Annotated in this window: 49 protein-coding genes, 4 tRNA genes, 5 pseudogenes and 1 riboswitch (1 of these 59 only partly in view); of the genes and pseudogenes, 16 read left to right on the top strand and 42 right to left on the bottom strand. The window is 58.9% G+C overall.

Translation table 11 applies throughout. The features are described from left to right. From CES87_RS24095 to CES87_RS24075, 5 genes are all read right to left on the bottom strand, one after another. Nucleotides 1–444 carry the 5' portion of an FKBP-type peptidyl-prolyl cis-trans isomerase gene (locus tag CES87_RS24095; RefSeq protein ID WP_128608065.1) on the bottom strand. It extends 270 nt beyond the left edge of the window, so only the first 444 of its 714 coding nucleotides appear in the window; it begins with the start codon at nt 442–444; the stop codon falls past the left edge of the window. Nucleotides 445–938: 494 nt separating this feature from the next. Continuing rightward, a tRNA-Asp gene (locus CES87_RS24090) sits at nt 939–1015 on the bottom strand. 15 nt (nt 1016–1030) lie between these two features. Then, nucleotides 1031–1106: transfer RNA gene (locus CES87_RS24085), tRNA-Val, on the bottom strand. 199 nt (nt 1107–1305) lie between these two features. Next, a tRNA-Asp gene (locus tag CES87_RS24080) sits at nt 1306–1382 on the bottom strand. A gap of 19 nt (nt 1383–1401) precedes the next feature. Next, nucleotides 1402–1477: transfer RNA gene (locus CES87_RS24075), tRNA-Val, on the bottom strand. Between the two features lie 159 nt (nt 1478–1636). Between CES87_RS24075 and rdgC the strand changes: the two genes are divergently transcribed. The 3 genes from rdgC to sugE all read left to right on the top strand — a co-directional run bounded on the left by rdgC (nt 1637) and on the right by sugE (nt 4094). Next, nucleotides 1637–2557, top strand: a complete 921-nt coding sequence (rdgC, locus tag CES87_RS24070) for a recombination-associated protein RdgC (protein WP_008060875.1) — start codon at nt 1637–1639, stop codon at nt 2555–2557. 137 nt (nt 2558–2694) lie between these two features. Beyond that, complete coding sequence (locus CES87_RS24065; protein WP_128608064.1) at nt 2695–3660, top strand: bile acid:sodium symporter family protein; 966 nt, start codon at nt 2695–2697, stop codon at nt 3658–3660. Between the two features lie 119 nt (nt 3661–3779). Then, entirely contained in the window at nt 3780–4094 is a 315-nt protein-coding gene (gene sugE, locus CES87_RS24060) for a quaternary ammonium compound efflux SMR transporter SugE (RefSeq protein ID WP_128608063.1), read from the top strand. Nucleotides 4095–4193: 99 nt separating this feature from the next. Here sugE and CES87_RS24055 read toward each other — a convergent pair whose 3' ends face one another. The 3 genes from CES87_RS24055 to CES87_RS24045 form a co-directional block, all read right to left on the bottom strand. Then, nucleotides 4194–6068 (bottom strand): MFS transporter, encoded by a 1875-nt coding sequence (locus CES87_RS24055; protein ID WP_128608062.1) that lies wholly within the window; start codon nt 6066–6068, stop codon nt 4194–4196. A gap of 94 nt (nt 6069–6162) precedes the next feature. After that, the gene (locus CES87_RS24050; protein ID WP_128608061.1) at nt 6163–7314 is read right to left on the bottom strand and encodes a TDT family transporter; all 1152 of its coding nucleotides are present in this window, start codon (nt 7312–7314) and stop codon (nt 6163–6165) included. A gap of 86 nt (nt 7315–7400) precedes the next feature. After that, entirely contained in the window at nt 7401–8597 is a 1197-nt protein-coding gene (locus tag CES87_RS24045) for an MFS transporter (RefSeq protein ID WP_128608060.1), read from the bottom strand. Between the two features lie 141 nt (nt 8598–8738). Between CES87_RS24045 and CES87_RS24040 the strand changes: the two genes are divergently transcribed. Next, nucleotides 8739–9275, top strand: a complete 537-nt coding sequence (locus CES87_RS24040; protein ID WP_128608059.1) for a TetR/AcrR family transcriptional regulator — start codon at nt 8739–8741, stop codon at nt 9273–9275. A gap of 223 nt (nt 9276–9498) precedes the next feature. Next, nucleotides 9499–12969, top strand: a complete 3471-nt coding sequence (locus tag CES87_RS24035) for a hybrid sensor histidine kinase/response regulator (RefSeq protein ID WP_128608058.1) — start codon at nt 9499–9501, stop codon at nt 12967–12969. A 121-nt stretch (nt 12970–13090) separates the two neighbouring features. Here CES87_RS24035 and rmuC read toward each other — a convergent pair whose 3' ends face one another. Further along, nucleotides 13091–14476: a DNA recombination protein RmuC gene (gene rmuC, locus CES87_RS24030; RefSeq protein WP_178081476.1), complete on the bottom strand. Its 1386-nt coding sequence runs from the start codon at nt 14474–14476 to the stop codon at nt 13091–13093. Nucleotides 14477–14630: 154 nt separating this feature from the next. Then, nucleotides 14631–14953 (bottom strand): annotated as a pseudogene (locus tag CES87_RS24025) (sel1 repeat family protein). Between the two features lie 996 nt (nt 14954–15949). Here CES87_RS24025 and CES87_RS24015 point away from each other — a divergent pair. From CES87_RS24015 to CES87_RS24005, 3 genes are all read left to right on the top strand, one after another. Beyond that, on the top strand, nt 15950–16174 hold the full coding sequence (locus CES87_RS24015; RefSeq protein WP_003204606.1) for a hypothetical protein: 225 nt from the start codon (nt 15950–15952) through the stop codon (nt 16172–16174). A 274-nt stretch (nt 16175–16448) separates the two neighbouring features. Then, entirely contained in the window at nt 16449–16931 is a 483-nt protein-coding gene (locus CES87_RS24010) for a hypothetical protein (protein ID WP_128608056.1), read from the top strand. A gap of 147 nt (nt 16932–17078) precedes the next feature. After that, nucleotides 17079–18365 carry an OmpP1/FadL family transporter gene (locus CES87_RS24005; RefSeq protein WP_128608055.1) on the top strand — a complete coding sequence of 429 codons (1287 nt, stop codon included), beginning with the start codon at nt 17079–17081 and terminating at the stop codon, nt 18363–18365. 200 nt (nt 18366–18565) lie between these two features. Here the strand turns inward: CES87_RS24005 and CES87_RS24000 are convergent, their stop codons facing one another. From CES87_RS24000 to cobO, 14 genes and pseudogenes are all read right to left on the bottom strand, one after another. After that, nucleotides 18566–19132, bottom strand: a complete 567-nt coding sequence (locus CES87_RS24000; RefSeq protein ID WP_128608054.1) for a glutathione peroxidase — start codon at nt 19130–19132, stop codon at nt 18566–18568. An 88-nt stretch (nt 19133–19220) separates the two neighbouring features. Beyond that, nucleotides 19221–19343, bottom strand: coding sequence for a hypothetical protein (locus tag CES87_RS33565; protein ID WP_256591063.1), 123 nt, complete (start codon nt 19341–19343; stop codon nt 19221–19223). After that, the gene (locus CES87_RS23995) at nt 19340–20548 is read right to left on the bottom strand and encodes an MFS transporter (protein WP_128608053.1); all 1209 of its coding nucleotides are present in this window, start codon (nt 20546–20548) and stop codon (nt 19340–19342) included. Before CES87_RS23995 ends, CES87_RS33565 begins: the two co-directional genes overlap by 4 nt. A 52-nt stretch (nt 20549–20600) precedes the next feature. Further along, entirely contained in the window at nt 20601–21005 is a 405-nt protein-coding gene (locus CES87_RS23990; protein ID WP_128608052.1) for a MarR family winged helix-turn-helix transcriptional regulator, read from the bottom strand. A 148-nt stretch (nt 21006–21153) separates the two neighbouring features. Further along, nucleotides 21154–21887, bottom strand: a pseudogene (locus CES87_RS23985) (adenosylcobinamide-GDP ribazoletransferase). Nucleotides 21888–21889: 2 nt separating this feature from the next. Beyond that, a complete protein-coding gene (cobC, locus tag CES87_RS23980) occupies nt 21890–22465 on the bottom strand; it encodes an alpha-ribazole phosphatase family protein (RefSeq protein ID WP_128608051.1) in 576 nt (191 codons plus the stop codon). Further along, entirely contained in the window at nt 22462–23517 is a 1056-nt protein-coding gene (cobT, locus tag CES87_RS23975; RefSeq protein ID WP_128608050.1) for a nicotinate-nucleotide--dimethylbenzimidazole phosphoribosyltransferase, read from the bottom strand. Before cobT ends, cobC begins: the two co-directional genes overlap by 4 nt. Further along, the gene (cobU, locus tag CES87_RS23970) at nt 23514–24035 is read right to left on the bottom strand and encodes a bifunctional adenosylcobinamide kinase/adenosylcobinamide-phosphate guanylyltransferase (RefSeq protein WP_128608049.1); all 522 of its coding nucleotides are present in this window, start codon (nt 24033–24035) and stop codon (nt 23514–23516) included. Before cobU ends, cobT begins: the two co-directional genes overlap by 4 nt. Nucleotides 24036–24182: 147 nt before the next feature. After that, nucleotides 24183–25634, bottom strand: a complete 1452-nt coding sequence (locus tag CES87_RS23965; protein WP_128608048.1) for a cobyric acid synthase — start codon at nt 25632–25634, stop codon at nt 24183–24185. Next, complete coding sequence (cobD, locus tag CES87_RS23960; protein ID WP_128608047.1) at nt 25631–26623, bottom strand: threonine-phosphate decarboxylase CobD; 993 nt, start codon at nt 26621–26623, stop codon at nt 25631–25633. The genes CES87_RS23965 and cobD overlap by 4 nt, the downstream gene beginning before the upstream one ends. Continuing rightward, nucleotides 26616–27524, bottom strand: coding sequence for an adenosylcobinamide-phosphate synthase CbiB (gene cbiB, locus CES87_RS23955; protein ID WP_128608046.1), 909 nt, complete (start codon nt 27522–27524; stop codon nt 26616–26618). Before cbiB ends, cobD begins: the two co-directional genes overlap by 8 nt. Beyond that, nucleotides 27521–28171 (bottom strand): 5,6-dimethylbenzimidazole synthase, encoded by a 651-nt coding sequence (gene bluB, locus CES87_RS23950; RefSeq protein WP_128608045.1) that lies wholly within the window; start codon nt 28169–28171, stop codon nt 27521–27523. Before bluB ends, cbiB begins: the two co-directional genes overlap by 4 nt. Then, nucleotides 28168–29550 carry a cobyrinate a,c-diamide synthase gene (locus CES87_RS23945; protein WP_128608044.1) on the bottom strand — a complete coding sequence of 461 codons (1383 nt, stop codon included), beginning with the start codon at nt 29548–29550 and terminating at the stop codon, nt 28168–28170. Before CES87_RS23945 ends, bluB begins: the two co-directional genes overlap by 4 nt. Nucleotides 29551–29560: 10 nt before the next feature. Beyond that, nucleotides 29561–30172: a cob(I)yrinic acid a,c-diamide adenosyltransferase gene (gene cobO, locus CES87_RS23940; protein WP_128608043.1), complete on the bottom strand. Its 612-nt coding sequence runs from the start codon at nt 30170–30172 to the stop codon at nt 29561–29563. Nucleotides 30173–30252: 80 nt separating this feature from the next. After that, a riboswitch (cobalamin riboswitch) is annotated at nt 30253–30484 on the bottom strand. Between the two features lie 52 nt (nt 30485–30536). Between cobO and CES87_RS23935 the strand changes: the two are divergent. Continuing rightward, a pseudogene (locus CES87_RS23935) lies at nt 30537–30803 on the top strand (hypothetical protein); the annotation flags it as partial. 68 nt (nt 30804–30871) lie between these two features. Further along, the gene (locus CES87_RS23930) at nt 30872–32185 is read left to right on the top strand and encodes a sorbosone dehydrogenase family protein (RefSeq protein WP_128608042.1); all 1314 of its coding nucleotides are present in this window, start codon (nt 30872–30874) and stop codon (nt 32183–32185) included. Between the two features lie 137 nt (nt 32186–32322). Here CES87_RS23930 and CES87_RS23925 read toward each other — a convergent pair whose 3' ends face one another. From CES87_RS23925 to CES87_RS23900, 6 genes and pseudogenes are all read right to left on the bottom strand, one after another. Next, nucleotides 32323–32976: an O-methyltransferase gene (locus CES87_RS23925; protein WP_128608041.1), complete on the bottom strand. Its 654-nt coding sequence runs from the start codon at nt 32974–32976 to the stop codon at nt 32323–32325. Between the two features lie 18 nt (nt 32977–32994). After that, nucleotides 32995–33531, bottom strand: coding sequence for a C40 family peptidase (locus CES87_RS23920; RefSeq protein ID WP_128608040.1), 537 nt, complete (start codon nt 33529–33531; stop codon nt 32995–32997). Between the two features lie 165 nt (nt 33532–33696). Next, nucleotides 33697–34347: a C40 family peptidase gene (locus tag CES87_RS23915; protein ID WP_128608039.1), complete on the bottom strand. Its 651-nt coding sequence runs from the start codon at nt 34345–34347 to the stop codon at nt 33697–33699. Nucleotides 34348–34572: 225 nt separating this feature from the next. Beyond that, nucleotides 34573–35276, bottom strand: a pseudogene (gene hda / locus CES87_RS23910) (DnaA regulatory inactivator Hda). 209 nt (nt 35277–35485) lie between these two features. Continuing rightward, a complete protein-coding gene (locus CES87_RS23905; protein WP_128608037.1) occupies nt 35486–36559 on the bottom strand; it encodes an AI-2E family transporter in 1074 nt (357 codons plus the stop codon). A 37-nt stretch (nt 36560–36596) separates the two neighbouring features. Next, entirely contained in the window at nt 36597–37655 is a 1059-nt protein-coding gene (locus tag CES87_RS23900; RefSeq protein ID WP_128608036.1) for a DUF2066 domain-containing protein, read from the bottom strand. Between the two features lie 383 nt (nt 37656–38038). On the opposite strand from CES87_RS23900, the gene purM reads away from it, so the two are divergent. From purM to CES87_RS23875, 5 genes are all read left to right on the top strand, one after another. Then, complete coding sequence (gene purM / locus CES87_RS23895; protein ID WP_128608035.1) at nt 38039–39097, top strand: phosphoribosylformylglycinamidine cyclo-ligase; 1059 nt, start codon at nt 38039–38041, stop codon at nt 39095–39097. Between the two features lie 11 nt (nt 39098–39108). Next, nucleotides 39109–39759, top strand: coding sequence for a phosphoribosylglycinamide formyltransferase (gene purN / locus CES87_RS23890; RefSeq protein ID WP_128608034.1), 651 nt, complete (start codon nt 39109–39111; stop codon nt 39757–39759). An 8-nt stretch (nt 39760–39767) separates the two neighbouring features. After that, entirely contained in the window at nt 39768–40481 is a 714-nt protein-coding gene (locus CES87_RS23885; protein ID WP_128608033.1) for a DUF3108 domain-containing protein, read from the top strand. A gap of 232 nt (nt 40482–40713) precedes the next feature. Then, the gene (locus CES87_RS23880) at nt 40714–41130 is read left to right on the top strand and encodes an OsmC family protein (RefSeq protein ID WP_128608032.1); all 417 of its coding nucleotides are present in this window, start codon (nt 40714–40716) and stop codon (nt 41128–41130) included. Between the two features lie 62 nt (nt 41131–41192). Beyond that, nucleotides 41193–42053, top strand: coding sequence for a pirin family protein (locus CES87_RS23875; protein WP_128608031.1), 861 nt, complete (start codon nt 41193–41195; stop codon nt 42051–42053). Nucleotides 42054–42212: 159 nt separating this feature from the next. On the opposite strand, the pseudogene CES87_RS23870 reads toward CES87_RS23875, so the two are convergent. The 4 genes and pseudogenes from CES87_RS23870 to CES87_RS23855 form a co-directional block, all read right to left on the bottom strand. Further along, a pseudogene (locus CES87_RS23870) lies at nt 42213–42940 on the bottom strand (dienelactone hydrolase family protein). A 67-nt stretch (nt 42941–43007) separates the two neighbouring features. Further along, the gene (gene htpG, locus CES87_RS23865; RefSeq protein ID WP_128608030.1) at nt 43008–44912 is read right to left on the bottom strand and encodes a molecular chaperone HtpG; all 1905 of its coding nucleotides are present in this window, start codon (nt 44910–44912) and stop codon (nt 43008–43010) included. Nucleotides 44913–44993: 81 nt separating this feature from the next. Continuing rightward, on the bottom strand, nt 44994–45446 hold the full coding sequence (locus CES87_RS23860; RefSeq protein ID WP_128608029.1) for a PaaI family thioesterase: 453 nt from the start codon (nt 45444–45446) through the stop codon (nt 44994–44996). Next, complete coding sequence (locus CES87_RS23855) at nt 45443–45919, bottom strand: PaaI family thioesterase (RefSeq protein ID WP_128608028.1); 477 nt, start codon at nt 45917–45919, stop codon at nt 45443–45445. The genes CES87_RS23860 and CES87_RS23855 overlap by 4 nt, the downstream gene beginning before the upstream one ends. Before the next feature lie 159 nt (nt 45920–46078). On the opposite strand from CES87_RS23855, the gene CES87_RS23850 reads away from it, so the two are divergent. Beyond that, a complete protein-coding gene (locus CES87_RS23850) occupies nt 46079–46312 on the top strand; it encodes a hypothetical protein (RefSeq protein ID WP_128608027.1) in 234 nt (77 codons plus the stop codon). Between the two features lie 78 nt (nt 46313–46390). Here CES87_RS23850 and CES87_RS23845 read toward each other — a convergent pair whose 3' ends face one another. The 8 genes from CES87_RS23845 to CES87_RS23810 all read right to left on the bottom strand — a co-directional run bounded on the left by CES87_RS23845 (nt 46391) and on the right by CES87_RS23810 (nt 57375). Beyond that, the gene (locus CES87_RS23845) at nt 46391–46792 is read right to left on the bottom strand and encodes an MAPEG family protein (protein WP_128608026.1); all 402 of its coding nucleotides are present in this window, start codon (nt 46790–46792) and stop codon (nt 46391–46393) included. Then, nucleotides 46792–47529 (bottom strand): DUF599 domain-containing protein, encoded by a 738-nt coding sequence (locus CES87_RS23840; protein ID WP_128608025.1) that lies wholly within the window; start codon nt 47527–47529, stop codon nt 46792–46794. The genes CES87_RS23845 and CES87_RS23840 overlap by 1 nt, the downstream gene beginning before the upstream one ends. Nucleotides 47530–47785: 256 nt before the next feature. Beyond that, nucleotides 47786–49099 (bottom strand): branched-chain amino acid transport system II carrier protein, encoded by a 1314-nt coding sequence (brnQ, locus tag CES87_RS23835; RefSeq protein ID WP_128608024.1) that lies wholly within the window; start codon nt 49097–49099, stop codon nt 47786–47788. Between the two features lie 397 nt (nt 49100–49496). Beyond that, entirely contained in the window at nt 49497–50378 is an 882-nt protein-coding gene (sucD, locus tag CES87_RS23830; protein ID WP_128608023.1) for a succinate--CoA ligase subunit alpha, read from the bottom strand. Next, a complete protein-coding gene (gene sucC / locus CES87_RS23825; RefSeq protein ID WP_008148602.1) occupies nt 50378–51544 on the bottom strand; it encodes an ADP-forming succinate--CoA ligase subunit beta in 1167 nt (388 codons plus the stop codon). Before sucC ends, sucD begins: the two co-directional genes overlap by 1 nt. A 196-nt stretch (nt 51545–51740) precedes the next feature. Next, nucleotides 51741–53177: a dihydrolipoyl dehydrogenase gene (gene lpdA / locus CES87_RS23820; protein ID WP_128608022.1), complete on the bottom strand. Its 1437-nt coding sequence runs from the start codon at nt 53175–53177 to the stop codon at nt 51741–51743. 103 nt (nt 53178–53280) lie between these two features. Continuing rightward, complete coding sequence (gene odhB / locus CES87_RS23815; protein ID WP_128608021.1) at nt 53281–54501, bottom strand: 2-oxoglutarate dehydrogenase complex dihydrolipoyllysine-residue succinyltransferase; 1221 nt, start codon at nt 54499–54501, stop codon at nt 53281–53283. 42 nt (nt 54502–54543) lie between these two features. Further along, the gene (locus CES87_RS23810) at nt 54544–57375 is read right to left on the bottom strand and encodes a 2-oxoglutarate dehydrogenase E1 component (protein ID WP_128608020.1); all 2832 of its coding nucleotides are present in this window, start codon (nt 57373–57375) and stop codon (nt 54544–54546) included. Nucleotides 57376–57526: the final 151 nt, after the last annotated feature.

Genomic DNA, 57526 nt, shown 5'->3' with positions numbered 1-57526 from the left:
GTGAACAGTCACTACGTCAGTTGGCTTAGGCTGAGCGCCGTCGGCTTTCTTTTCCACTTCATACTGCAAGCCCGAAGCGGTGGTCACTACGCCAGCTTTCTTGGCGTTTTCTTCGAGGAATTTCTTGCCGGCAGATGCCGACTCTTCACTCATCTTGGCCATACGCTCTTCGGCACGCTTTTGCAGTGCGGCGAAGGCTTCAACCAATTCTTCGTCTTTGAGCTTCTGTTCTTTCTTGCCGACGGCATCTTCGATGCCCTGGGCTACGGCTTTGGAATCCAAGTCATCCATGCCTTCCTGAGCCAGACTCTTGCCCATGTTCAGGCCAATGCCGTAGGAAGCTTTTTGCGCCGGGGTTTTCAGCTCTACGCTGGTCTGCGAGTCACAACCCGCGAGTACCAGGCTAACCAGGGCCACCGCCGCCGCCAACCGATGCTGTTTCATGCTATTTCCTTGTTCATTCGCCTAAAGGGCAATCGAGTAAAGCCGCGAGCTTATCAGGCGGCCACGACCAATGGCTACCGGCATGAGAGCCGGACATTTGCGATAAGTTCAGGTGTTTAAACGCTTTTCGGAGTGTAGATGATGAAACTTCTGTCATCTCGCTCTCACAGAGACAAATTCGCGATCCCGAAATATCTGGCGCAATGACCACTTGCCGCTTGTTCGGGACTGGACATAACGCAATGTAAAACGATCAACTGATGGCGATGATGCGCTGAATGGCCTGTTTTGTCTGCTGTGCGCACAAAAGCAAACGCCCCGGACAAGTCGGGGCGTTTGTTTGCGACCACCTTCAGTGCGCTTTCACACAGTCTGCGAAGGTCGCTTTTCCATTGAGGCCGGCGAAGAAAGCCAAACCCCAGACAGCAGAAAGCCCGCATTAAGCGGGCTTTCTGTGTGGTGACCTGGCGTTCAGTGTTCCAGGTTACCGAATATGGCGCAGCGGACGGGACTCGAACCCGCGACCCCCGGCGTGACAGGCCGGTATTCTAACCGACTGAACTACCGCTGCGCGTAGCGTTGAAAGTGGTGGGTGATGACGGGATCGAACCGCCGACATTCTGCTTGTAAGGCAGACGCTCTCCCAGCTGAGCTAATCACCCTTTACCTTCGTTGCGGGGCACATTATGCCACAGGTTTTTATAAAGTGTTGATTTAATTGAATATTTTTCAAAAAAAATCTAAAAACCGGTGAAACAACGCTTCCTGCAGATACAACAGTCAAACTTCAGACAGAAAAAAACCCGCGTTAGCGGGCTTTTCCGTGGTGACCTGGCGTTCAGTGTTCCAGGTTACCGAATATGGCGCAGCGGACGGGACTCGAACCCGCGACCCCCGGCGTGACAGGCCGGTATTCTAACCGACTGAACTACCGCTGCGCTAAACACTTGAAACGAATGGTGGGTGATGACGGGATCGAACCGCCGACATTCTGCTTGTAAGGCAGACGCTCTCCCAGCTGAGCTAATCACCCTTCGCTTCGGTGTGGCGCGCATTCTACGGAGCGACCCTACCTCTGGCAAGCACTTTTTCAATTAATTTTTTCATGCCTTCCAAAGGCTTAGAGAAGGGTTGGCCTATGGCACACGGAGGACAATAATGCCCGCCTTTGTATAAAGGAGAGACTCACCCCATGTGGTTCAAAAACCTGCTTATCTATCGCCTGACCCAAGATCTGCCTGTTGATGCCGAGGCGTTGGAAACTGCACTGGCCACCAAACTGGCGCGCCCATGTGCAAGCCAGGAGTTGACCACCTACGGTTTCGTCGCGCCGTTCGGCAAGGGCGAAGATGCACCATTGGTGCATGTCAGCGGTGACTTCCTGCTGATCAGCGCGCGCAAGGAAGAACGCATTCTGCCGGGTAGCGTCGTGCGTGACGCGGTGAAGGAAAAGGTCGAAGAGATCGAAGCCGAGCAAATGCGCAAGGTCTATAAAAAGGAACGCGACCAGATCAAGGATGAAATCATCCAGGCGTTCCTGCCGCGCGCCTTTATCCGTCGCTCGTCGACCTTCGCTGCCATCGCGCCGAAACAGGGCCTGATCCTGGTCAACTCGGCCAGCCCGAAACGCGCCGAAGACCTGCTGTCCACCCTGCGTGAAGTGATCGGCACCCTGCCGGTGCGTCCGCTGACCGTGAAGATGTCCCCGACCGCGACCATGACCGAGTGGGTCACCACCCAGAAAGCCGCGGACGATTTCTTTGTACTGGACGAGTGCGAACTGCGCGATACCCACGAAGACGGCGGCATCGTGCGTTGCAAGCGCCAGGACCTGACCAGCGAAGAGATCCAGCTACACCTGAGCACCGGCAAAGTGGTCACTCAACTGTCGCTGGCCTGGCAGGACAAGCTGTCCTTCGTCCTCGACGACAAAATGGTGGTCAAGCGCCTGAAGTTCGAAGACCTGCTGCAAGACCAGGCTGAACAAGACGGTGGCGACGAAGCCCTCGGCCAACTGGATGCCAGCTTTACCCTGATGATGCTGACCTTCGGCGACTTCCTGCCGGCGCTGGTTGAAGCGTTGGGTGGGGAAGAGACTCCGCAGGGCATCTAAGCCCTTGTGATCTCTAATGTAGGAGCGAGCTTGCTCGCGATGGAGTGTCAGTCGCCCCGCTTTGCCTGACACACCATCGCGAGCAAGCTCACTCCTACAGGGGTTTTGCGTTACTACTTAATAATAGGTATCAGGCCATGCGCGCACTGGCTGCATTAAGTCGTTTTGTCGGCAACACCTTTGCTTACTGGGTACTGATTTTCGCCGTCATTGCGTTCCTGCAACCCACGTGGTTCATCGGTCTCAAAGGCTCCATTGTGCCGCTGCTGGGACTGGTGATGTTCGGCATGGGCCTGACCCTCAAACTTGAAGACTTCGCCGAAGTCGCCCGCCATCCGTGGCGCGTGGCTCTGGGCGTGGTTGCGCATTTCGTGATCATGCCCGGTGTGGCGTGGTTGCTCTGCCAGGCATTCCATCTGCCGCCGGAGATCGCCGTCGGCGTGATTTTGGTCGGTTGCTGCCCAAGCGGCACCTCATCGAACGTGATGACCTGGCTGGCACGCGGGGATCTGGCGCTGTCGGTCGCCATCGCTGCCGTGACCACCCTCCTCGCTCCGCTGCTGACCCCGGCCCTGATCTGGCTTTTGGCTTCGGCCTGGCTGCCGGTCTCGTTCATGGAGCTGTTCTGGTCGATCCTGCAAGTGGTGCTGTTGCCGATCGTGCTCGGCGTTGTGGCCCAACGCTTGCTGGGTGATCGGCTTCGCCACGCGGTGGACGTGTTGCCACTGGTGTCAGTGGTGAGCATCGTGATCATCGTCACGGCGGTGGTTGCCGCCAGCCAGGCGAAGATTGCCGAGTCCGGCTTACTGATCATGGCCGTGGTCATGCTGCACAACAGCTTCGGTTACTTGCTGGGTTACTTCACCGGGCGCCTGTTCAAGCTGCCATTGGCCCAGCGCAAATCCCTGGCCCTGGAAGTCGGCATGCAAAACTCAGGCTTGGGTGCTGCCCTGGCCAGCGCGCACTTTTCGCCACTGGCGGCGGTGCCAAGCGCGTTGTTCAGCGTCTGGCACAACATTTCCGGGGCACTTCTATCGACATACTTCCGTCGCATGAGCGAGAAAGAGGACCGAAGAATCGCTGCTCAGCAAGCAACCGACTGATTCGAAAACTTGATCCCCGGATTAATGCTGGGCACTATATTGCGCAACGCGGGGACGACCTCGCGGCTCGATCGAGTCATTAATCTGGGGACGACCCCGTCAATCGATGGAGGTCTCTCATGTCCTGGATCATTCTGTTTTTCGCCGGCCTGTTCGAAGTCGGCTGGGCCGTTGGCCTGAAGTACACCGACGGTTTCAGCCGCCCGCTCCCCACTGCCCTCACCGTTGCGGCCATGGCTGTCAGTCTTGGCTTGCTGGGCCTTGCCATGAAGGAATTGCCGCTGGGCACGGCCTATGCCATCTGGACGGGGGTGGGTGCCGTGGGCACGGTGATCGCCGGGATCATTCTGTTTGGTGAATCCATGGCCTTGATTCGACTGGCGAGTGTGGCGTTGATCATTGCCGGATTGGTTGGGCTCAAGGTTAGCGCCTGACTGAAAGGACGCCTTCGCGGGCAAGCCTCGCTCCTACAGGTATTGCGTTGCTCTTGTAGGAGCGAGGCTTGCCCGCGAAGAGGCCCGCCTATTCACCGACTATCTGACGGTCCCACGCAAATCCCCCACCAACGCCTGCAATTTGGCAGGCTCCGCTACCTCGCCCCCCACCGCCGGCCCCGCCACCAACGTCACCCGCGACCACAACCGACGAAACAGTCCCTTGCCCGGATCGCGACTGAAGAAACTCCCCCACAAACCCTGCAAGGCCAGCGGAATCACCGGCACCGGTGTCTCTTCGAGAATCCGCGTCAGCCCGCCCTTGAACTCGTTGATCTCGCCATCGGTGGTCAATTTCCCCTCAGGAAAAATGCACACCAATTCGCCATCCTTCAGATACCGGGCGATGCGCGTGAAGGCTTTTTCGTAGATCTGGATATCTTCCTGACGCCCCGCTATCGGAATTGTCCCGGCCGTGCGAAAGATGAAGTTCAGCACCGGCAGGTTGTAGATTTTGTAATACATCACAAAGCGAATCGGCCGACGCACCGCACCACCAATCAGCAAGGCATCGACGAACGACACGTGGTTGCATACCAGAAGCGCTGCGCCTTCATCGGGGATCAAATCAAGGTTGCGATGCTCCACGCGGTACATGGAATGGCTGAGCAGCCAGATCATGAAACGCATGGTGAACTCGGGGACGATCTTGAAGATATAGGCGTTGACGCCGATGTTGAGCAACGACACCACCAGGAACAACTGCGGGATCGACAGCTTGACCATGCTCAGCAGGATGATCGAGACAATCGCCGACACCACCATGAACAACGCATTGAGAATGTTGTTGGCGGCAATGACTCGCGCGCGCTCGTTCTCGGCGGTGCGTGACTGAATCAGGGCGTACAGCGGCACGATGTAGAAACCACCGAACACCCCCAGGCCGAGGATGTCGATCAACACCAGCCAGGTATGGCCAAACCCGAGAATCTCAATCCAGCCATGCCCCGCAACACTGTCTGGAATGCCGCCGGAATGCCACCACAGCAGCAGACCGAATACGGTCAGGCCGAACGAGCCGAACGGCACCAAACCGATTTCAACTTTACGCCCGGAGAGTTTTTCGCACAGCATCGAACCCACGGCGATACCGACCGAGAACACCGTAAGAATCAGCGTCACCACGGTTTCGTCACCGTGCATCCACTCCTTGGCATACGCCGGGATCTGCGTCAGATAAATCGCCCCGACAAACCAGAACCATGAGTTGCCGACAATCGAGCGCGACACCGCCGGGGTTTGTCCCAGGCCCAGCTTCAGCGTGGCCCAGGACTGACTGAAAATGTTCCAGTTCAGGCGCATCTGCGGCGACGCCGCCGCAGCCCGCGGTATCCCGCGGCTGGCCAGGTATCCAAGCAGGGCGATACCAATGATCGCTGTGGATACGATCGGCGCATAATGACTGGATGACATCATGACCCCGGCGCCGATGGTCCCGGCCAGAATCGCCAGGAAAGTGCCCATTTCCACCAGACCGTTGCCACCGACCAGCTCATCCTCATGCAGGGCCTGGGGCAGGATCGAGTACTTCACCGGCCCGAACAGCGCCGAGTGCGTGCCCATGGCGAACAACGCCACCAGCATCAGCGACAGGTGATCGAACATGAAACCGACTGCGCCGACCGCCATGATGGCGATTTCTCCGAGCTTGATCAGACGGATCAGCGCGTCCTTGGCGAACTTTTCCCCGAACTGCCCGGCCAGCGCCGAGAACAGAAAGAACGGCAGGATAAACAGCAGAGCGCACAGGTTGACCCAGATCGAACGATCACCGTCGATCGTCAGCTTGTACAAAATGGCGAGAATCAACGACTGCTTGAAGATATTGTCGTTGAACGCCCCGAGGGACTGTGTCACGAAGAACGGCAGAAAGCGCCGAGTGCGCAGCAAGGTAAACTGTGAGGGGTGACTCATCTTCCATGTGTCCCTGATTTTAGAGAGAGGCCTGGATACATTGATTGGAATGTCGCACGTCGATCCAGGCCACACATTACCTAATCTTTACCGGTTATTTCTTTAATCCTGCAATGCACGGCGAGACAAACAGCTCGCCCCGCCACGCGCCCTGCACTGTGAGTTTGCCGACAATCAGCCACATCACGGCCAACAGCGTCACCAGTACACAACCGAAGACACTGAAAAACGTCAGGTGCAGCGTGCTGGCCAGTTTCAACGTTGCCAGAGAATAGACGCCCAACGGGAAGGTAAAGCCCCACCAGCCAAGATTGAAAGGGATGCCGGCCCGCAGATAACGCAAGGTGATCAACACCGCCATCAGCATCCACCACAAGCCAAAGCCCCACAAAGTGATGCCGGCAATCAAGCCCAACCCGGCAGCAATTTCACCCAGACCCGGCAATCCGTTGGCGGCGAAAATCGCCGGAGCGTCGGCCCCCAGCAGTAACATGCCAAGCGCCCCTGTCCCGATCGGCCCCAATGCCAGCCAACTGGATGCGGCCATATTTTCGTGAGGCAGTTTATGCAGTGCCATGCGCAGTAGCAGAATTGTCAGAATGCTGAACGCAACCGGTAGGGAAAATGCCCAGAGCACGTAGCTCGTCACCAGCACCACAAGTTGCGAATGGGCATCGACCAGGTGCGGCGCCAGCAGGCCACCGCTGGCAGCCGCCACTTCCGCCGCCACCACCGGCAACAACCACACGGCAGTCATCTGGTCGATGCTATGTTCCTGGCGGGTGAACATCATGTAAGGAATCAGCACCCCACACGCCAGAGACATTGTCACATCCAGCCACCACAGCGCTTCAGCCACCTGAATCACGCCATTGCCCCAACGTGGCAAACCGAATATGAGAAAGCCGTTGATGATGGTCGCCAGGCCCATGGGAATGGTACCGAAAAACATCGAAACCGTGGAATGCCCGAAAATCCGCCGCGCCTCATCGAAAAACAGCACCCAACGCGCCGCATACAGTGCGGTGAATAACAGGAACAGCAAGATATTGAACTGCCATAGGGCTTCGGCAACTGCGTGCAAAACAGGATTGGCGACGGGCAATTGCGCCAGCGCCAAGGCCAGAACACCCGTACCCATAGTGGCGGCGAACCAGTTAGGGGTGAACTGACGAATGACTTCGCGCGGGTGCTGCAAGTGACGAAAAGGCTTGATACCAGGTTTGGCGGTGTTGGTGCATGTCATGGCGAGCTCCTGTCCTCTGGGGAGGTGGAGCCCATCATAGATCCGAATCGAATATCGATATAACGGGTAATATCTCTAACTGTTATCTATTTTACAGATAAAGAATTAACTGCACTCGCCGAACGCTGGCGCATCATCGCGAACAATGCGCTCAGCGACAGGATAATTAAAACCGCACCATAACCATCGGTAGTCGCCACTATACCGAAGGTGTGCGCCAGGCTGCCGGCCAGCAACGATGGCAGGCAGAACGCCAAATAACTGAGTGCGTAATACGCCGACATGAGCCCGGCTCGCTCATGGGGCAAGGCCAGTGGAAACAGGCTGCGCACGGCGCCGAGGAAACCAGCGCCGAAGCCACACCCGGCGACGAGTGTGCCCAGGAAAAACAGCGGCAAGCTGGCGCTGTGTACCCCCAGCAGAATCAGAATGACACCCGTCGGCAGCGTACTGGCGCCCAACTGCAGCGCCTGGGTGGCCGGCCGTTTGCGCAGGGTGAAAATTATCAGGGCGCCGGTCAACGTCAATGCAGCAACGGTCGATCCGCCGATCAGGTTCGAAGTCGAGCCGGTGGCCGCCCGCACCAATGAAGGCGCCAGGGACGCATAAAAACCGCCGAGCGCCCAAGTCGCGACGTTAAGCGGCAGCACCCGCCACAAAGTGGAGCGCGCCTGGATCGGCACATGCAGAGTCGGCCGCAATGACGCCCACGCGCCGGACTGACGCGAGACACTTTCCGGCAAACGCCACACATACATCGCCTGCACCGCAAACAAGGCCAGCAGCAGGCAGTAGGTCAAGTGCAACGGAGCCGGTGCAAATTCGGCCAACAAACCGCAGCCCATCCCGCCCAGGGCCATACCGAGCAACGGTGCGACGCTATTGATCAGGGGGCCTTGCTGGCGGTCGGTATCAAGCAGCGTTGCACTCAATACAGCGGTTGCCATTCCTGTGGCAAAGCCTTGCAGCACCCGGGCACCGATCAGCCAGGCGACGCTGTCGGCGTAGATAAACATCAGCATCGCCAGAATGTTGAGCGCCACCGCCGCGAAAATCACCGGTTTGCGCCCCAGATGATCCGAGAGCGAACCGACCGTCAACAGTGCCACTAACAGACTGAGGGCGTACACGCCGAATATCAGGGTCAGCACGGCAGCTGAGAATTGCAGTTGTTCCTGATACAAGTGATACAACGGCGTCGGCGCCGTTGAGGCTGCCAGAAAACTGAGCAAGGTGATTGCCAGGAACCACAGGCTTGCGCGATTTGAATGAGAATTGGACATGAATAAACTCCGCAAAAGCTAATTTTTTGCTTTTGCGGAGTGTGCTACCGGTTTGCGCTTAAAGCAAATTCTTTGTGTTAAGGTCCGATGCATGACCTTTCAGGACCGGAGCTGACTCCGGCGCGAGACAGGAAACACGTGATGACCGCTCCCACTCTACGTCCCGGAGGCCGAAGCGCCCGGGTGCAGGAATCGATTCATACCGCGGTGCGCGAACTCCTCGAGGAACAGGACCGCTCCACCGTGACCGTGCCGCAGATCGCCGCGCGCGCTGGGGTTACGCCCTCGACTATCTATCGGCGCTGGGGTGATTTGGCGGCGCTTCTGGCGGACGTTGCCCTCGCGCGCCTGCAGCCGGAAACCGAGTCAGCCAACACCGGCAGCCTGCCGGGCGATGTGCGGGCCTGGGCCGAACAGTATCTGGACGAGATGAGCTCTGCCCCCGGTCGCTGCATGCTGCGCGACGTGCAAGCGAGCCTCAAGCCGAGCTATTGTGCGACGATCATTGGTGGACAATTGCAGGCAATTCTGGATCGCTACCCGGATGAGCCCAAGCCCGGTGTTGATCGGCTGATCAACATGGTGGCTGCCCCGATCGTGTTTCGCATTCTGTTTTCCGAGGCGCCTCTGCAGGTGGATGAATTGCATCGGCTGATCGAGATTGCGTTGAGCCAGTGAAGCCGCCTTCGCGAGCAAGCTTCGCTCCTACGGATCTCGCTGTTGTTTGTAGGAGCGAGGCTTGCCCGCGAAGGGGCCAGCAGTGACAGCCAAATCCACCAGACACCGCCCTGCGACACCCCGCCACGCCACGACCTTGGTCGACACTGACTAACCCGGGCCATCGTGCGAGACTGTCTGTCCGGGCGGGAGACCCGGGTGTCTTTGGTTGCCTGGAGTTCCCATGTCGCTGTCCAGCGGGCTGATTGCCGCCGTCGCCCTGGCCTATATGGCCATCATGTTCGCCATCGCCTTTTACGGCGACCGTCGCAGCGCGCCTTTGCCGCCGCGGGTGCGTGCCTGGGTGTACAGCCTGTCGCTGGCAGTCTATTGCACAAGCTGGACGTTCTTTGGCGCGGTGGGCCAGGCGGCCGAACAGCTCTGGTCGTTCCTGCCGATCTACCTCGGGCCGATCCTGTTGCTGATCGGCGCGCCGTGGGTGCTGCAAAAAATGGTGATGATCAGCAAACAGGAGAACATCACCTCCATCGCCGACTTCATCGCCGCTCGCTATGGCAAATCCCAGTCGCTGGCGGTGGTGGTGGCGCTGATTTGTCTGGTCGGCGTGCTGCCCTATATCGCCTTGCAGCTCAAAGGCATCGTCCTCGGAGTGAACCTGTTGATCGGTGCAGGCGCCGATGCCATGGGGGTTCGCGCGCAGGACACCGCATTGGTGGTGTCGCTGGTGCTGGCGTTGTTCACCATCGTCTTCGGTACCCGCAACCTCGACGCTACGGAACACCACCGCGGCATGGTATTGGCGATTGCGTTCGAATCGTTGGTGAAGCTGTTCGCCTTTCTGGCGGTCGGTGCGTATGTGACGTTCGGGCTGTATGACGGTTTTGATGACTTGTTCGATCAGGCCATGCTCGCCCCGCGTCTCGAAGAGTACTGGAAGGAAACCATCAACTGGCCATCGATGGTGGTGCAGACCGGGGTGGCGATGATGGCGATCATCTGCCTGCCGCGACAGTTCCATGTGACGGTGGTGGAAAATATCGACCCTCAAGACTTGCGCCTGGCCAAGTGGGTGTTTCCGGCCTACCTCGCCCTCGCGGCATTGTTCGTCGTACCGATCGCCCTGGCGGGCCAGATGCTGCTGCCGAGCTCGGTGCTGCCGGACTCCTTCGTCATCAGCCTGCCGCTGGCCCAGGCACACCCGGCCTTGGCGTTGCTGGCCTTTATCGGTGGAGCTTCGGCGGCCACCGGCATGGTGATTGTGGCCAGCGTTGCGCTGTCGACCATGGTTTCCAATGACATGCTGTTGCCATGGCTGCTGCGCCGCAACAACGCCGAGCGCCCGTTCGAAGTGTTCCGCCAGTGGATGTTGTCGGTGCGCCGCGTCAGCATCGTGGTGATTCTGCTGCTGGCCTATGTCAGCTATCGGCTGCTGGGCTCGACCGCGAGCCTGGCAACCATCGGCCAGATCGCCTTCGCCGCCGTGACGCAACTGGCGCCGGCCATGCTCGGTGCGCTGTACTGGAAACAGGCCAATCGTCGCGGCGTATTCGCCGGCCTCGCCACAGGGACATTCCTGTGGTTCTACACCCTGATTCTGCCGATCGCCGCCCTCGGCCTCGGTTTGCCCTTGAGTCATTTCCCGGGCCTGGCCTGGCTGCACAGCAACCCACTGAACCTGCCGATCACGCCACTGACCCAAGGCGTGGTCTTGTCCCTTGCCGGCAACTTCACGCTGTTCGCCTGGGTCTCGGTGCTGTCGCGCACGCGGGTATCGGAACACTGGCAGGCCGGTCGTTTCATTGGCCAGGAAATCAGTGCCCGCCCCAGCGCGCGTTCAATGCTGGCGGTGCAGATCGACGATCTGCTGCAACTGGCCGCCCGCTTCGTCGGTGAGGAGCGCGCCCGCCAGAGCTTCATCCGTTTTGCCTACCGTCAGGGCAAAGGTTTCAACCCGAACCAGAACGCCGACGATGAATGGATCGCCCATACCGAGCGTTTGCTGGCCGGTGTGTTGGGCGCCTCGTCGACGCGCGCGGTGGTAAAAGCCGCCATCGAAGGTCGGGAGATGCAGCTGGAGGACGTCGTACGGATCGCCGACGAAGCCTCGGAAGTCCTGCAATTCAACCGCGCGCTGCTGCAAGGGGCGATCGAGAACATCACCCAGGGCATCAGTGTGGTCGACCAGTCGCTGAAGCTGGTGGCCTGGAACCGTCGTTACCTGGAGCTGTTCAATTACCCGGACGGCTTGATCAGCGTTGGCCGGCCAATTGCCGACATCATTCGCCATAACGCCGAGCGCGGTTTGTGCGGCCCCGGCGAAGCCGAAGTGCACGTCGCCCGCCGCCTGCACTGGATGCGTCAGGGCCGGGCGCATACGTCCGAGCGATTGTTCCCCAATGGCCGGGTGATCGAGTTGATCGGCAACCCTATGCCCGGCGGCGGCTTCGTCATGAGTTTCACCGACATCACCGCGTTCCGCGAAGCCGAGCAGGCACTGACCGAAGCCAACGAAGGCCTGGAACAGCGGGTGACCGAGCGCACCCACGAACTGTCGCAGCTCAACGTGGCCCTGACTGAAGCCAAGGGCACCGCCGAGGCGGCCAACCAGTCGAAAACCCGCTTCCTGGCAGCCGTCAGCCATGACTTGATGCAACCATTGAATGCTGCGCGACTGTTCTCCGCCGCCCTCAACCATCAGGACGACGGTTTGTCCGGCGAGGCGCAAAAACTGGTGCAGCACCTGGACAGCTCACTGCGTTCAGCCGAAGACCTGATCAGCGATTTGCTGGATATTTCCCGCCTGGAAAACGGCAAGATCAATCCCGACGCCAAGCCATTCGCGCTCAATGAGTTGTTCGACACCCTGGGCGCCGAGTTCAAGGCGCAGGCACGGGAGCAGGGGCTGGAGTTCCGCGTGCGTGGCAGCAAGCTGCGCATCGAAAGCGATATCAAACTGTTGCGCCGGATCCTGCAAAACTTCCTGACCAATGCCTTTCGCTACGCCAAAGGCCCGGTTCTGCTGGGGGTTCGCCGCCACAAGGGCGAGCTGTGCCTGGAGGTCTGGGACCGCGGACCGGGCATTCCGGAAGACAAGCAGCAGGTGATTTTCGAAGAATTCAAACGCCTCGACAGCCACCAGACACGCGCCGAGAAAGGCCTGGGGCTGGGCCTGGCGATTGCTGACGGGTTGTGCCGCGTGCTGGGGCATACCCTGCGCGTACGCTCATGGCCGGGGCGCGGCAGCGTGTTCAGCGTCAGCGTACCGCTGGCACGGGCGCAAGCCACATTGCCGGCCAAGGCAGCCGAACTCAATGGCAAATTACTCAGCGGTGCGCAGGTGCTGTGCATCGACAACGAAGACAGCATCCTGATCGGCATGAACAGCTTGCTGACCCGCTGGGGTTGCCAGGTCTGGACCGCGCGCAACCGCGATGAGTGCGCGACGCTGCTTGGCGACGGGGTAAGGCCACAATTGGCGCTGGTGGACTACCACCTGGACAATGGCGAAACGGGAACCGAGTTGATGGCCTGGTTGCGCACCCGATTGGGCGAGCCAGTGCCAGGCGTGGTGATCAGCGCCGATGGGCGGCCGGAGACGATGGCCCAGGTTCATGCGGCGGGGCTGGATTACTTGGCCAAACCGGTGAAACCGGCGGCGCTGCGGGCATTGTTGAGTCGGCATTTGCCGTTGTAGGAGCGAGCATGCTCCGGGCAGCGTTCCGACGATGGGCGTCAACGATGACGCGGGATGCCTGACACCCATCGGTGTTCTCGCGTCCATCGCGAGCATGCTCGCTCCTACAGGAGACCGCGCTTTATTCCGGCAACTCGACCAACCCGTCCACATCGGTCATCGCCCGCTCCAGCAGATCCGCGGGCAGGCTTTTGCTCGCTCTCGCCCCGAGCAATTTGAGCTGTTCACTGCGGCTGACCAGATTGCCACGCCCTTCTGTCAGCTTGTTGCGCGCAGCGCTGTAGGCTTTGTCCAGTTGCTGCAGGCGATTGCCGACCTCATCCAGATCCTGAATGAACAACACGAACTTGTCATACAGCCACCCTGCCCGCTCGGCGATTTCCCTGGCGTTCTGGCTTTGCCGCTCCTGTTTCCACAGGCTGTCGATAACACGCAGGGTCGCCAGCAAAGTGGTCGGGCTGACAATCACGATATTGCGGTCGAACGCCTCCTGGAACAGTGTCGGTTCGGCCTGCAACGCAGCGGAAAATGCCGCTTCGATCGGCACGAACAACAGGACGAAATCAAGACTGTGCAAGCCGTCGAGCCGCTTGTAATCCTTGCCGGCCAGTCCTTTTACGTGATTGCGCAGGGACAGTACGTGCTGCTTGATGGCGATCTGGCTAATGCCTTCGTCTTCGGCTGCCACGTATTGCTGATAGGCCGTGAGGCTGACCTTGGAGTCGACCACCACCTGCTTGTCGCCTGGCAGATAAATGATCACGTCCGGTTGGAAACGCTCGCCGTCCGGGCCTTTGAGATTGACCTGGGTCTGATACTCGCGACCCTTTTCCAGCCCAGCGTGCTCAAGCACCCGCTCCAGAATCAGTTCACCCCAGTTACCCTGGGTTTTCTGCCCTTTCAAGGCACGGGTCAGGTTGGTGGCCTCATCGCTCAGGCGTAAGTTGAGTTGTTGCAAGCGCTCCAGCTCTTTGGCCAGGGAAAAGCGCTCGCGGGCTTCAGTCTGATAACTTTCCTCGACGCGCTTTTCAAAAGACTGGATGCGCTCCTTCAATGGATCGAGCAACTGTCCCAGACGCTGCTGACTGGTTTCGGCAAATCGCTGCTCTCGCTCATCGAAAATTTTCCCCGCCAGTTCCGCGAACTGTGCACGCAGCTCGTCGCGCGAACCCTGCAGGTCACTAAGGCGCTGCTGGTGGCTTTCCTGCTGCTCCCGCAACTCGGCGTTGAGAGAGGCAGCCAGGGCGTCCAGGCGGCGCAATTCCGCGTCTTTGCCTGCGCGTTCTATGTTCCAGGCGTGAGAGGCGTCGCGAGCATCGTCACGCTCGATTTGCAGCAGTTCGACTTCGCGGCGCAGCGCGGCAAGGTCAGCTTGCCTGGCGGCATTGGCCTGGCCCAGATCGGCGATTTCATCGCGACTGGCTTCGAGTTGCGCGCTCAAGCCATCCTGCGCCAGATGCGCCGTGCTCAGGCGCTCATGCAGTAACGCCACCTCGGCCTGTGCCATGCTCGTCCTGCGTTGAAGTTGCCAAGCCAGTACCAGTAACGGCAGAGCAGCGCCCGCCAGACCGAGCAATGCGCTGGTCAAGTCCATAGCCATAGCCATTCCTGCCATTGAAATAAAGCTTGAAGGTTAACCAAGGCGTCAGGTCTTGGACAGCTCAGTCTTCGATCAGGCCCAGTTCCTGTTGCGCGCGCTGATCCCCCGCCTAGCGGCCTGACGCAACAGATCCTGACCAATTCGGCGGTCCCGGGCATTCCCGCATTCGCGGCACATCAACTGGCCGAGACGGCTTTGCGCAGCCACGACACCTTCACGGGCCGGCTGCTTGAGCAAACGTCCGGCGATGTGTTTGACGTTGGTGTTTTCGCCCAGGCGTGGGCTGTCCAGCAACCATTCGGCCACGCGCATCGAAAAGCGCTTCGGCTGAGCAACCGTGGATGTTTTGGAAGTGGAGGAAACGGATGGTGTACGAAACTTCATAAAGCACTGTGGGCAGATCGGAAGGCGCGCCACTCTACTCTTTTTTTCTTACAGGTAAAGTCGTAAAAATCTCGGCACGCCCGTCCTAGAGCAAGCGCTCGGGACAATCCACAGAAGCTGTGGATAACTCAGTGGACAACCGCCCCGGAAGTCGCGCAAAGCCCTGTGGAATGGGGCCTGCAGTCAAACTGACGATTTTTTCACCAGTTAAAAAAAGCGATGTTTTTCATTGACTTAAATTTTGGTTACAGGCACCCACTGCGTTTGAAGGCTAGATGACAGCGGGGTGACAGACTGCGCGGTTAATGTGCACAAGTGACTTCGAGGCGGTTATATCGCTGCACTTTTTCGGCGCATTTAATCTCCTTGCCTGGGGATAAACCCGGGAAAATCCGCGCTCCAGGCCCCTCCAAGGAGTTGAATCATCAAGACCGCTGGTCGGATTCATGGCCATTACAGGGCGATCCTGCGGATCTTGATCTGCGACATAGGACTTCACTCAGCTGCGAATTACACAGGCGATCAATCTTTATTTGCTAACACACTTCCCTTCGCCAGTTCAATCCGTTAGTATCCGCGGCGTTAGTACCAAGCTGAAAGTCAATTCTGGTCGAACAAATCCCCCGGGCAGCCTTCCCATAGGAAGCCTTGCACCGAACAAGCGGGATCGACCACCTCGATGGTTTCCAGGTAATTCTTGCGTCAACACAGCCTTTGAATCGAATGCGAAGGGTGTTGCCAGGATCGCTTACTCTGACCGAACCAACCTGCAAATTGATCAGGATCTTCACCCCGGGCCCAGAACCTTTGCCCTCGTCGTGTTGCCTGCCCTCCTAAGTACCTACCTGCCAGCCCAAGCGCGCCAATTATCAGCGCTTCAAACTGGCTGCTTTGTTCCAGTCAGGTTCTTCGTTCGACCAACGGTGGTCGTCGTTACTGGAACGTTTTAATTTTGCACGGCTCTTATCCGTGTCGCTTGTAGGAACACCCATGACTATGTCTACTCAAATCCATGCACAGGATGCCATCCGCACCCTAACCAACGCTTTTGCACCAATGAACTGCCTGATCATGGCCGCTCGCAAAGGCTGTTTCAGCTTCACCCTGGTCAACGAACACGGCATCGCCCGTCACAGCGAACGCCTGTATCCCGATCAATACTCCAGCGCAGAACCGCTGCAGGCCGTGATCGAGCGTACCCGTCAGGCACTGGTTGCCTGAGACACAAGCAAGGCTGAAACATCAAAGCCCCGCCGAAAAAGCGGGGCTTTTTGTTGCGCGCAGTTTCACACTTCCGGAACTTCGCCTAAGCACTAACAGGTATAACGGTTATAACTGGAAGCCAGAAATATTTTAAAAACAGGCCTTTACGTAGTGAATATGACACTACACTTCAACTCAAGCGGCTTGATCCGCTTTCGGCGAGCCTGAGTCGATTCACCGCTGCCAACGCTACCTTCAGGTTTCGCCGCCTATTTCATGCTTCGAGGCGTTTATGGGTATCGCTGCCAGCGATCTGTGCCGTTATGTGATCCGTCCGACTTTGCTCTACCTTGGACGCCATAGCGCAACTGCCGAATCCCTGCTGCTGGGCATCGCCGCCAGTCAGTCAGCCCTTGGTTCCGCCCTGCATGACCGCCGTGGACACGGCTTGTACCGAATCGCTGAGCCCCGTCATCAGGCACTCTGGGACCACTACCTGGCACTCGACCCCGAGCGCGCCAGTCTGGTCCGCGGCCTCGCCAGCCAGCATGCCTTTCTCAGTGGCCCGCATCTGGAATTGACCGTCAACCTGCGTTACGCCACAGCCATCGCCTGGTTGCTGGTCGAAGAACAGAACACCCCGCTCCCCGAAGCAGGCGACCTGCTGGGAATGGCCCGAATCTGGCGCCAGACCTTCCAGCCCCAAGGACGCCTGAGAGACTTCACCTACGCCTGGCAAACCTGTGTTTCACCGCTGAATCAGGTAGCTTGCTGATCGCCTCTGGATCCAAAGTTCGCACAACGAGTCGCGAATCTGGTCGGATTGTCCTACAAAACCGCTCTAAATCAAGCGATACAGCCTATGGCGCTGGGACGAAAATGTTGGTAATTTTCGCCCCGGTGATCATCAGGAGTTCTAATAATGAAAAAAGTAATGCTCAAAACCACCATTAGCCTCGCCGTTGCCTTGGCATCCACCCAGATCTTCGCAAGTGGCTTTGCCCTCAACGAACAAAGCATCAGCGGGATGGGGACTGGTTACGCCGGGCGTTCTTCTTCTGCCGATGATGCAAGTACAGTTTTTGGCAACCCTGCCGGCATGTCTCGCCTCAAAGGCCAGCAAATCACTGGCGGTATCGCAGTGATCGACGCCTCGACCGATCTCAGCGATACCGGTGGCCGTTCAAGCGGAACCAACAAAGGCGATATGGTTCCGTTCACTTCGGTACCGATGGGTTTCTATACAAATAAACTCGACGATCAATGGTCGATCGGGTTTGGTGTCTACGCTCCGTTCGGGCTGATCACCAACTACGAAACCGGCTTTCAGGGCCGAGCTTTCGGCAGCAAGAGCGAAGTCAAGGTCGTCACTCTGCAGCCAACCGTCAGCTACGCTTTCAACGATAAAGTATCGATCGGTTTTGGCCCTACCATCAACCGGATTTCCGGCGAGCTGCAATCGGACATTGCTCTCCCAGTCCGCGGGACTGGCGACAACAATATCCAGATCAAGGGCGACGATACGGCCTTGGGCTGGAACGCCGGCGTCCTGGTGCAAGCCACCGACACCACTCGCGTGGGCCTGACCTATCACTCGAAAGTGAACTACAAGCTCGACGGCCACACCGAGGTGACTGCCGGCGGTGGCGTGCCACCTCAGCTACTCAAATCCAACCGTTACGATGCCTCGCTGAAGATCGAAACACCTGAGTCCTATGACCTTTCCGTGACTCAGGATATGAACGAGGCCTGGAAACTCTATGCCGGTGCTACCTGGACTCGCTGGAGCCGCCTGAAAGACATCACCGTCAACAACGAAGGCGTAACCGCAGCCAGCGGTGGTGCCCTCGCCCCACAAATTGTTGGCACCATCAAGGAAGACCAGAACTGGCATGACACCTGGGCCTACGCCGTGGGTACTTCCTACCAGTTGAACAAGCAGTGGGTACTGCGTACCGGTCTTACCTTTGACCAGTCGCCGACCAACAACACTGATCGTTCGCCACGCATTCCTACCGGCGACCGGACGATCTTCAGTGTCGGTGCGGGCTTCAACCCAACCGACGACTGGACCATTGACGTGGCTTACTCCTACCTCAAGGAAGAATCTGTCACTGTCAACCGCGCTAACGCTTTGGGTCAGTCCTACAACGCCAAGTACGAAAACAGTGCAAACGGTTTCGGCGTCGGCGCAACCTATCGCTTCTGATGATTCCCGGCGAGCTTGAACCGCTCGCCACCGGAATCAAAAAAGCCCCGCGCTCTTATACAGAGGCGGGGCTTTTTTTATGGACGCCCCCTGTAGGAGCCGGCTTGCTGGCGAAGACGGCAGTCCAGTCAATCATGCAGTGCCTGATACACCGCCTTCGCCAGCAAGCCGGCTCCTACATGGGGTTAACTAGTTTCGGATTATGGTGCGGAAGCCAGCGGCGGGGATGCCAGGGCTTTCTCCACCGCAGTGATGAACTCAGGATCATCAGGCTTGGTCAAGCTGGAGAAACTGGCGATCACCTTGCCCTGGCGATCGACTACGTACTTGTAGAAATTCCACTTCGGCGCGCTGCTCTGTGTGGCAAGAACCTTGAACAGATGCGTGGCATCGTCGCCGCGGACCTTCTGCGGATCGGTCATGGTGAAGGTCACGCCGTAGTTCACGTAGCAGACCTTGGCGGTCTCGGCGCCATCCTTGGACTCCTGCTTGAAGTCGTTGGAAGGCACACCGATCACCTCCAGCCCCTGATCCTTGTAACGCTGATTCAATGCCTCAAGGCTTTTGAACTGCGGCGCGAAGCCACAGAAGCTGGCGGTATTGACTACCACCAACGGCTTGCCGGCAAAGCGCTGGCACAAATCGATGGACTCATTGGCGCGCAACTTGGGCAATGAGCCTTGCAACAGCGCCGGGCACTCTGCCGCTTGAGCCAATCCGGTAAACGCTACCAGTAACGCGGGAACTGCAAACCAGCGCATCAGCATATCGGTGCTTCCTTGTGAGGAATTGTCAGGAATGGAAGTTACTCGCCCTCACATCCTGCTAGCAAGCATCCCTCTAGCAAGCATCCCTCTAGCAAGCACCCATACCTAACTGCATCAGGGCCAACCCGCCTTGATGCCAGCCCCACCATGCCAGACCCAGCAGCAAGGTACCGAAAGCCAGGACGGTGATTCGCGGCCAGAGACTGTTCATATCGCGCTCATTTGGCTTTGCAGGCGCGCCACCGGCTGTTCACGCACCGGCCAGTTCAGGGCGGCGGCCATCAGGCTCAACAGAATCGCGACCTGCCAGATCAAGTCATAACTCCCGGTCCGGTCGTACACTACCCCGCCCAACCAGCCGCCGAGGAACGAGCCTAACTGGTGGAACAGGAAAACAATCCCACCGAGCATGGACAGATTTCGTACGCCGAACAACGTCGCGACCGTACCGTTGGTCAAAGGCACCGTCGACAGCCACAGAAAGCCCATGGCCATGCCGAACAGATAAGCGGTTGTCGTGGTCACCGGGGCCCACAGGAACAGCGCAATCACTACAGCCCGCAGCAAATACAGACCGGTGAGTAACTTGGGCTTGGACATACGCCCGCCCAGCCATCCCGCGGTGTACGTGCCGAAGATGTTGAACAAGCCGATCAGCGCCAACACCGTTGTGCCGACTGTCGCCGGCAGATGTTGATCCACCAGATACGCCGGCAAGTGCACACCGATGAACACCACCTGGAAACCGCAGACAAAAAAGCCAAACGCCAGCAGCCAGAATCCCGAATGGGAACAGGCTTCACGCAGGGCTTCGGACAACGTTTGCTCATGGCCGAGCACCGGCAATGGCTTGTCCTTGAGCATGCTCACCAGCGGCACAATCAGCGCCACCAGCAGTCCCAGCGCCATCAGGGCCGCGGACCAGCCGAGCCAGCCGATCAATCCCAGCGTGCCGGGCAGCATGGCGAACTGGCCGAACGAACCGGCGGCGCTGGCAATGCCCATGCCCATGCTGCGTTTCTCCGGCGGCACCGCCCGCCCGACCACGCCAAGGATCACCGAAAACGAAGTACCGGACAGGCCGAGACCGATCAGCAGGCCGGCACTCAAGGACAAAGTCATCGCCGAATCCGACAAGCCCATGAACACCAGACCCAGCGCATACAGAACACCACCGATGAGCACCACTTTCGCAGCGCCAAAGCGGTCGGCCAGCGCGCCGGTAAACGGCTGCGCCAGGCCCCAGATCAGGTTTTGCAGGGCGATGGCGAAGGCAAAGACCCCACGCCCCCAGCCGAACTCGGCACTCATCGGCGCCAGGAACAAGCCGAAACCATGTCGCACCCCCAGAGACAACGCCAGGATCAGCGCACTTCCCAACAAAACCCAACCGCATGTACGCCACATCGATGTCATTCTTATTCTCCGCTCGCGGGTATATACCCGCTTAAAATCGAACAAACCGGCATCAAGCCAGTTCGTCCAGCAACTTCAATAAGGTTTCCCGCTTTTCGGCACCCAGGCGATCAACCAATCGCTGTTGCGCGGCTTCCCAGGCCGGCAACGCTGCTTTCAATCGCTCGGCCCCGGCTTCGGTCAGCCGGACGATGCGATTGCGCATGTCTTCGCCTTCAACCAGCGTCACCAGGCCTTCGCCCTCCAGCACTCGCAAGTTGCGCCCAAGAGTACTGCGATCCAGACCCATGGCCTCGGCCAGAGTGGAAATGCTCGGTTGATCCAGACGTTGCAGATTGCACAGTAAAGAATACTGCGCAACGTTGATCCCGAAGCCGTCGAGAGCGCCGTCGTAATGTCTGCTGACGCCACGGGCGGCGCGACGCAGGTTGATACATAAACATTGAGAATCGAGCATGGTGCGTGTATATACCCGCGGTTAACTGAATGCAATTATGTTACACCGAACCCTGTAGGAGCGAGCTCGCTCGCGAAAAACGTCCGGGCACCGCGATCATTCAAACAGGGCGAGTTATCGTTGACGTCCATCGCGAGCGAGCTCGCTCCTACAGGGCTATCGCCAGCCCTACGAGCACTGCAACCTCCAACAACTCCAGCAACGCTCCCGCCGTATCGCCCGTCGTCCCGCCCAATCGCCGCAGCATCACTTGCCTTAGCCAGACGAATAGCAGGACGGCCAGTACCACAGCAAAAACACCGCTGAGGCCAGCAACCAGCACACAGGCCAACGCACTGATCGCCAGCACCTGCTTGCCCGCCGAACGCGGAAGATGATCGGCCAGTGCCTGCCCCAAACCACCGGCACGCACATACGGTGTAGTCAGGAACAACCCAAGCAACGCGCTGCGACCGATCAATGGAACAATGATCAGCGCAATGGTGTGTTGCCGCTCGATCAACGCCAGCAACGCGGCGAATTTCAGCAGCAACACCAGCACCAGCGTGACCACCGCAATCGGCCCGCTGCGCGGGTCTTTCATGATCGTCAGCGTACGTTCGCGGTCACCAAATCCGCCGAGCCAGGCATCGGCGCTATCGGCCAGGCCGTCCAGGTGCAGTGCACCGCTGAGCAATACCCAAACCGTCAGCAACAGCGCGGCATGCAGTAATAACGGTGTCCCCAGCAATAGCCAGTTGAGCGCCCACAAAATCACGCCGAACAACAAACCCACCAGCGGATAAAACAGCAGCGACCGCCCCAGTTCCTCCGGTGCCGGCATGCCCGCAGACGAATCGGCAGGCTGCTCAGGAATTGCAAGGCGATCCAGAACGGCAGCATGGTCAGAGCACTTCCCTTATCAAGCCGTCAGATTCAACCGATAGGGAGAACATCGCGCCATGACTGACTTCGACGTTGAGCAACTGCTCACGGGGCAGACCCCGCGCCTGAGCCAGCAACAAACGCATGACCCCACCATGGCTGATCAACAGTACCCGCTCGCCGGCGTATGCCGCCTGCAAACGCACCATCGCCGCCAGCACCCGTGCTGAAAAGTCAGCAACCGGCTCACCTTTCGGCGGGGTGAAGGAGTAAGGGTCAGCCCAAAACAACCCAAGGGCGTCGGCATCGGTTTCCATCAGCGCTGCAGCGCTCTGCCCTTCCCAGCTGCCGAAGTGCAGTTCTTGCAGGTTTTGATCGAACTCCACCGACAAGCCCAATTGCGCGGCGAGTTCTTCAGCGAACCGCGCACAACGCTGCAACGGCGAGCTGACCAAACGGTCCCACGGTCCCTGCTCCATCACTGCCGTGCGCATCTGCTGCCAACCCTTTTCGGTCAGCGCGTCATCGAGGCTGCCGCGCAAGCCACCACCGAGTTCGGTTTCGCCGTGGCGCAACAGATCCAGACGCAAGGTCATGCCGGACGATCCGCGACCGCGGCTTCGGCAAACGTCGCCATCTGCCCGTGCAGGTCGCAGGCCAGGCGCAACAACGGCACAGCCAGAGCCGCCCCGCTGCCCTCGCCCAGACGCAAACCGAGATCGAGCAACGGCTCGGCGTGCAGAGTTTCCAGCACATGACGATGACCTGGTTCGGCACCTCGATGACCGAACAACAACCACTGCCGACATTCTGGATTCAGGCGCACCGCCACCAACGCCGCGACGCTGCAAATGAATCCGTCCACCAGCACGGCGACACCTTCCTGGGCGCACGCCAGATAGGCGCCGACCAACGCTGCGATTTCAAAGCCGCCAAGGTTGAACAGCGTTTGCAACGCATCGCCACGCTGAGCGCCATGCAAGGCCAATGCACGCTCGATCACCTCGGCCTTGTGACTGACGCCCGCCGCGTTCAACCCGGTGCCCGGCCCGGCCAGATGCACCACCGGGCATTCGAGCAAGGCACAGGCCAGCGCACTGGCGGCGGTGGTGTTGCCGATGCCCATCTCGCCACCGATGAACAGCTGCGCACCCGCCGCTTGCGCCCGCAGCACGCTGTCACGACCGGCTTGCAGCGCGAGTTCGCCTTGAGCCACGGTCATCGCCGGACCCTGCACAAAATTCGCCGTGCCCGGGCCGACATTCAGATGACGCACCCCCGGCAGGTTCAGCGACGGCGTAACCGTACCGAGATCGACCACCTCCAGGGATGCCCCCAACTGCCGCGCCAACACGCTGATCGCCGCGCCGCCGTTGACGAAGTTGTGCAGCATTTGCCCCGTGACTTCCTGGGGAAACGCCGACACACCTTCGGCCACCACGCCGTGATCTCCGGCAAAAATCACGATCGAAACCTGCGCAAGACTTGGCTTGACCTGCCCCTGCAATCCCGCCAGTTGCACTGCCAACGCTTCGAGCCGACCTAGAGAACCGGCCGGTTTGGTCAATTGCTGTTGACGGGCTTGCGCCTGCTCAACCGCCTGGGCGTCGATCGGTTTGCACGGGTTCAGCCACCAGGATTGGGTCATAACGCAGTTCCTTTCAAAGTCAGGGGCAGGCCGGCGACGGTCAGGACGACTCGCTGACAACGCTCGGCCAGAGCTTGATGCAGCCAACCGGCTTCATCGACATAGCGGCGAGTCAGTTCGCCCAGCGGCACGACACCCATTCCGGTCTCGTTGCTGACAAAAATGATTTCACCTGGCAACGACGCCAGGCACTCCAGCAAGGCATCGCGCTCGGCGTTCAGGCGCTCGGCATCTTCGAGCATCAGCAGGTTGGTCAGCCACAGGGTCAGGCAGTCCACCAACAGACAATGATCGGCGTGAGCGTTTTCACGCAGAACGCGCGACAGTTCAAGGGGTTCTTCGATCAACGCCCATTCGGCCGGACGACGGGCGCGGTGATGGGCGACCCGGTCGTTCATTTCGCCGTCCAGGGGTTGGCTGGTGGCGATGTAGGTCACGGCCAGGCCGCTGTCGGACGCGAGTTTTTCGGCCAGGCGACTTTTGCCGGAGCGGGCGCCGCCGAGGATCAGTTGGAGCATGGTTCATTCCTTCATATGTGCGGTGAGGCGAACGCCGCCTTCGCGGGCAAGCCTCGCTCCTACGGGTGCACGGCGAACCACCAGGGTGTGATCGACACTGAACCTGTAGGAGCGAGGCTTGCCCGCGAAGGCGGTTTCAAAACCACCTCAAATCCCACAGAGTTCGCGCAACAGCCGGGTATCCAAATGCTTTTCCACCAGATCCGCCAACCGCTCGATATCCCGCTCACGCAACCCGTGGTAATCCACTTCCTGCACATCCTGCAAACCCGCCCAACGCAACAGCGCACTGCACGCCTCGGGTGATTCGAACAGGCCATGCAGGTAGGTGCCGAAAATCTGCCCATCGACACTTTGCGCGCCATCGCAACGACCGTCATCGAGCTGCACGGCGGCGTTTTCCAGGGCCGGTCCGGTGGTGACGCCAGCGTGGATTTCATAGCCGCTGACTTCAGCATTATCAAGGATCAGACGCCCGCGCACATTGCGCAATTGCTTCTCTTCTTCGAGCTGCGTTTCGAACGCCAGTAAACCCAAACCGGCACTGGAACCCGGTGCGCCTTCGAGCCCCATTGGATCATGTACCTGCTCACCGAGCATCTGCAGGCCGCCGCAGATGCCCAGCACTTTTCCGCCGTAGCGCAGGTGTCGGGAGATGGTGCTTTCCCAGCCATTGGCCCGCAGATACGCCAGGTCGCTGCGCACGCTTTTCGAGCCAGGCAGAATGATCAAGTCGGCCGGTGGAATCGCCTGGCCGGGGCCGACAAATTGCAGGTCCACTTGCGGGTGCAGGCGCAACGGGTCGAAATCGGTGTGGTTGCTGATGCGCGGCAGCACCGGCACCACCACTTTCAGGACCTGCTCGGCCTTGTCGGCCTGGCGCTGATCGATACCGTCCTCGGCCTCCAGATGCAGGTCCATCACGTACGGCAACACGCCGATCACCGGTTTGCCGGTGCGTTGCTCCAGCCAGTCCAGGCCCGGCTGCAACAAGGCGATGTCACCGCGAAAACGATTGATGATGAAGCCCTTGACTCGCGCCTGTTCGCTGGACGATAGCAGTTCCAGCGTGCCCACCAGGTGGGCGAACACCCCGCCACGGTTGATGTCGGCGATCAGCACCACCGGGCAATCCACCGCTTCGGCGAAACCCATGTTGGCGATGTCGCCGGCGCGCAGATTGATCTCGGCAGGTGAACCAGCACCTTCGACCATCACCAGTGGATAGGTCGCGCTCAATCGGGCATGGGAGGCCAGCACCGCTTGCATGGCGATGGCCTTGTAGTCGTGATAGGCCACGGCGTTCATCGTCGTGACGGCCCGGCCATGAATGATCACCTGGGCGCCGGTGTCGCTGTTGGGTTTGAGCAGCACCGGGTTCATGTCGGTGTGCGGTTCGAGAAAAGCGGCCTGAGCCTGCACCGCTTGCGCGCGACCGATCTCGCCACCGTCAGCCGTCACCGCGCTGTTGAGCGCCATGTTCTGCGGCTTGAATGGCACCACGCTCACACCCTGACGCGTGACCCAGCGACACAATGCTGTCACCAGCGTGCTTTTGCCGGCATCCGATGTGGTGCCCTGCACCATCAACGTGGTCATTGGCGTTCCTTTGCGAAGGCTTCGAATGCGGCGGCGAGACGCGCCCAGTCCGCCTCATCGGCCGGCAAGCCGAAACGCAGGCTGCTGTTTTGCGTGAACATGCGCAGCAGAATGCCGCGCCGGGCCATGAACTCATGCAGTTCTTCGGCCCGCTCGGTGATTATCCATTGAAACAAAGCGCAACCGCCCTGGGGTTTGAAGCCGTGCTGCTCCAGCAACGATGCCAGCCGCTCGCAGGCCTCTTCGGTACGCACCCGTTGCCGCGCCTGCCCTTCGGTATCACGCAGGCAAGCCTGGCCCAGCACCCGGGTCGGGCCGCTGACCGCCCACGGCCCGACTTGTTCGGCGAGCAATTTGAGCAACTTGCGCTCGGCCAGGACAAAACCCAGGCGCACTCCGGCCAGGCCGAAAAACTTGCCGAACGAACGCAGCACGATCAAACCGACTTGATGGGCAAACGGTGCCACACTCAGTTGCGGCGTGTTGTCCATGAACGCTTCGTCTACTACCAGCCAGCCACCGCGCTGCGCCAGTCGCGAATGCCAGTCGAGCAGGCGATTGGGGGGCAGGCTCAGGCCGGTGGGATTGTTCGGGTTGACCACCACCAGCACATCGAGGCTGTCGACAAAGAAATCGACTTCCTGCTCCAGCACTTCACGCACGATGTAGCCATTGCGACGCCAGGCTTCGGCATGCTCGGCATAACACGGCGACAGCACGCCAACCTTGCCAGCCCGGCGCAACCGCGGTAGCAACTGAATAGCCATTTGCGAACCGGCCACCGGCAACACCTGCAACGTGCCGTAGTAATCGCAAGCGGCCTGCTCCAGCCCGTCATCGGTTTCCGGTAGCCGCGCCCAGGCACGCAGCGGGATCTGTGGAACTGGAAACGGCCAGGGCGCCAGGCCGCTGGACAGGTCAAGCCAATCGGCTTCCTCGATGCCGTATTCGAGCGCCGCCTTGCGCAACCGTCCACCGTGCTCAAGCATAAAATTCAGCCCCCACGCAGAGAATCAGCAGCCATAACCATACCCCGCGCTGGACAAGTTGCCAGCCGCGGTCGATAGAGTCTGCGTCCGCCGGCACGCCTTCGCCCAGTTGCGGGCGCTCATGCAGTTCGCCGTGATAAATTGCCGGCCCGCCCAGCTCGACACCCAGCGCGCCAGCACCCGCCGCCATCACCGGACCGGCATTCGGACTGTCCCAGGTCGGGCCCTGGATGCGCCAGCATTTCAAGGCCAGCCGGGTTTTGCCCAGCAGCGCGTAGGTCAACGCCACCAACCGCGCCGGGATGTAATTGAGCACGTCGTCGATCTTCGCTGCCGCCCAGCCGAAACGCTCGAAGCGTTCGTTGCGATAGCCCCACATCGCATCCAGGGTGTTGCTCAAACGGTAGAGCACCACGCCCGGCACACCGGCCACGGCAAACCAGAACAACGCGGCGAACACCGCGTCACTGCCGTTTTCCAGCACCGACTCGGTGGCGGCACGGGCGACTTCGGTTTTATCCAGCTCACTGGTTTGGCGGCTGACCAGGTAACCGACGCGGGTGCGAGCCTGTTCCAGATTATCGCTGCGCAAGGCCCTGGCTACAGGCGTGACGTGCTCACCGAGGCTACGCATGCCGAGGGCGCAATACAGTGCGAGAATCTCGACGACCCAGCCGACATAAGGCGCCCAGGAAAAAGCCGTGGCCAGCAAGGTCAACGGCAACACCGCGATCACCCACGCGGTGACTCCATGACTGCGCCAGCCACGACCGCCACCATTGAAACGTTGCTCGATGCGGTCGGCAAAACGGCCGAACGCTACCAGCGGATGCCAGCGTTTGGGTTCGCCCAGCAGCGCATCCAGCGCCACGGCGGCGACACTCAGCAACGCCACACTCATGAACTCACTCCCCAATAATTCTCGTACAACAGTTCGCTTAGCGGACGCGCCTGCGCCCAACCTTCAAGCACCAGCATCGGCGCCGGATAAAATGCCTTGACCGGCCCCAGGCACAAAATGGCCAACGGTTTTGCGCCCGCCGGCAAGCCCAGCAAGTCCGCAAGGGCTTGGGGCTCGAACAGCGAGACCCAGCCCATGCCCAACCCTTCGGCGCGGGATGCCAGCCACAAGTTCTGGATCGCGCAGGACAAAGAAGCCATGTCCATTTCCGGCAAGGTGCGCCGACCAAAGATATGCCGCTCGCGATCATCCATCAGCGCGGCCACCAGCACCTCGGCGCAATCGTTGATGCCTTCGACCTTGAGCTGCATGAATTCGTCAGTGCGTTCGCCGAGGGCCTCGGCGGTGCGGATGCGTTCTTCTTCTACCAGTGCCTGGATCTCGCCGCGCAAGGCGCGGTCGCTGATGCGAATGAAACGCCAGGGCTGCATCAGGCCGACGCTCGGCGCCTGGTGCGCGGCTTCGAGCAGGCGCCGGAGCAACTCGGGCTCGACGGTGCCGCCGCTGAAGTGGCGCATGTCGCGGCGTTCGCCGATGGCTCGATAAACTGCCGCGCGCTCGGCTTCGGAGAATGCGTTGTCGGTCATGGCCTCTTCGCTGGCAAGCCAGCTCCTACAGGGGTTAGGTGATCAACTGTAGGAGCGAGCTTGCTCGCGATGGCGGCTTCAAGGTCAGGCCGGAATAGCGACGCAATCGCCAATGGATTGGACGGAAAATAAAAATGCACATAAGAGGCCGTCATCCGCCCCTCACGATAAACCGCCTCCGCCCCACGCCCGCCATTCGGACTCAAGCCCCGGGCAATCGGCGTCAGTTCGGTGGTGGTCAACGAATGGTGGTAGGTGTGACCGCGCAGCGAGCCTTCTGGCAGCTCAACCGCTTGCAAGGCCAGCGCGGCGAGGCGCTTTTGCATGACGGCATCACCGCTGAGTAAACCGACCAGCTCTGCGCGAGTGCCTTCGACATCGGTCAGCGAATCGAGCAGATAAAGCATGCCGCCACATTCGGCCAACAACGGTTTTCCCGCGGCGTGATGCGCGCGGATTGCATCGCGCATCGAGCTGTTCTGCGACAGCGCTACGTGGTGCAATTCCGGATAACCACCCGGCAGATACAGACTGTCTGCCTCCGGCAAATCAGCGTCACGGATCGGCGAGAAAAACCGCAGCTCGGCGCCCATCGCCCGCAGCAAATCCAGGCTTGCGCCATAGGTGAAAGCAAACGCTTCGTCCCGGGCAACGGCAATGCGCACACCGGCCAGCAGCGGTTCGACCGCGATCACATCCGGCGCGGCGAATTCCACCGCAGGAGGCAGCGCGACTTCGCAACTGCTGGCCAAGGCATCGGCCGCCGCATCCAGGCGCACATCGAGGTCGTTCAACTCACTGGCCTGCACCAGACCGAGGTGCCGACTCGGCAGTTCGATCCCGATTTCCCGGGACAAGGCCCCGTACCAGCGCAGGCCTTCGGTCAGGCTGCCTTCGAGCAATTGTGCGTGACGCTGGGTGCCGACGCGGTTGGCCAGAACCCCGGCGAACGGCAAGTCCGGCTGATAGCGCGCCAGCCCCAGAGCCAGTGCGCCAAAGGTCTGGGCCATGGCGGTACCGTCGATAACGCCCAGCACCGGCACACCGAAATGTCGGGCCAGATCAGCGCTCGATGGTGTCCCGTCGAACAGCCCCATCACGCCTTCGATCAGAATCAGGTCGGCAACGCCTGCGGCTTCCCACAACAGGCGGCGGCTTTCCTGCTCGCCGACCATCCACATGTCCAGTTGATACACCGGCGCACCGCTGGCGCGCTCGAGAATCATCGGGTCAAGAAAGTCCGGACCGCATTTGAACACGCGAACCTTGCGTCCCTGATTGCGATGCAAACGGGCCAGCGCGGCGGTGACGGTGGTTTTGCCCTGGCCGGAGGCCGGCGCGGCAATCAGTACTGCCGGGCATTGACGGCTGCTGTTCATAAAATAGCGCTCACAGCTCGACGCCTTTTTGCGCCTTGATACCAGCCTGGAAGGCGTGCTTCATCATGCCCATTTCGGTGACGGTGTCGGCCAACTCGATCATCTGCGGCTTCGCCCCGCGACCGGTAACCACCACATGCTGCATCGGTGGACGCGCCTGCAAATCGCCGAGCACCTGATCGAGATCGAGGTAGCCGTGCTTGAGCGCGATGTTCAACTCATCCAGCACCACCAGGCCGATGGATGGATCGCGCAGCAATTGCTGCGACACAGCCCAGGCCGCTTCTGCGGCGGCGATATCGCGCTGACGGTCCTGGGTTTCCCAGGTAAAGCCCTCGCCCATCACGTGAAAACGCACCTGCTCAGGGAAGCGCCGGAAAAACAACTCCTCACCCGTGCTGTTGCGACCCTTGATGAACTGCACCACGCCGCACTGCATGCCATGACCCATGGACCGGGCGAGCATGCCGAACGCCGAGCTGCTTTTGCCTTTGCCGTTGCCGGACAGCACCAGCAACAGGCCGCATTCGTTCGGGGAATTGGCGATGCGTTCGTCGATCACGGCTTTTTTGCGCAACATGCGCGCCAGATGACGTTCGTCACGATCAGGGGTGTCAGTCATGGGGAGCTCTCCGTTGAGGCTGGATAACGGCGGGCGGGCACAAGAATAGACGGCAAGAAGCCTGGCATCGCCCACCGTGATGCCGTTTGGATGGATCAGGCCGGTCTCCGGGCTCATGAGCGGCGTTGGCCTGACTGCGCGCCTTCCCATGTCATTTGACACAGTGGCTCAAGGCGCAGTTTTTAACTCATTTACCGTTGCGGGGGCAGCGCCGGGATCGCAGGCCTTGATGCATTGAATCGGCCACTCACCGGCTTCCCTGTTTCACTCTGTCGACCGGGGCCACAGAGCACCTGAAACAAGCCGCGAAGGTTAGAGGGTTGGGGGTGGAGCGTCAATTGAAGACGGGGCGTACCAGTGAATATTGACCCAGGCGCTGCACGACGTCACCAGTGCTGCCAGACTAATCAGCTTTGCCAGCGACCTGAAACTCGGTTGCCTGTTCGTTGCACCACAAAAAACCCAGCATGGCGCCACCCCGGAAGAATTGCAGGACATGGTCGATGACCTGCAAAAGGAGCACACCTGCGCCGTGGCCTGGTATTTCCCCTACGCCTACCGCAAATTGCGCAATGAAGCGGGCCAATATCACCCCGGCATCGCTGTGCTGCTCAAGGAGGCTCGCGGCTGACCCGTTGAACCATCGCGCGCTTGCGCTTCTCTACTGATCAGGCCCATGGATTCATAGGGAAGATCAGCATGCGCAAGCCCCAGCTCGTTCTCGTCATCGCCCTCGCCGGAGGACTTGCCGCTTGCGGTGAAACCTCCAGCCTGCAAGTCTCCGACGGCACCGGCCCGTCTCCCAAACTGCCTGAACCCAACAAGACACTGATGCCGACGATGAACATCGCCCCGGCAATCGGCTGGCCGAACGGCGCAAAACCCGTCGCCGCCGCCGGCACGCAAGTGACCGCTTTTGCCGAGGGCCTCGATCATCCGCGCTGGTTGTATGTGCTGCCCAACGGCGACGTACTGGTCGCCGAAACCAACGCCCCACCCAAACCCGATGACGGTAAAGGCATCAAGGGCTGGGTGATGAAGAAAGTCATGGCGCGCGCCGGCGCTAGCGTGCCGAGTCCGAACCGCATCACCCTACTGCGGGATAAGGACCATGATGGCATTGCCGAAACCCGCACCGTTTTTCTGGAAAACCTCAACTCGCCTTTCGGCATGACCCTGGTAGGTAATGACCTTTACGTCGCCGAAACCGACCGCCTGCTGCGCTTCCACTATGAAAACGGTGACACGGCGATCAAGTCGCCGCCGATCAAAGTGGTCGACCTGCCGGGCGGCACTCTCAATCACCACTGGACGAAAAATGTTATCGCCAGCAAGGACGGCAGCAAGCTGTACGTCACGGTAGGTTCCAACAGCAACGTCGCCGAAAACGGCATGGATAAGGAAGAAGGACGCGCGGCGATCTGGGAAGTGGACCGCGCCACCGGCAACCACCGGATCTTTGCTTCAGGGATTCGCAATCCGAACGGTCTGGCCTGGGAGCCTTCGAGCGGCGCACTGTGGACAGCCGTCAATGAACGGGATGAAATCGGTAGCGACCTGGTGCCGGATTACATCACCTCCGTGAAAGACGGCGGGTTTTATGGCTGGCCTTACAGCTATTACGGTCAGCACGTGGACATCCGCGTCGAACCGCAAAACCCTGAGTTGGTGGCCAAGGCCATTGCGCCAGACTATGCGGTCGGCCCGCATACCGCATCGCTGGGTCTGACGTTTGCCCAAGGCAACACGTTGCCGACGCAGTTCAAGGAAGGTGCCTTTATCGGCCAGCACGGCTCATGGAACCGCAAGCCGCATAGTGGCTACAAAGTGATTTTCGTGCCCTTCAGCGCTGGCAAACCGACCGGGCAGCCGGTAGATGTGCTGACCGGATTCCTTAATGATGAGGAAAAGGCCATGGGCCGTCCGGTGGGCGTGGTGATTGACCAGCAGGGTGACTTGCTGGTGGCGGATGATGTGGGAAACAAGGTTTGGCGCGTGTCGGCAGTAAAGTAACGACACATAACACTGTGGGAGCGGCGGTGCGACGATTCGACTTGCTCACGAAGGGGGCGTGTCAGTCGACATAAATGTTGACTGACCCACCGCTTCGCGAGCAAGTCGAATCGTCGCACCGCCGCTCCCACAAGGGTTCAGCGTTTCCGGCAGAGCGTGAGCCCATCCCCCAACGGCAACAACGACAGATCCACCCGCGCATCATCCTTCAAGGCGCGATTGAGCGCCTGAATGGCCTGGGTATCTGCGCTTTCTGGATTTTCTTCAAGTACCCGGCCGCTCCACAGCGTGTTATCGAACACCGCCAGACCTCCGGTACGCAACAGACGTAGCGCATGTTCCAGGTAGGCTGGATAGTTAGCCTTGTCGGCATCGATGAAAATCAGATCGAATAGATCCGGCTGATCCAGCTTGCTCAGGGTTTCCAGTGCAGGCGCCAAGCGCAGATCAATGCGCCCGTCCAGCCCGGCCTCTTGCCAGTAGCGACGCGCAGTGGCGTTGTATTCTCCGGGAATGTCACAGCAGGTCAACGATCCGTCTTCTGGCAATGCCGCCGCCATGCACAGCGCGCTGTAACCGGTGAAGGTACCGACTTCGAGCACACGCCTGGCGCCAGTGAGCTTCACCAGCAACGCGAGAAACTGCCCCTGCTCCGGGGCCACCTGCCAACGCGCCATGGGCAGCGCCTGGGTTTCGTCGCGCAAGCGCTTGAGCAGCGGCGTCTCCCGCAGGGAAACGTCGAGCAGGTAGTGATAGAGCGAATCGTCGAGATTGAGCGTGCGAGCAGTCATGACAACAACCTCAGACTGTTACGGGTTGCGCGCCAGGTGCTCCGGTTGCAGGACGCGCTTGGCGCTGAGGTAGGCTTTCTGCCAATACGCCTTGGACAAGCTGTCGAGCTTCACCGTGCCACCCGTGGCAGGCGCGTGAACGAAACGGCCTTCACCGACGTAGATACCGGCATGGCTGACCTGGGAACCGCCATTGGTGGCAAAGAAAATCAGGTCACCGGTTTGCAGGCCCTCCTTGCCTACATTGGCCGCTTGCATGGAGATCATTTCGCGAGTGGTTCGCGGCAAGGAAATGCCGGCGACATCCCGATACACGTAGCCGATCAGCCCGCTGCAATCGAAACCGGAATCCGGCGTATTGCCGCCCCAGCGATAAGGCGTACCCACCAGGCCCAACGCACGAAACAGCACGTCTTCCGCTTCAGGCGAAAAAGCTTGGGAGGGACCGAAAACGATGGGAGCGCGAACCACCGGCGCAGGTGGCGGAGTGCGGCTGGCGCAAGCACTGAGCAGCGCTGCGAAAAGCATGATTGCGAGGCGGGCCGACGTCGTCATTAGCAGAACACTCTGATCTGGCTGCGGCTTTTTTCTGCAGAGGGCGCAGAAAAGAAAACCGCCTGCGCATCACGCAGGCGGTTTGCCATCATTCATAGATCAGATTCTAGCGCTTATGCGGCAAACTTCAAGTAAGACTTTAAGTTCGCCTTACAAAATGTCCGCTTACTTGCGTGCCGTGATGATCGGGCTCGCGGAAGGCGCCATCGCGAGGGCGCGCTTGGCTTCGATGAAGCTCTTGCTCCAGTAGCTGTCGCCCAGACTATCGATCCGCACACCACCACTTTTGCGGCTGCTGGAATGGATGAACTGGTTGTCACCCAGATAGATCCCGGCGTGACTGACGCGGCCGCGACGGCCATTGGTGGCGAAGAACAGCAGGTCACCCGGCTTGAGTTTGCCGCGAGATACCAGTGGCGCATCCACGTTGATCATTTCGCGAGTAGACCGTGGCAGATTCATGCCTGCCTCTTCGCGGAACAGGTAACCGATGAAACCACTGCAATCGAAACCGGCTTCAGAAGTGCCACCGAAACGGTAACGAGTACCAATCAGAGACATGCCACGTTCGAGGATGCTGTCGGCCAGAACTGGAAGTTGATACGACTTGCCATCGGCGAAGTCGGCCAGTTCTTTTTCGGTGGTTACTTCTTCTTCCTGGAAAAGAGCTTCCTGATAACGAGCGGAAGATTGGGCAGTAGCAGAGTTTTGAACTTGCTGTTGTTGCTCTTGCTGGGACACTGGAGTGTGGGCAGCGCAACCGAACAACAGGGTAACGAGTGCGAGAGGCACGAGGGGTGCGAAGCGCTTTAGCATGGGCACGACCGTGGCTGATGGTTTTAAAGAAGCCGCGACTATGCCCGCTATCAACCTCATTTGCAAATTCAATCGAACTTTTTGTGACTTCCCTGTTTCTCGTTTACATCTAAGCGCTTAAACCCATTTTGATTGCTTGCGTAGCCTGCAACTTGCAGGAAAGCGCACTTTCTGGCGCCTGAAATATGCAAAAATCGCTGCAGCCCCCAGAATTATTGGGTTTATCTACCAGCCAAGCGTTTCTTTCAGGAAAGGAATCGTGAGCTTGCGCTGAGCTTGAAGAGAGGCCTGGTCGAGGCGTTCAAGCAACTCGAACAGCGCACTCATGCTTCGGGTCCCGCGGGTCAAAATAAAGTGCCCGACTTCATCAGTCAGGTGCAGGCCGCGACGGGATGCGCGCAGTTGGAGGGCACGCAATTTGTCTTCATCGGAAAGCGGGCGCATCTGGAAGATCAGCGCCAGGGTCAGGCGCGATTTTAGGTCCGCCAGCTTCACCGGCAGTTCACGCGGGGAGGTCGACGCGGCAATCAGCAGACGCCGACCACTGTCACGCAGACGATTGAACAAATGGAACAGCGCTTCTTCCCAGTCAGCCTTCCCCGCTACTGCCTGTAGATCATCCAGGCAAACCAGTTCGTACTGTTCAAGGTTGTCGAGAATTTCGACGCCGCGATCCATCAACTCGGCCAGAGGCAGATACACCGCCGGCTCACCCATCTGCTCGAAACGCAGGCAAGCGGCCTGCAACAAATGTGTGCGCCCTACTCCGTGTTTGCCCCAAAGGTAAATCAGGCTTTCGGTCCAACCGGCGTCGGCTTCGCACAGTCGCTCGACATAGCCGAGTGCAGCGGCATTGGCGCCTGGGTAGTAGTTGATAAAGGTGGCGTCATCACGCAGACGCACACCTAGGGCAGCTGAATCGGTTTCATGCTGACTGAACAGTTCCAAAGGAACCGTTAGTGGCCTCTGTGTAAAGTTTGCGAAGTTTATACCCGTGAAGCCGACCGCACAATGCGACACACCACAAGCAAAATCAAAGGTTTGCGTTGACGCCCCGGTTTTATGACAGTTTCTTTGGCGGTGCAGGCACCTACCCGGCATCAATCCGGCATCAATCCGGGCTGGTTCGCGAAGAAGCCTAAAGCTCTGGCTCGTCAATACCACTATAAATATCTGAATCCTTATACAAATCATGTACATGTCGCACCAGCACCATGATGACCGCTGCCACCGGCAGCGCCAGCAAAACGCCGGTAAAACCGAACAATTCACCACCGGCAAGGATCGCGAAGATCACCGCAACCGGGTGCAGACCGATGCGATCACCCACCAGCAACGGCGTCAGCACCATGCCCTCCAGCGCCTGACCGACCATGAACACCGCAACGATGCCGACCATGGGATACAGTTCGCCACCGAACTGGAATAGACCGGCAATTAATGCCGCGCCAATACCGATAACAAACCCCATGTACGGCACAATCGCCGCCAGACCGGCAATCAGACCGATCAACAAGCCGAGTTCCAGCCCCACGAGCATCAAGCCTGCGGCGTAGATCACACCCAACGCCACCATCACCAGCAACTGCCCGCGCACAAACGCCCCGAGTACTTCATGGCATTCACCGGCCAGCGACACAGCGCGCTCTTCGCGGTCCCGGGGCAGCAAGCTGCGTATCTTGGCCATCATCAGGTCCCAATCACGCAGCAAGTAAAAACTCACCACCGGTATCAGCACCAGATTCGCCAGCCAGCCAATCAACGCAAGACCGGAAGCCGTCGCCTGACTCAGCACCACTCCCACAATGTCGGTGGTCTGCCCCATGTGTTCACTGATGGCAGCCTTGAGCTTGTCGAACTTCCAGAAGCCTTCCGACAAGCCGAACTTCGATTGCGCCCACGGCAACGCCGTGTGCTGTAACCAGTCGAGCATCTGCGGTGCCAGCTCATATAAACGAAAAAGCTGCTTGGCGAGCATAGGCACTAATACCAGCAGTAACGTCGTGAAGATCAGAGTGAACAAGGCGAATACCGCCACCACGCCCAAGGTTCGAGACAGTCCGGCCCTTTCCAGCCGATCCACCAGTGGATCAAACAGATAAGCCAACAGCAACGCCACCAGGAACGGCGTCAGAATCGGATGCAACAGCCAGATGAACGCACAGAGCAGAACCACTCCACCCAACCAGAACCAACGCCGCGTATCGGCCATGAACCACTCCATTGCTTCTATATAAAGAAAGAAAAACCTACCAGCGGAAACGCAATTGCGGTGTCGGCGCCGGAGCGGGCGTTGCGGCAGGGGCCGAACCGCCGGCTGACGGTGCAACAGGCACCACGGGAGCTGGTGCTGGCGTCGCTGCTACCTCCTGCAACTTCGCCAGCGACAACTGCGCCCGTAACTGGTCGGTACTGCCATTGACCCGATAAAGAATCCGGTCGCCGTCGACACTTTGCGGACGCCCGCCAAAAGGCTCCAGCAAACGCCCGAGCGTCGCATAGCGCTCAAGGTTCATGCCCTGCACTTCCAGCAATTGTTGAGTGGACGCTCCCGGCTTGGCGACGAACCGCGGCGCCAGTCGCTCGTTGACCGCCAGCATCACCGCGTCTGCCAATGCCGCTTGATCGGCGCCCTGGACGCTACCGGCTTCTTTCTGATCGCCCAGCCACAACCGCCACTTGGCTTGCCACTGCCCGCCCTCTTCACGGGCATGTACCGCCAGCAAGGCATCGGCATTGTAACGTTCCGATGCACCCCGCAATGGCGCCGGATCCGCGCCTTCCAGATTCGGAGCGGTGGCGACGATCTGTTCATTCAGATCCGCCAACGGTAATCGCAGCGGCAAGCCGCGATGTTGCGCCGCACGACGCAGCGGTGCCGCACTGGCCTGGCCATCACCCACCAGACTTGAACCCCCGGTAGAATCATTCAACCACCAACCGAGAATCGACGGCCGGTTGGCGCCCCACATGGCCAGCCCGGCACGGCGCAAGGCCTGTTCGGTGGTTGCTGGATCGAAATCGACTTTCAGCACTTGCGGCGGCCCCGCATCAAAGCCGTACTGACTGATAATTTGCTGCGGATCTTTGTGGATAACCGCCAACCCCGGGCTTTGCGTCGCCTTGGGGTCGCCGGTAAGACGCAAGACAAGCGTGTCGAGGGCGCGCTGAGTCGCTTGATCGCGCTCTTCCGCAGACTGGCCGCTCACCGGTTCGCGCACCTGGTAAAGGCCTTTGACGGTTTCGGCATGACTGGCCAGGCTGACCACTGACAAACAGCCCACAAACAAGAATTTACAAAAACGCATGGAAGATTCCTGACGACAAGAGCGGTTGGAACAGACCGCATGAAGACGTTCGAGCAAGGTTGTGACCATTGCCCGGCGCAAAACATTCACACGTCCTGGGTAAGTTTTTGCACTGTCATAACCATAGACGCTTAATGGCGATACCTTACGCAGGCCTGAAGGATGCCACCAGCGCGCAGAAATTACGGTTTTTTTAAACGGATATGCCCCTGCCGTCGGCCTGAGGATGGCCGCTGCCCTTCAAGCCTGATAAAATCGCGCGCCTTCGCAGACCGGCAACAGCCGGGCACCTTCGAAATTCGCGTGAGGCAATCGCCCTCGTCGATTTCGGCGGCCCCGCTGAACTCGGTCGTTACCCCTGAATCCCCCTAAAGGCCTGGATCATGAGCAAGCAACCCTCCCTGAGCTACAAGGACGCCGGTGTAGACATCGACGCCGGTGAAGCATTGGTCGAACGCATCAAGAGCGTCGCCAAGCGCACTGCGCGCCCGGAAGTCATGGGCGGCCTGGGCGGTTTCGGCGCCCTCTGCGAAATCCCGGCCGGCTACAAGCAGCCCGTGCTGGTTTCCGGCACTGACGGCGTTGGCACCAAGCTGCGCCTGGCACTGAACCTGAACAAGCATGACAGCATCGGCATCGACCTGGTGGCCATGTGCGTCAACGACCTGGTGGTCTGCGGCGCCGAGCCGCTGTTCTTCCTCGACTACTACGCCACCGGCAAACTCAACGTCGAAACCGCGACCCAGGTCGTCACCGGCATCGGCGCAGGCTGCGAGCTGTCCGGCTGCTCCCTGGTCGGCGGCGAAACCGCTGAAATGCCTGGCATGTACGAAGGCGAAGACTACGATCTGGCCGGCTTCTGTGTTGGCGTCGTGGAAAAATCCGAAATCATCGACGGTTCCAAAGTCGCTGCCGGCGATGCCCTGCTCGCCCTGCCGTCTTCCGGCCCGCACTCCAACGGTTACTCGCTGATCCGCAAGATCATCGAAGTTTCCGGTGCCGACATCGAGAATACCCAGCTCGATGGCAAGCCGCTGACCGACCTGCTGATGGCCCCGACCCGCATCTACGTGAAGCCGCTGCTCAAGCTGATCAAGGAAACCGGCGCCGTCAAGGCCATGGCTCACATCACCGGTGGCGGTCTGCTGGACAACATCCCGCGCGTGCTGCCAAAAGGCGCTCAAGCGGTGGTTGACGTTGCAAGCTGGACCCGCCCGGCGGTGTTCGACTGGCTGCAAGAGAAAGGCAACGTCGACGAAAACGAAATGCACCGCGTGCTGAACTGCGGCGTGGGCATGGTCATCTGTGTGGCTCAAGAGCACGTTGAAGCCGCTCTGAAGGTGCTGCGCGAAGCCGGCGAGCAGCCTTGGGTCATCGGTCAGATCTCCACCGCTGCCGAAGGCGCGCCTTCGGTTGAACTGAAGAACCTCAAGGCACACTGATGCAAGAGCGGATGTCCCAGACCTGTGATGTGGTGGTGCTGTTGTCCGGCACCGGCAGTAACTTGCAGGCCTTGATCGACAGCACGCGGACCGGCGACAGCCCGGCCCGCATCGCTGCGGTGATTTCCAACCGCGCCGACGCCTACGGCCTGCAACGCGCCAGGGATGCGGGTATCGACACCCGCACCCTGGATCACAAGGCTTTCGATGGCCGCGAGGCCTTCGATGCCGCGCTGATCGAACTGATCGACGCGTTCAACCCCAAACTTGTGGTACTGGCCGGCTTCATGCGCATTCTCAGCGCTGACTTCGTGCGTCATTACCAGGGTCGCCTGCTCAACATCCATCCTTCGCTGCTACCCAAATACAAAGGGTTACACACTCATCAGCGAGCGCTGGAGGCTGGCGACGCTGAACACGGCTGCTCCGTGCACTTCGTCACTGAGGAACTCGATGGCGGACCACTGGTCGTACAGGCAGTAATACCGGTAGAGTTGCAGGACTCGCCACAGAGTCTGGCGCAGCGGGTCCATATTCAGGAACACCTGATCTACCCGATGGCCGTACGCTGGTTTGCCGAAGGCCGGTTATCACTCGGCGATCAAGGTGCTTTACTGGATGGACAGTTACTCGCGGCCAGCGGCCACTTGATTCGAACCTAGGAGATTTTATGCGTCGTGCCCTGCTCTTCGCTTGCGCTCTGCTCGCCGTGCCCTTCGCACAGGCTGCAGACCTTCAACCGTTCTCCGCCAGTTATACGGCCGACTGGAAGCAGCTGCCCATGAGCGGCACCGCCGAACGCAGCCTGACCCAAGAAGCCAATGGCGTCTGGAAGCTCAGCTTCAAGGCTTCGATGATGATCGCGAGTCTGTCTGAAGAAAGTACCCTGACTGTCGACAAGGACACCTTGCTGCCACAGTCCTACCACTTCGAACGTGGCGGCCTGGGCAAAGCCAAAAAGGCGGACCTGGACTTCGACTGGACCGCCAAAAAGGTTACCGGCACCGACCGTGGCGACGCGGTCAACATCCCGCTCAACCGCGGCATGGTCGACAAATCTACCTATCAGTTGGCTCTGCAGCATGACGTGGCCGCCGGCAAAAAAAGCATGAGCTATCAGGTGGTCGATGATGGCGAAGTCGATACCTATGACTTCCGCGTGCTGGGCTCGGAAAAAGTCGATACCAAGGCTGGCCAGATCGACGCGATCAAGGTTGAGCGCGTGCGCGACCCGACACAAAGCAAACGCACCACCGTGCTGTGGTTCGCCAAGGATTGGGACTACCTGCTGGTTCGCCTGCAACAGGTCGAAACCGACGGCAAGGAGTACAACATCATGCTCCTGGACGGCAAGGTCAACGGCAAGACTGTCAAAGGAAGCTGATCCACATCGACACTAAGAAGCCTCGCAAACGCGGGGCTTTTTTTGATTCAAAGGATCGCAGCCTCGTTTCACTCGACAGCTCCTACATGGACTATGAGTTTCATGTAGGAGCTGTCGAGTGAAACGAGGCTGCGATCTTTGATCTTTCCCGGAACGCACAAAGGAAGCAATGCTCTATACCTTCAAGGTTCTTTTTGATCGAATGACCATTCCTACTGCTGCGAGGTTCTCCATGACTGTCACCGTCAACACCGTCTCCGCCGAAGGTTTTCGTCACAGCGTGCAAATCGATGATCACGAACTCTTTGCCGACGTGCCCTCCACTGCTGGCGGTGAAGGCTCGGCACCGGAGCCACACGATTACTTTGATGCCGCACTGGGCGCCTGCAAAGCCCTGACCCTGAAGCTATATGCTAAGAAGAAGGACATCCCGCTGACCGGTGTCGGCGTCGAGGTCAAACGCGACAACAGCCAGGAGCAGAAGGGAAAATACGCGTTGCACGTCAAACTGACCCTCAAAGGTGTACTCACCGACGCGCAGCGTGACGAGCTGCATCGTGTGGCCGACCGTTGCCCGATTCACAAGTTGATGACCACGAGCGAAGTCAGCATCGAAACCCACCTGTCCGAAGGTGCGTTCAGTCAATAGCGGCAAGGGCAGCGCAAGCGGGTTATGCTCGACCGCATCACCCGCTCAGCCTGGAACGCACCATGAACACTCCGCTCGTGATCCGCCCCCGCGCCGAAGATGTCGAAGGCCAGCCGATTCTTCGCCCGTTGCCGTCAGCCAAATGCCGCAATGTCGGGCCCTTCGTGTTTTTTGACCACATGCTGGAAACCCGCTACGTCGCGGGAGAAGGCATGAACATCCGCCAGCATCCGCACATTGGTTTGTCCACGCTCACCTACCTATTTGAGGGTCAACTCCAGCACAAGGACAGCCTCGGTTCGGACCAGGTGGTCAATGCAGGAGATGTCAGCTGGATGACCGCCGGCAGCGCCATCGCCCACGTCGAGCGCACGCCCGCCCCCCTTAAAGAAAGCGGCTTCACAATGCACGGCTTGCAGATTTGGCTGGCCTCGCCCAAGGGCCATGAGCACGGTCCGGGCCATTACAGCCACCACCCTGCGTCTACGCTTCCGGTCAGTGAAAACCTTGGCGTGAAGATCCGCATGATTGCCGGTTCAGGCTTTTGCCTGGAGTCGCCGGTGCCGGTGCTTTCTCCTACGCTGTACGCGGAATTGAACCTGCAGACGGCGACGACCTTGCTGATTCCCACCGAGCATGAAGAACGCGCGCTGTATCTGCTCAGTGGCGAAGCACAACTGGATGGCGAACCGATTGAGCCGCACTCCCTGGTGGTGCTGCCTGTCGGTGAAGAGATGACGTTGTTCGCCGAGAGCGATTGTCATGCGGTGTTGTTCGGCGGAGCACCGCTGGACGGTCCGCGCCGGATCAACTGGAATTTTGTCGCGAGCGATCCGGCATTGATCGACGAAGCGCGTCGACGCTGGGCGGCTGGGGATTGGCCGACGGTGCCGGGGGAAGTTGAGCGGATTGAGTTGCCTTAAGATCGTCTTTGCCAATTACATCGCCTTCGCGAGCAAGCCCGCTCCCACATTTGACCGAGTCGGCCGCAGAAACCTGCAACCACCGACGCAATTCCCTGTGGGAGCGGGCTTGCTCGCGAAGAGGCCGGCACCAACACCGACCCTGTCAAGGCACAATGATCAGCCCTTGAACACTTCATCCAGCAAGTTGTGCATCGAAGTGAATGCCCGGGCGGCTACCTTCGCGTCGTACATCATCATCCCGGCACTTTGGCGTGCGGATCAGTGAACGAGTGGAACGCACCGCCGTAACTGAGCAGCTGCCAATCCACGCCGGCGGCATTCATTTCATCTTCAAAAGCTGGCAATTGCTCTTTAGGCACCAATGGATCGGAAGCGCCGTGGAGCACCAGTACCGAGCCCTTGATGTTTTTCGCATCGCTGGCATTCGGGGTATCGAGAGTCCCGTGGAACGAGACCGCAGCTTTCAACGGTGCACCGGTACGAGCAAGCTCCAGCGCGCAACAACCGCCAAAGCAGAAACCGAAGGTCGCCAGTTTCGAAGTATCGACCGCCGCCTCACCCTGCTTCTGCAACTGTTCGAACGCCACCTGCATGCGCTTGCGCAGCAATGCACGGTCATTCTTCAGCGGCATCATCGCCGCGCCCGCCTCGTCGTTATTCTGCGGACGGACCGACTGGCCGTAGAGATCCGCGATCAAAACCACGTAACCCTTGGCTGCCACCGATTTGGCGATTTCCTCGGCACCGGCGCCGACGCCCATCCAGTTCGGCGCCATCAACAAACCCGGACGCGTGCCCTTATGGTCGGCGTCGAAAGCAAGGCGGCTTTCGTAGGGCTGGCCATCAATCTGGTAAGCAACGGAACGTACAGTGATTTGGCTCATTTCAGACTCCTGATTTTTAAACACCAGAATGAAAAAACCCGCCGAAGCGGGCTTTTCTAAAACGCAGTTAAACCGACAGTTCAACCAATAGCTTGTTCAGCCGACGTACATACGCCGCCGGATCTTTCAAGCTGTCACCGGCCGCCAGAGCCGCCTGATCGAAGAGGATGTGCGACAGGTCACCGAAGCGCTCGTCGCTCTGCTCGTTGTCGAGCTTCTCGATCAGCGGGTGAGCCGGGTTGAATTCGAAGATCGGCTTCGAATCTGGAACCTTCTGACCGCTCGCTTCCAGAATCTGGCGCATTTGCAGACCCAGGTCCTGCTCGCCGATGGCCAGGATCGCCGGGGAATCGGTCAGGCGATGGGAAACCCGTACTTCAGCAACGGATTCGCCCAGCGCGGTTTTCAGACGCTCCACCAGACCTTCCTTGGACTTGGCGACTTCTTGCGCTGCCTTCTTGTCCTCTTCCGAGTCCAGGTTGCCCAGATCCAGATCACCGCGCGCCACGTCGACAAAGTTCTTGCCGTCGAAGTCGCTGAGGTAGCTCATCAGCCACTCGTCGATACGGTCGGTGAGCAGCAGCACTTCGATGCCTTTCTTGCGGAAGACTTCCAGGTGCGGGCTGTTTTTGACTTGGGCGTAGGTTTCGCCGGTCAGGTAGTAAATCTTGTCCTGACCTTCCTTGGCGCGAGCCAGGTATTCGGCCAGACCGACAATTTGCTCACCTTCGTCACCGCTGGTCGATGCGAAACGCAGCAGGCCGGCGATTTTCTCTTTGTTGGCGAAGTCTTCTGCCGGGCCTTCTTTCATGACCTGACCGAAGTTCTTCCAGAAGCCTTTGTATTGCTCGGGCTCGTTTTTCGCCAGTTTCTCCAGCATGTCCAGGACGCGCTTGGTCAGTGCCGACTTCATGGAGTCGATGATCGGGTCTTTCTGCAGGATTTCCCGCGACACATTCAGCGACAGGTCGTTGGAGTCGACCACACCTTTGATGAAGCGCAGATACAACGGCAGGAACGACTCGGCCTGGTCCATGACGAACACGCGCTGCACGTACAGCTTCAGGCCTTTCGGCGCTTCACGCTGGTACAGGTCGAAAGGCGCACGAGCCGGCAGATACAGCAGCGAGCTGTATTCCAGCTTGCCTTCGACCTTGTTGTGGCTCCAGCTCAGCGGGTTTTCGAAGTCGTGAGCGATGTGTTTGTAGAACTCCTGGTATTCCTCGTCCTTCACTTCAGTGCGAGGGCGAGTCCACAGGGCGCTGGCGCGGTTGACGGTTTCCCATTCAACGGCCGGCTTCTCTTCGCCTTCAACGGCTGCCACTTCTTTGGGCAACTCAATCGGCAAGGCGATGTGGTCGGAGTACTTCTTGATGATGTTACGCAGACGCCAGCCATCGGCGAATTCGTCTTCAGCAGCTTTAAGGTGCAGGACGATGCGAGTGCCGCGCTCGGCCTTGTCGGTGGTGGCGACTTCAAACTCACCCTCACCTTTGGACGACCAGTGCACGCCTTCGCTGGCCGGGCTACCGGCACGACGGCTGAACACGTCGACTTTATCGGCAACGATGAACGCGGAGTAGAAACCCACACCGAACTGACCGATCAGGTGAGAGTCTTTCTTCTGATCGCCCGACAGGTTTTTCATGAAGTCGGCGGTGCCGGACTTGGCGATGGTCCCCAGATGCGTGATCACATCTTCACGGCTCATGCCGATGCCGTTGTCTTCGAGAGTGACGGTTTTAGCGTCTTTGTCGAAGCTCACACGGATTTTGAGTTCGGCGCCACCTTCCAGCAGGTCAGGCTTGGACAAGGCTTCGAAACGTAATTTGTCTACAGCGTCAGAGGCGTTCGAGATCAATTCGCGAAGGAAAATTTCCTTGTTGGAATACAGCGAATGGATCATGAGGTGCAGCAGCTGCTTTACCTCGGTCTGGAAGCCCAGGGTTTCCTTTTGAGTTTCCACACTCATGGTCATCAAACTCCAATCAGATGGCATAAGCCGCGACCTAGAGGGTCGGCGGCGGGTTGTCATCAGAGTTGGGGGCTGAGTTCAGGATTTCAAGGGCTCATCGAGTTTGAAATGCGCCCGAGCGGTGGCAATGGGTTCACCTTCAGTGCTTTGCCACGCCGTAATCGCCACGTTGGCCACCCGGCGTCCCTGGCGGCACACCTGGCATCGGGCCCAGGTATCGCGAAATTGTCCGGCACGCAGGTAATCAAGGGAAAAGTCGATAATCTTCGGCACGCCCTGCGAGCCCGTAGCGATAAGCAGGTGCAGCGCGGCCGACAGCTCCATGAAACCGGCAATCACGCCACCATGGATAGCGGGCAGCAAAGGGTTACCAATGTTGTCCTTGTTGGCCGGCAGACGAAACAGCAGTTCATCACCCACTCGCGAGCATTCGACACCGATCAGCGTGGCGTAGGGAATCAGCTGCAGCAATGAGGTGTAGTCGCCCTGCTCATGGGCCTGTCGCAATTGTTCCTGGAAACCGTCAGTCATTTCACACCTCCGGCGATCGCGCCACCAAATCCCTTGGTGCCCTTGATGCCCTTGCCCATGCGCATGAAGGTGCCCACGACATGAGCAATTGGCTGCTCTGGATCGTCCTGATAGGCAAAGCCGCGGGCAAAGATCACGTCAGTGGTCACCCGGTAGCATTGAGCGAAACCATAGACCTCCTTATGCGGCTCGGCGGCATGCATATAGTCGATGCGCAAGTCGAGGGTCGGACAGACTTCGAATTCAGGTAGTACGCAGAGCGTGGACATGCCACAGGCGGTGTCCATCAGTGTGGTCAGTGCGCCGCCATGGATGACCCCGGTACTCGGGTTTCCAACAATCTGTTGGCTATAGGGCAGAACCACTGTGAGGCCTTCGTTGCTGGCGCTGTGCACTCGCAAACCCAGTACCTGGCAATGGCGCAGTGCCGACATAAATCGTATTGCGCGCTCAAAAACGGGGTTTTCGTCCATCTGATAATAACTCTTGTTTAATAGTCGTGGAGTGCAGTGGCGGTCCCCGCAAAAGTTCCGCGTTAGAACAAACTTATATATCTGAATGATTTGAGGAACTTAACCATTGGGGCTGTGCTCGAAAGGCCATCAGATACTTTTCACCAGGAGAAACACCCCATGCGTAAGACTTTAGCTATTGCCTTGATGTTGACCGCGACCCTCGGTCTCGCTGCCTGCGGTAAAAAGTCCGAGGACAAAGCTCAAGAAGCCAACAAACATGCTGAGCAAGCTCAGCAAGACATGAGCAAAGCTCAGGATAAAGTGAACGACGCAGCGAAAGAAAACGCCGAAGCTGCCAAAGCTCAGGCTGAATCGAACGAAGCAGCTGCAAAGGAAGCACCTAAAAACTAAAACAGTTTTTAGCGTGATCGAAGAGAACCCGCCGAGTGCGGGTTTTCTTTTGTCTCTATTTTTATTTGCCAATTTCCGTTAGAGCAAAATCGTTCGAAAAATCGGACTAATCATCAACAATAAAGTACAGACTAATCCCACCAGCCAAACCAGACTGCGCTGCCAGGCCAGATCCTTCCAGTAACACACCAAATAGATAACCCGGGCGATCACGAACATGATCGCCAGCAAGTCGATGAGCCATCCCGCCGTCTGCGTGGTATGCGCCATCAACACACCCACCGCAAACAATATGAACGCTTCGAAACAATTCTGATGTGCCGCTACCGCACGGGCACCCAACCCGGTGAGTTGCGCCTGCTGTTGGCGCGGCAGGTGATTGTTGTAACCACCCTGCTCTTTCATGGCCGTGGTCACGGGCATACGCGCCACGTAAATCAGCACGGCACTGATAAACACACACCAGAATGGAATACTCATCAAGCGGCCTCTTTAATCACCTCGGGCAATGGCGCCTCTGTAGGTGTATAGACCATCACGTCGAGAACGTCGGAATGAAACTCGCGGCGGTACAACACGAACACCACGCCGGCACTCATTAACATGAACAACCAGGGGCTGACGAACCAGGCCAGCATGGTCATACCGAAGTAATAAGAGCGTAGGCCAAAGTTGAACTGGTTGGCAGCCATGGAGATGACGCGTGCAGCTCTGGCGGCAAAGGCTTTGCGCTCCTGCTCGGACACATGACGCTCACCGATCATCGGCGCCGAGCCCACCAGAATGGCGGCGAAGTTGTACTGGCGCATACACCAGCTGAAGGTAAAGAACGCATAGACGAACACCAGCGCCAGGCACAGCAACTTGATCTCCGACATCCCTTGGGATGCCTGTTGCACCATCGGAATGTCCGCCAGCAACGACACCGCCCTTTCGGACGCCCCGAGTACCGTAAGAATGCCGGCCAGGATAATCAGGGTACTGGAGGCAAAGAACGACGCATTGCGCTCAAGGTTGCCGATCACACTGGCGTCGGCAATGCGGTTGTCACGCAGCAGCATGCGGCGCATCCAGTCTTCACGGTAAAGATGCAGAACGCTGGCCAGGCACGCGGTGTCGCGGCCCTTCCAGCTCGCATAGCGGGTGTAACCGCCCCAGCAGATGACGAACCAGAGCGCGGCGAGGAAGTGGATCAGATTGGCTTGGATGAACGACATGCAGGTCCTTGTGAAACGTGGGTGATGGTAAAACCCCGTAGGAGCGAGGCTTGCCCGCGAAAGCTGTGTGTCAGTCGACAAATATGTCAAATGGTATATCGCCTTCGCGGGCAAGCCTCGCTCCTATAAGGCAATGGTTCGACGTTAGCTCAAGGGAAAAGACACTGCATCGAGCGCATAAAAAATGCCCCGTATCGATTGATACGGGGCATTTCTGTTGTTGCTCAAAGGCCCGCTTGTGACGGGCCAGTGAAGCTTAAGCCAGCGCTTCGGCGCGCTTGCCCAGCAAACGATCGCATACCACGGCGACCACCAGGGTCATTACCGAAGGCACCAGCCATGCCAGTCCCTGCTCGCTCAGCGGCAAGTGCGCCAGTTGCGTTGGCATCCAGTCCGCCAGACCGGCCCCTTTGAGGGCATCGATCAGACCAAAGATGAACGACACCAGCATCACCGGACCCACGATGCGGCCCTGCTCATGCCAGAAGTCCTTGCAGAAGCTCAGGGCTACCAGGGCGATGCATGGCGGGTAGATCGCGGTCAGTACCGGGATCGAGAACGCGATCAGCTTGGTGAGGCCCAGGTTGGACACCAGCAGGGAGAAGGCAGCGAGGATAATCACCAGGGTCTTGTACGACAGTGGCAGTACACGACTGAAGTACTCGGCGCAGGCGCAGGTCAGGCCAACCGCGGTCACCAGGCACGCCAGGGAAATCAGCACCGCAAGGAAACCGCTGCCCAGGGAACCGAAGGTGTGCTGCACATAGGCGTGCAACACCGCTGCGCCGTTGGTCGCGCCGACGGCCACTTCATGGCTGCCCGAACCGAGACGAAACAGGCTGATATACACCAGAGCCAGGCCTACACCGGCGATCAAACCGGCAATGATCGCGTATCGGGTGATCAGCGCCGGCGATTCGACGCCGCGGGAGCGGATGGCGTTGACGATAACGATGCCGAACACCAGCGCACCAAGGGTATCCATGGTCAGGTAACCATTGATGAAACCCTGTGAGAACGGTGCCGCGACATATTCAGGCGTTGCCTGACCAATATCACCCGCTGGCAATGCGAATGCCGCGATGCCGAGTGCAGCCAAGGCAATAATCTTCAAAGGTGCAAGGAAACGTCCTACGGTATCCAGCAGACGGCCCGGATACAGCGAAATGAAGAACACCAGCAGGAAATACACCGAGCTGTAGAGAAACAGCGCCAGCGGACTTTCGCCGGTCAGGGGTGCCAGACCCACTTCGAAAGACACGGTAGCCGTGCGCGGTGTGGCAAACAGAGGACCAACGGCGAGGTAGCACGCGGCGGCGAGCAGGCCACCGGCAAGCTTACCGATCGGGCTGCTCAATGCATCCATGGCGCCACCGACCTTGGCCAGCGCTACAACGGTGATCACCGGCAGACCCACCGCCGTAACCAGAAAGCCCAGCGCCGCCATCCAGACGTTAGGCCCGGACTGCAAACCGACGATAGGCGGGAAGATGATATTGCCGGCCCCGACGAACAGGGCAAACGTCATAAAACCAAGTGCCAGGATGTCCTGACCTTTCAACACTTTCATTTAGGAAATACCACACTACTGAATCGGAATTTAGAGAGGGGTTTCCCTTATGGGTGAGGGAAATGCTGTCGGTCCGTATAAGACCGACCCGCTTAGCGCGTCGCTGCCTTGTGGGCGGCGGGTGCAAAAATGGCGGCTAGCCTAACGAATTTGGCCGCGAAACGCACTGTTAGAGGGCGAACATTCCGATCTGCGACATTTTCGTGTCGTGTTTTCATACGGAACATTCCTCCACTACGGTCCCTGCAGGGGCTGGCTTGTCGGGTCGCCGCATCGCAGCGAAGGCAGTGTGTCTGACACACCGTGTCGCCTGATTCGCCAGCAAGCCGGCTCCTACAAGCACAAAGGCCACCCGAAGGTGGCCTTTGTTTGGTAAAGCGTCAGCTAAGCGCGAAGCTTACTTGACAGCCCAACCAGTCAGCTCGGCCAGGGCCTTGCCGATGTCTGCCAGCGAACGCACGGTTTTAACGCCTGCGTCTTGCAAAGCAGCGAATTTCTCGTCTGCAGTGCCTTTGCCGCCAGAGATGATTGCGCCAGCATGGCCCATGCGCTTGCCCGGAGGAGCAGTCACACCAGCGATGTAGGAAACAACCGGCTTGGTCACGTGTGCCTTGATGTAGGCAGCCGCTTCTTCTTCAGCCGAACCGCCGATCTCGCCGATCATCACGATCGCTTCGGTCTTCGGGTCTTCCTGGAACAGCTTCAGGATGTCGATGAAGTTCGAACCCGGGATCGGGTCACCGCCGATGCCGACGCAAGTCGACTGACCGAAACCGGCGTCAGTAGTCTGCTTAACAGCTTCGTAGGTCAAGGTGCCGGAACGGGAAACGATACCGACCTTGCCTGGCAAGTGAATGTGACCTGGCATGATGCCGATCTTGCATTCGCCTGGAGTGATCACGCCTGGGCAGTTAGGGCCGATCAGGACAATGCCCAACTCGTCGCAAACTACTTTGGCATCCAGCATGTCCAGGGTAGGAATGCCTTCGGTGATGCACACGATCAGCTTGATGCCGCCGAAAGCAGCTTCCAGGATCGAGTCCTTGCAGAAAGGAGCCGGAACGTAGATCACGCTGGCGGTGGCGCCAGTGGCAGCTACGGCGTCTTTCACGGTGTTGAACACTGGCAGACCCAGGTGCTCGGTGCCGCCTTTGCCTGGAGTTACACCACCAACCATCTTGGTGCCGTACTCGATGGCTTGCTGGGTGTGGAAACTACCTTGCGAACCGGTAATACCCTGGCAGATAACTTTGGTGTCTTTATTGATCAGGACGCTCATTATTTGCCCTCCGCAGCTTTGACAACTTGTTGAGCAGCGTCGGTCAGGCTGGTAGCAGCGATGATGTTCAAACCGCTTTCTGCCAGTACTTTAGCGCCCAGCTCAGCGTTGTTGCCTTCAAGGCGAACAACAACCGGGATTTTCACGCCGACTTCTTTCACAGCGCCAATGATGCCTTCGGCAATCATGTCGCAACGAACGATGCCGCCGAAGATGTTGACCAATACTGCAGCGACGTTAGTGTCGGACAGGATGATCTTGAACGCTTCGGTAACGCGTTCTTTGGTAGCACCGCCGCCTACGTCGAGGAAGTTGGCTGGTTTGCCGCCATGCAGGTTGACGATGTCCATGGTACCCATGGCCAGGCCAGCACCGTTGACCATGCAACCGATGTTGCCTTCCAGCGCTACGTAGTTCAGTTCGAACTTGGCAGCGTGCGCTTCGCGCGGATCGTCTTGCGACGGATCGTGGAAAGTCTTCAGCTTAGGCTGACGGTACATGGCGTTGGCGTCGATGTTGATCTTGGCGTCCAGGCAGTGCAGATCGCCGTCAGCCTTGATCACCAGCGGGTTCACTTCCAGCAGAGCCAGGTCGTGATCCTTGAACAGCTTGGCCAGACCTACGAAGATCTTGGCGAACTGAGCAACTTGCTTGCCTTCCAGACCCAGCTGGAATGCCAGCTCGCGACCCTGGAATGGCTGAGCGCCAACCAGTGGATCGATAGTGGCCTTGAGGATTTTCTCAGGGGTGTCGTGAGCGATTTTCTCGATGTCCACGCCACCTTCGGTGGAAGCCATGAACACGATGCGACGGCTCGAACGGTCAACGACAGCGCCCAGGTACAGCTCTTTAGCGATATCAGTGCACGATTCAACCAGGATCTTGGTGACTGGCTGACCATTGGCATCAGTCTGGTAAGTCACCAGACGCTTGCCCAACCACTGTTGAGCAAATGCTTTGGCGTCTTCTTTGCTGCGAACCAGCTTAACGCCGCCCGCTTTACCGCGACCACCGGCGTGGACCTGGGCTTTGACAACCCACTCGGTGCCGCCGATTTTGTCGCAAGCTTCTGCTGCTGCTTCCGGGGTGTCTACGGCGAAACCCTGGGATACTGGCAGGCCGTACTCAGCGAACAGCTGCTTACCCTGATACTCGTGAAGATTCATGCTTATTACCGTCTTCGTTAGGTACTGCGCATTCGGTGCTGCACTTGTTCAAGTGCCGCACCACCTGTGACTGCTGCTCGCGTAGCCTTTCCGGACAACCGGTGCAGCTACGCAAGGCTGCGTCCAGCGGATATTCCGCGGTGAGTCTTGCATGCAAGGCTCACGACGGGCCATTCCGCCGTGGTTTCTTATTGTCTTAACGCTTCTTGCGGTTGGCAATGTGGATGGCGCCGCCATTCACAGCCAAAGCTGCTTCGTGCAAAGCTTCAGACAGGGTCGGATGGGAGAAAACCATCATGCCCAAGTCTTCAGCGCTGGTGCCGAATTCCATACCGATCGCGCCCTGCTGAACCAGTTCTGCAGCACTTGGGCCAATCACGTGGACGCCCAATACGCGGTCTGTCTTGGCATCTGCGATGACCTTGACGAAACCACCGGTATCGTTGGCAGCCATGGCACGGCCAGAGGCTGCGAACGGGAAGGTGCCGACGTTAACTTCTACGCCTTCAGCTTTCAAGGCCTGCTCGGTTTTACCGACCCACGCGATTTCCGGGTGAGTATAAATAACCGAAGGGATCAGATCATAGTTCATCTGAGCCTTGTGGCCCTTGATGCGCTCGACAACCATGATGCCCTCTTCCGACGCCTTGTGCGCCAGCATCATGCCGCGAACCACGTCACCGATGGCGTAAACGCCCGGTACAGCGGTGGCGCAATGGTCGTCGACGTGCACGAAACCGCGCTCGTCCAGAACCACGCCGCAATCAGCAGCCAGCAGATCAGTGGTCACCGGACGGCGACCAACGGCAACGATCAGCTTGTCGAAAGTGATGGTCTGTTCGCCGTTGGCATCGGTGTAGTTCACAACGACTTCGTCGCCGTTCACTTTGGAACCGGTAACGCGAGCACCCAGCTTGATGTCCAGACCCTGTTTGGTCAGGGTTTTCAGCGCTTCCTTGGAAACAGCTGCGTCGGCTGCCATCAGGAATGTGTCCAGGGCTTCCAGGACAGTCACTTCTGCACCCAGACGCGACCACACCGAACCCAGTTCCAGACCGATCACGCCAGCGCCGATCACGCCCAGACGTTTAGGAACGGATTGGAATTCCAGGGCGCCGGTGGAGTCGACGATCACATTCTGGTCGACCGGAGCCGGTGGAATGTCGATCGGGCGCGAACCTGGAGCCAGGATCACGTTTTCGGCTTCGATCACTTCAACCGAACCGTCAGGCTTGGTGACTTCGACTTTCTTGCCGGCCAGCAGTTTGCCGTGGCCCTGGATCGAAGTAACACCGTTAGCCTTGAACAGTGTGGCAACGCCGGAGGTCAGACCTTTGACGATGGTGGCTTTACGACCAACCATTGCCGACACGTCCATGGTCACGCCGGCGTGGTTGATACCGTGAATAGCGAAACCTTCTTTCGCTTCCTTGTATTTCCAGGAGCTGTCCAGCAGCGCCTTGGATGGAATGCAGCCGACGTTCAGGCAAGTGCCGCCAAGGGCCAGTTTGCCCTCGCCATCGGTGTACTTCTCGATGCAGGCAGTCGAAAGACCAAGCTGTGCAGCCTTGATGGCCGCTACGTAGCCACCAGGGCCCGCGCCGATCACTACTACGTCAAATTTCTGAGTCATAAAAGGTTCCCTTTTAGCAACAAGCTACAAGCCGCAAGCTGCAAGCCTGAAACCCACCCGCTCTCGAGCATGGGGCTTTCAGCTTGCAGCCTGCCGCTGCTTTTTAGATATCCAGAAGAAGACGAGCCGGATCTTCCAGCAAGTTCTTGATAGTCACCAGGAAGGTCACAGCTTCTTTGCCATCGATCAGACGGTGATCGTAGGACAGTGCCAGGTACATCATCGGACGGATAACGACCTGGCCGTTGATTGCCATAGGACGCTGGATGATGTTGTGCATGCCCAGAATCGCAGCCTGCGGCGGGTTGACGATCGGAGTCGACATCATCGAACCGAAAGTACCACCGTTGGTGATGGTGAACGTACCGCCGGTCATTTCGTCCATCGACAGTTTGCCGTCACGGGCTTTCTTGCCGAAAGTGGCGATGCCGCCTTCGATCTCAGCCAGGCTCATCAGTTCGGCGTTACGCAGAACTGGCACAACCAGACCGCGGTCGCTGGAAACAGCTACACCGACGTCAGCGTAGCCGTGGTAAACGATGTCTGCGCCGTCGATCGAAGCGTTGACAGCCGGGAAGCGTTTCAGTGCTTCGGTGGCCGCTTTCACGAAGAACGACATGAAGCCCAGGCGCACGCCGTTGTGGGACTTCTCGAACAGATCCTTGTACTTCGAACGCAGAGCCATGACTTCGGTCATGTCGACTTCGTTGAAAGTGGTCAGCATTGCCATGTTCGATTGAGCTTCTACCAGGCGCTTGGCCACGGTAGCGCGAACGCGGGTCATCGGAACGCGCTTCTCGATGCGGTCGCCAGCAGCGAACACCGGAGCAGCAGCGGCAGGTGCAGCGGCCTTGGCAGGGGCGGCAGCCGGAGCGGCTTTCTTGGCGGCAACAGCTGCAACCACGTCTTCCTTGGTCACACGACCACCTTTGCCAGTACCGGCAACGGAAGCAATGTTGATACCGTTTTCTTCAGCCAACTTGCGAGCAGCCGGTGCAGCAACCGGATCGTCTTCGCCTTCGGCGGCAGGGGCAGCAGCTTGAGCAGCGGTGGCCGGAGCAGCAGCGGCTGGAGCGGCAGCAGCGCCGCCCTCAACGATCGAGCCCAGTACTTCGTCGGACAGAACGGTGTCGCCTTCGTTCTTGACGATAGCGCCCAGCACGCCGTCAGCGGTCGCCAACACTTCCAATACGACTTTGTCAGTTTCGATGTCGACGATCAGTTCGTCACGCTTGACGGCGTCGCCCGGCTGTTTGTGCCAGGTGGCAACGGTGCCATCGGCAACCGATTCCGGGAAAGTGGGGGCTTTGATTTCGATAGCCATTATCTGTGGGTCCTTAAATTCGGTTTCTGGTGCGCGAAGGCGTTAAACGGTAAAAGCGTCTTGCAGCAGTTTTTCCTGCTGCTCGGCGTGCATCGATGCGTAACCGCATGCAGGTGCAGCAGAAGCCTCACGGCCCGCGTACTCGAGTACGAGAGACTTGTTGAGATTGCTGATACTGCGACGCATGTGGTGTTGACTGCAGTACCAAGCACCCTGGTTCATCGGCTCTTCCTGGCACCAGACCGCATATTTGGCGTTGGTGTAAGGAGCCAGGACTTCTTTCAAGTCGTCCTCAGGGAATGGGTACAGCTGCTCAAGACGCACGATTGCGATGTCGTCACGGCCTTCGGCACGGCGTTTTTCCAGCAGGTCGTAGTAGACCTTGCCGCTACACAGAACAACGCGCTCGACCTTTTGCGGGTCTTGGGCATCGATTTCCGCAATAACGGTCTGGAACGAACCTTCGGCCAGATCTTCCAGAGTCGAGATTGCCAGTTTGTGACGCAGCAGCGACTTCGGAGTCAGAACGATCAATGGCTTGCGCAGCGGGCGAATCACCTGACGACGCAGCAAATGGTAGATCTGAGCAGGCGTAGTCGGCACGGCTACCTGAATGTTGTGCTCGGCGCACAGCTGCAGGTAACGCTCCAGACGGGCCGAGGAGTGCTCTGGCCCCTGACCTTCATAACCGTGAGGCAGCAGCATGGTCAGACCGCACAGACGGCCCCACTTGTGCTCGCCACTGGTGATGAATTGGTCGATAACCACCTGGGCACCGTTGGCGAAATCGCCGAACTGGGCTTCCCAGATAACCAGCGCTTCAGGCGTGGTGGTCGAGTAGCCGTATTCGAACGCCAGTACGGCTTCTTCGGACAGGAACGAATCGTACATGTCGAAACGTGGCTGGCCGTCGTACAGGTTTTGCAGCGGGATGTAGGTGCCCGCGTCTTTCTGGTTGTGCAACACAGCATGACGGTGCGAGAACGTACCGCGGCCGATGTCCTGACCAGTCATGCGGATCGGGTGACCTTCGAACGCCAGGGTCGCGTACGCCATGGTTTCGGCATAACCCCAGTTGATCGGCAGGCCGCCGGCTTGCATCTTCTGACGGTCTTCGTAGATCTTGGCAACCTGGCGTTGTACGACGAAGCCGTCCGGAATTTCCAGCAGCTTGGCCGACAGTTCCTGCAAGGTTTTCAGGTCGAAGCGCGTGTCGTGCCGTGCAGTCCAGGCGTGGCCCAGATACGGACGCCAGTCCACGAACAACTCTTTGTTCGGCTCTTTGACCAGGCTTTTCACTACGTGCAGACCGTTGTCCAGCGCATTGCGATATTCATCGATCTTCGCCTGAACACGCTCTGCGTCCAGCACACCGCTTTGCGTCAGACGATCGGCATACAGCTCACGGGTAGTGCGCTGCTTGGCGATCTGCTGATACATCAGAGGCTGGGTGCCACTTGGCTCGTCGGCCTCGTTGTGGCCGCGACGACGGTAGCAGAACATGTCGATCACCACATCGCGCTTGAACTGCATGCGGTAGTCGATTGCCAGCTGGGTCACGAACAATACGGCTTCCGGATCATCGCCATTCACATGGAGGATCGGCGCCTGGATCATTTTCGCAACGTCGGTCGCGTACTCGGTGGAGCGAGCGTCCAGCGGATTGCTGATGGTGAAACCGACCTGGTTGTTGATCACGATGTGCACGGTGCCGCCGGTCTTGAAACCGCGGGTCTGCGACATCTGGAAGGTTTCCATGACCACACCCTGACCTGCGACTGCAGCGTCACCGTGGATGGAAATCGGCAGAACCTTTTCACCGGTAGGGTCGTTACGACGATCCTGGCGGGCGCGGACCGAACCCTCGACCACTGGAGAAACGATTTCCAGGTGAGACGGGTTGAAGGCCATGGCCAGGTGAACTTCACCGCCGGTGGTCATGACGTTGGACGAGAAGCCCTGGTGGTATTTAACGTCACCGGAACCCAGCTCGACCTTCTTCTTGCCTTCGAACTCGTCGAACAGATCGCGCGGATTCTTGCCGAAGGTGTTGACCAGTACGTTCAGACGGCCACGGTGGGCCATGCCGATAACGATTTCCTTGGTGCCGTAGGAACCGGAACGCTGGATCAGCTCGTCGAGCATCGGAATCAGGCTCTCGCCGCCTTCCAGACCAAAACGCTTGGTACCCGGATATTTGGTACCCAGGTATTTTTCCAGGCCTTCGCCGGCAGTGACGCGCTCAAGCAGGTGGCCTTTGATGTCCGCGGAATACGTCGGACGGCCACGCACGCTTTCCAGACGCTGCTGAAACCACTGGCGCTGCTCGGAATCGGTGATATGCGTAAATTCAGCGCCGATGGTGCGGCAATATGTCTGCTGCAACGCTTCGTGAATTTCGCGTAGGCTCGCTTCCTCTTTGCCGATGAACAGGTCGCCGGCACGGAAGGTCGTATCAAGATCGGCATTGGTCAAGCCGTAATGATTGATCGACAGGTCTGCAGGTGCAGGACGCTGCCACAGTCCCAGCGGGTCAAGCTGGGCTGCCTGGTGGCCACGCATACGGTAGGCCTGGATCAATCGCAGCACTTCAACTTGCTTCTTCTCGTGCTCACTGCTCACGCTGCCGGCGGAAACCGGTTGAGCGCGGCGCTGGTTCTTTGCCAGCAAGACGAAATGATCGCGAATTGTAGAGTGCGAAACATCGGTGGCAGAGTTGCCGTCAGCAGGCAACTTCTGGAAGTAGGTGCGCCACTCTTCTGGCACAGCGTTAGGGTCGTGCAGGTAGAGCTCGTAGAGCTCTTCCACATAGGCAGCGTTACTACCGGATAGGTAGGCGCTGTTCCACATGCGCTGCATCACGCTTTCTTGCATGCTTGGTCACCCTCGGTTAGGGGAACACCACCGGCGTCGACACCGAGCAAACTTGCAGAAGTCCGAATGCAGCGACTAAAACAAGCCACCTAGGATCACGCTGATAGTCCGGGTACCAGCCCGGATGCCCCTGCTTGTCTCATTTCTTCAA

Origin of the sequence: Pseudomonas sp. ERMR1:02 (assembly GCF_002277815.1) — a bacterium.
Taxonomy (GTDB): domain Bacteria; phylum Pseudomonadota; class Gammaproteobacteria; order Pseudomonadales; family Pseudomonadaceae; genus Aquipseudomonas.
The sequence above is the reverse complement of the archived record's forward strand: the minus strand, read 5'-3'. Positions and strand labels throughout refer to the sequence as shown.

Bases quoted from the DNA above. Each gene is read 5' to 3' on its own strand.
- rdgC (WP_008060875.1), top strand. From the start codon at position 1,637: ATGTGGTTCAAAAACCTGCTTATCTATCGCCTGACCCAAGATCTGCCT.
- CES87_RS24065 (WP_128608064.1), top strand. From the start codon at position 2,695: ATGCGCGCACTGGCTGCATTAAGTCGTTTTGTCGGCAACACCTTTGCT.
- sugE (WP_128608063.1), top strand. From the start codon at position 3,780: ATGTCCTGGATCATTCTGTTTTTCGCCGGCCTGTTCGAAGTCGGCTGG.
- CES87_RS24055 (WP_128608062.1), bottom strand. From the start codon at position 6,068: ATGAGTCACCCCTCACAGTTTACCTTGCTGCGCACTCGGCGCTTTCTG.
- CES87_RS24050 (WP_128608061.1), bottom strand. From the start codon at position 7,314: ATGACATGCACCAACACCGCCAAACCTGGTATCAAGCCTTTTCGTCAC.
- CES87_RS24045 (WP_128608060.1), bottom strand. From the start codon at position 8,597: ATGTCCAATTCTCATTCAAATCGCGCAAGCCTGTGGTTCCTGGCAATC.
- CES87_RS24040 (WP_128608059.1), top strand. From the start codon at position 8,739: ATGACCGCTCCCACTCTACGTCCCGGAGGCCGAAGCGCCCGGGTGCAG.
- CES87_RS24035 (WP_128608058.1), top strand. From the start codon at position 9,499: ATGTCGCTGTCCAGCGGGCTGATTGCCGCCGTCGCCCTGGCCTATATG.
- rmuC (WP_178081476.1), bottom strand. From the start codon at position 14,476: ATGGCACAGGCCGAGGTGGCGTTACTGCATGAGCGCCTGAGCACGGCG.
- CES87_RS24015 (WP_003204606.1), top strand. From the start codon at position 15,950: ATGTCTACTCAAATCCATGCACAGGATGCCATCCGCACCCTAACCAAC.
- CES87_RS24010 (WP_128608056.1), top strand. From the start codon at position 16,449: ATGGGTATCGCTGCCAGCGATCTGTGCCGTTATGTGATCCGTCCGACT.
- CES87_RS24005 (WP_128608055.1), top strand. From the start codon at position 17,079: ATGAAAAAAGTAATGCTCAAAACCACCATTAGCCTCGCCGTTGCCTTG.
- CES87_RS24000 (WP_128608054.1), bottom strand. From the start codon at position 19,132: ATGCTGATGCGCTGGTTTGCAGTTCCCGCGTTACTGGTAGCGTTTACC.
- CES87_RS33565 (WP_256591063.1), bottom strand. From the start codon at position 19,343: ATGAACAGTCTCTGGCCGCGAATCACCGTCCTGGCTTTCGGTACCTTG.
- CES87_RS23995 (WP_128608053.1), bottom strand. From the start codon at position 20,548: ATGACATCGATGTGGCGTACATGCGGTTGGGTTTTGTTGGGAAGTGCG.
- CES87_RS23990 (WP_128608052.1), bottom strand. From the start codon at position 21,005: ATGCTCGATTCTCAATGTTTATGTATCAACCTGCGTCGCGCCGCCCGT.
- cobC (WP_128608051.1), bottom strand. From the start codon at position 22,465: ATGACCTTGCGTCTGGATCTGTTGCGCCACGGCGAAACCGAACTCGGT.
- cobT (WP_128608050.1), bottom strand. From the start codon at position 23,517: ATGACCCAATCCTGGTGGCTGAACCCGTGCAAACCGATCGACGCCCAG.
- cobU (WP_128608049.1), bottom strand. From the start codon at position 24,035: ATGCTCCAACTGATCCTCGGCGGCGCCCGCTCCGGCAAAAGTCGCCTG.
- CES87_RS23965 (WP_128608048.1), bottom strand. From the start codon at position 25,634: ATGACCACGTTGATGGTGCAGGGCACCACATCGGATGCCGGCAAAAGC.
- cobD (WP_128608047.1), bottom strand. From the start codon at position 26,623: ATGCTTGAGCACGGTGGACGGTTGCGCAAGGCGGCGCTCGAATACGGC.
- cbiB (WP_128608046.1), bottom strand. From the start codon at position 27,524: ATGAGTGTGGCGTTGCTGAGTGTCGCCGCCGTGGCGCTGGATGCGCTG.
- bluB (WP_128608045.1), bottom strand. From the start codon at position 28,171: ATGACCGACAACGCATTCTCCGAAGCCGAGCGCGCGGCAGTTTATCGA.
- CES87_RS23945 (WP_128608044.1), bottom strand. From the start codon at position 29,550: ATGAACAGCAGCCGTCAATGCCCGGCAGTACTGATTGCCGCGCCGGCC.
- cobO (WP_128608043.1), bottom strand. From the start codon at position 30,172: ATGACTGACACCCCTGATCGTGACGAACGTCATCTGGCGCGCATGTTG.
- CES87_RS23930 (WP_128608042.1), top strand. From the start codon at position 30,872: ATGCGCAAGCCCCAGCTCGTTCTCGTCATCGCCCTCGCCGGAGGACTT.
- CES87_RS23925 (WP_128608041.1), bottom strand. From the start codon at position 32,976: ATGACTGCTCGCACGCTCAATCTCGACGATTCGCTCTATCACTACCTG.
- CES87_RS23920 (WP_128608040.1), bottom strand. From the start codon at position 33,531: ATGACGACGTCGGCCCGCCTCGCAATCATGCTTTTCGCAGCGCTGCTC.
- CES87_RS23915 (WP_128608039.1), bottom strand. From the start codon at position 34,347: ATGCTAAAGCGCTTCGCACCCCTCGTGCCTCTCGCACTCGTTACCCTG.
- CES87_RS23905 (WP_128608037.1), bottom strand. From the start codon at position 36,559: ATGGCCGATACGCGGCGTTGGTTCTGGTTGGGTGGAGTGGTTCTGCTC.
- CES87_RS23900 (WP_128608036.1), bottom strand. From the start codon at position 37,655: ATGCGTTTTTGTAAATTCTTGTTTGTGGGCTGTTTGTCAGTGGTCAGC.
- purM (WP_128608035.1), top strand. From the start codon at position 38,039: ATGAGCAAGCAACCCTCCCTGAGCTACAAGGACGCCGGTGTAGACATC.
- purN (WP_128608034.1), top strand. From the start codon at position 39,109: ATGTCCCAGACCTGTGATGTGGTGGTGCTGTTGTCCGGCACCGGCAGT.
- CES87_RS23885 (WP_128608033.1), top strand. From the start codon at position 39,768: ATGCGTCGTGCCCTGCTCTTCGCTTGCGCTCTGCTCGCCGTGCCCTTC.
- CES87_RS23880 (WP_128608032.1), top strand. From the start codon at position 40,714: ATGACTGTCACCGTCAACACCGTCTCCGCCGAAGGTTTTCGTCACAGC.
- CES87_RS23875 (WP_128608031.1), top strand. From the start codon at position 41,193: ATGAACACTCCGCTCGTGATCCGCCCCCGCGCCGAAGATGTCGAAGGC.
- htpG (WP_128608030.1), bottom strand. From the start codon at position 44,912: ATGAGTGTGGAAACTCAAAAGGAAACCCTGGGCTTCCAGACCGAGGTA.
- CES87_RS23860 (WP_128608029.1), bottom strand. From the start codon at position 45,446: ATGACTGACGGTTTCCAGGAACAATTGCGACAGGCCCATGAGCAGGGC.
- CES87_RS23855 (WP_128608028.1), bottom strand. From the start codon at position 45,919: ATGGACGAAAACCCCGTTTTTGAGCGCGCAATACGATTTATGTCGGCA.
- CES87_RS23850 (WP_128608027.1), top strand. From the start codon at position 46,079: ATGCGTAAGACTTTAGCTATTGCCTTGATGTTGACCGCGACCCTCGGT.
- CES87_RS23845 (WP_128608026.1), bottom strand. From the start codon at position 46,792: ATGAGTATTCCATTCTGGTGTGTGTTTATCAGTGCCGTGCTGATTTAC.
- CES87_RS23840 (WP_128608025.1), bottom strand. From the start codon at position 47,529: ATGTCGTTCATCCAAGCCAATCTGATCCACTTCCTCGCCGCGCTCTGG.
- brnQ (WP_128608024.1), bottom strand. From the start codon at position 49,099: ATGAAAGTGTTGAAAGGTCAGGACATCCTGGCACTTGGTTTTATGACG.
- sucD (WP_128608023.1), bottom strand. From the start codon at position 50,378: ATGAGCGTCCTGATCAATAAAGACACCAAAGTTATCTGCCAGGGTATT.
- sucC (WP_008148602.1), bottom strand. From the start codon at position 51,544: ATGAATCTTCACGAGTATCAGGGTAAGCAGCTGTTCGCTGAGTACGGC.
- lpdA (WP_128608022.1), bottom strand. From the start codon at position 53,177: ATGACTCAGAAATTTGACGTAGTAGTGATCGGCGCGGGCCCTGGTGGC.
- odhB (WP_128608021.1), bottom strand. From the start codon at position 54,501: ATGGCTATCGAAATCAAAGCCCCCACTTTCCCGGAATCGGTTGCCGAT.
- CES87_RS23810 (WP_128608020.1), bottom strand. From the start codon at position 57,375: ATGCAAGAAAGCGTGATGCAGCGCATGTGGAACAGCGCCTACCTATCC.